Origin of the sequence: Maricaulis maris (assembly GCF_003634045.1) — a bacterium.
GTDB lineage: Bacteria > Pseudomonadota > Alphaproteobacteria > Caulobacterales > Maricaulaceae > Maricaulis > Maricaulis maris.
Map to the genome: position 1 here is coordinate 215501 of NZ_RBIM01000007.1, position 56937 is coordinate 272437.

A 56937-nucleotide genomic window follows, 5' to 3' on the forward strand; every position below is an offset into this window, starting at 1 on the left:
CCGTATCCGGTTCTTGAGGTCAAGGGCGCCGCAGGCGCCGCTTCGCGGGCATGCCCCTTGAGCTCAAGAACCGGATACGGCTTTCTCCCGGCAAGGGGTTTATGGCGGGGTGCGCGCCGGACGCTATCCCCAAGCGCGAATTCGTCGGGCGACAATTCGACCCCCACACACAAGAAAAAGGGCGGCCCCGTCGGAGCCGCCCCTTCATATTGTTATGATTTCGGCCCTTAGCCGCGAGCCGCCATGGCGGCCTTGAAGCGCTCATCGACCTTGTCGAGGAAGCCTTCGGTCGACAGCCAGCCCTGGCTTTCGCCGACCAGCAGGGCCAGATCCTTGGTCATGAAGCCGGCCTCGACCGTCTTGATGATCGTGTCTTCCAGCAGGGCTGCGAAGTCCATGACGTCCTGGTTTCCATCCATGCGGCCGCGATGGGAGAGACCCTGCGTCCAGGCGAAGATGGAGGCGATCGAGTTGGTCGAGGTCTGCTCGCCGCGCTGATGCTGGCGATAGTGGCGGGTCACCGTGCCGTGGGCGGCTTCGGCTTCGACCGTCGAGCCGTCGGGGCTCATCAGCACCGAGGTCATCAGGCCGAGCGAGCCGAAGCCCTGGGCGACGGTGTCGGACTGGACGTCGCCGTCATAATTCTTGCAGGCCCAGACGAAACCACCGGACCATTTCATTGCGGCGGCGACCATGTCGTCGATCAGGCGATGCTCATAGGAGATGCCCTTCTCGGCGAAGGCGTCCTTGAACTCGGCCTGGTAGATCTCCTCGAACAGATCCTTGAAGCGGCCGTCATAGGCTTTCAGGATGGTGTTCTTGGTCGACAGATAGACCGGCCAGCCGCGCTGCAGGCCGTAATTGAGCGAGGCGCGGGCAAAATCGCGGATCGAGTCGTCGAGATTATACATGCCCATGGCAACGCCCGGGGACGGGAAGTCGAAGACTTCGCGGGTGACCGGATCGGAACCGTCGGACGGCTCGAAGGTCATGGTCAGCTTGCCCGGACGGTCGACCAGGAAATCGGTGGCGCGATACTGGTCACCAAAGGCGTGACGGCCGATCACCATGGGCTGCTGCCAACCCGGCACCAGGCGCGGCACGTTGGAGATGACGATCGGCTCACGGAAGACGACGCCGCCGAGGATGTTGCGGATGGTGCCGTTCGGCGAGCGCCACATCTTCTTGAGGCCGAATTCCTCGACGCGGGCTTCGTCCGGCGTGATCGTGGCGCATTTCACGCCGACGCCGTAATGCTTGATCGCCTCGGCGGCGTCGACGGTGATCTGGTCATCCGTCTCGTCACGCTTGGTGACCGAGAGGTCGTAATACTTCAGATCAATGTCGAGATAGGGCAGGATCAGCTTGTCCTTGATCAGCTGCCAGATGATGCGGGTCATCTCATCGCCGTCGAGTTCGACGACCGGGGTATCGACTTTGATCTTCGCCATGGGTGCTCTCATTTCTTTTCGGACGGGTGATCCCGGTGCCTCGAAGACACCGGTGACAGATTTTCCCGCTCTCTAGCACCGGTCTTTGACGCAAGGAAGGGCTGGCCTGAAAAAGCGGCCCGCCTGTCTGCACCGTCACTTTCCTCCGCCAGGACCGCCGTGTTTAGTGTTGGTGGTACTACGATAACAGGCAGGGGATGATGTGATCATGACACGATTGGTCCGGATCGCGCTTATTGTGGTCGCGGCCGCCGCGTGCAGTCCGGCCGGTCCGCGCGGGGCAGCGGCCAACGACGCCGGGCCCGGTTCCAACGGGATGATGGACGGCGCCGGCTATACAGTCACCGTCCGGGATCTCGGCGATGGGCGTTTTGGCGTCGATTATCTGCTTGCGGACGCACAATCCGCCCTGATCTTTTCACGGTCGTCCGGCGACTATCGCGTCGGCGCATGGTCGCCGGTCGGCAGCGGCGTGCAGCTGGAGCGGCTGCACGGGTTTGATGCCCTTCTTTTCGATGCGCCACGGACCGAATTTTCCCTGATCGTTGAGCCTCGCTTCGTTAGTCCGCAGGGCGATTACAGTCCCTATGTCGGCTTCTCTGATGGCAGTCTGGCAATCTATACTGGCCAGTTCGAGGTGCTGGCGGTTGCCGACACCGGATCGATTGCGGCGCTCGACGGCAATCTTGGCGCCTGGCAGGGCGAGCAATACACGATGGGCGTCCGCATCCTGTCGGATCGGCGCATGGTGTTTGACGGCGAGATCGTTGACGGTTCGGTTGAGCATACGGCCCGTGGCAATGGCGCTTTTGTCTATCTCGGCGATGGCGAGATCACTGCGCGCCGCAGCTATGTCGGCGTGCTGGATCGTGGACTGCCGACCTGGGTGCTCGAGGCGATGGACGACGACATGGAGTCGATTTTCGAAACCTACGAGACCCGCTGGCAGCATCCGCTTGAAGAGCGGGCCGTGCTTTATTTTGCCTATGGCGGGGACGAGCAGGGCGGGTACTCCAACAAGGGCAGTGTGATTGACCGCTCGATCCTGATGTCGAGTTCCGGGCAGGCCATGTCCGAGCCTTCGCCGGACTTGCGAACCTATCTGCGCTGGTTTTTCGCCCATGAAGTCGCGCACCAGTTCCAGAACCTGCGTGGCCAGGGAAGTGGGACTATCGGTGAGAGCTGGATTCATGAGGGCGGTGCCAACACGATGGCCACAGGGCTTGTCGCACAGATGCTTGGCGAGGCGGGGCCGGACTATCTGTCGGCGACCTATGCTCGCGAGTATGCGCAATGCCTGCCGGTCTTGGCTGCCGGCCCGCTCGAGACCGCGCATCTTCGCGACCAGAGCGGCGGCTTCTATGCTTGCGGTGCGCTGATTGGCCTGGTCATCGATGCGGCAACGCCAGACGGTGATATCTACACGGTGTGGCTTGCGATGCAGGCGCTGTCCGAACAGCGGGACGAACAGCGGTCCCGGGCGCTCTTCTTCGAAGCCGCAGGCCAGGCCGGCGTGGATGCGGACCTGATCGCCCATCTCGACCGGTTGATTGATGGCGGGGCTGATGATCCCGCCGCCCAACTGCGGCGCGCGATGGACATGGCGGGGCTGGCAGCCGAATTCGATGATAACAACCAGCTCATCACCCTGCAGCAGCCTTGAAGTCCGACATGCCCTATACCCCCGCATTCATCCTCCACACGCCGCAACTCGGTGAGAATATTGGCGCGGCGGCCCGTGTGATGGGGAATTTCGGCCTGCCCGAGCTGGTGATTGTCGATCCGCGCGATGGCTGGCCCAATGACAAGGCGGTGACCATGTCGGCCGGCTCGCCGGTGCTCGGCAATGCCCGCGTGGAATATCGTCTCGGTGATGCGATCCATGATCGCACCCGGCTCTACGCCACCACGGCGCGGCCGCGCGGCATGGAAAAGCCGGTGATGACGGCGCGCGAAGCAGTCAGTGACATGAAGGCGGCCATCGAAGCGGGTGAGACGGTCGGCGTGATGTTCGGCGGTGAGAAGTCCGGCTTGCCCAATGAGGCGGTCAATCTGGCCGATGTCATCATCACCCTGCCGGTGGACCGCTCCTTCTCCTCACTCAACCTGGCCCAAGCTGTTGCCGTGATCGCCTATGAATGGACCGCCGGCGAGGGCGCGCCGGCCGAGTTTGAACCGGTCTCCGATGTCGCCACGCGGCAAGACCTGGAGCGCATGTTCGAGCATTTCGAATATGAGCTCGACCGTGCCGGCTTCTTCCACCCGCCGTCAAAGACGCCGTTGATGGTCCAGAACCTGCGCAATGCCTTCATCCGCGGTCGCTGGACCGAGCAAGAGGTGCGCACCTTTCGCGGCGCGGTGAAGGCGCTGGCACTCGGTCGCGGCAAGGCGCGGGTGGTGCGGGAGGACTGACGGGCAGGGACATGTCCCTGTTTTGTGTGCTCGGCCCCTCTATTGCGATACGGCCTGCCAGAGCCCGTAATTGAAGTCGGGCGCCTCGAACGGCTTGGCGTTGGCCTGGCTTGCGACGGTGAGGCCGGTGGCGCTGTCATGCAGGACGGCCGAGCGGTAGCCGCCGAAATCGCCGCCATGGGAGATCCGGTACGTCCCCTCGCCGGTGACACGCACATAGAGGCCGAGCCCGTAGCCGGCGGCCCCGCCAGGCTCGAAGGCATTGTAGTCCGCGCGCATGGTCCGACCCTCGGCCTCGAACATCCCGCCCGCGCCGAGCGCGCGGTAGAGCGCGACAAGGTCCTGCGGCGTGGTCACCCAGCCGCCGGCGGTCCATTCATGGTCGAGATTGCGGCGCAGGCGACCGCTGCGGGCGGTCGGCGAGAGGCCGAACCAGCCGCGCTGATGTCCGTTGGCGAGGCGTGCAAAGTCGCGGCCCTGCAAGGGCTCGGTCTGCGACAGGCCGAGCGGGGCAATGACACGGCTTTGTGCCAGATCGTAGAACGCCTCCCCGGTCGCCGCCTCGATGACGAGGCCGACCAGGATATAATCGGTGTCGGAATAGGAAAAATGCTGGCCGAGCGGGCCTTCGGCGTCGTCGCCGGCAATAAAGCCGACCGTCTCGTCCGGCGTGAAGCCGCGTTGGCCGCGTGTCAGGCCGGCTAGGAAAAAGTCGAGATCTTCCAGATAGTCCGGCACACCGGCCGAGTGATTGAGCAGGTGGCGCAGCGTCATCCCGTCATGATTGGCCAGTGCCGGCCACCAGTCCCGCCCGGACAGCCAGGGCTCCACCGGGGCATCGAGATTGAGCACGCCTTCATCGGCCAGCTGGACCGCGACCAGGGCTGTGATCGTCTTGCCGACACTGCCGGACAGGAAGCGGGTTTCCGGCTCGACCGGTGCGTTGTTGCGCTGATCCGTCAGTCCGGCCTGGTGATCGATGCGCGTGCCATCGGCAAGCAACAGGCTGGCGGAAAGGCCGGGGGTGAGACCGTCGGCAATCGCGGCATCAGTCCGCGCGCGCATGATCGTCTCGGTATCGGACTGCGCCAAGGCGCCGGTGGAAATGAGCAAGGCCACAAGGCCGGTAAGAATCTGTTGCATGGCGCTCCCGTAAAATAGCCGGCCAGGTAAGGCAAGTCTCTGCCTGGCGCGCGGTTGCGCAGGCCCGTCAGGCGGCCGTCGGCCGGGTAAGGTCGAGCGGCGCGGCGCGGAAGGCGAAGCGGTCGCGATGTTCGCCGGCGAGACGTCCGGCCTGCCCGATGGGGCGGTCAACATGGCCGATATCATCATCACCCAGCCGCGCGTCGGTCGAGGGCGCCGAAACCCTGCCAAGCACGGCCCCGACCTCACCGTCGGCGCGCTTGTCACGGCGCTTCTCGCCAGCGCCTTCTGGCGGGGAACGCTGGAGCCAACCGAGGTCCGCTCACATCGCCGGTGGAGGTGGAGTAGGGCCGAGCGCCTTTAGCAGGTGTCCGCGGCAGCGCATGCTTTCCCGCCCCCCCTTTGAAGACGGCCAGGGCCCGGGGACATCTCGATGAATCCGGAACAAGCCGATACGGCGTGCTGGCTGACAAGCGATCTATGGACGCCTCTGCGCGACGGCGTTGGGGTATGGGGGAGAGAGATATCACCTGTCCCCCACCCGCTTGTCATCCCGGCCGAATGGCCTGCGAAAGCAGGCCGCAGAGCCGGGACTTCTTATCGCGAAAGCTGGCCGTACCGGGCGTAGGGGGCCCGGATCTGCGCCCTGATCAAGTCAGGGCTCCGCCGGGATGACAAAGGTATTTGAAATCCCGAAGCCACCGTCATCCCGATCACAATCGGGACCCAGCCTGCGACGCGACGCCATTGCAGGGTTCGGCGAAATCGATCCTGCGAGACTGGGTCCTGACTTTCGTCAGGATGACGCTGTGGGGCGGGGGTGTGCGTTGGATGAAGTGCCGGAGGTGTGTTTACCCACCAACCGCCCCCCGCATTTGCTCTCCCCCCTCGCGATTGTTAAGACTCTGCGACAGGAAAGCCGCCTGATTCACACCAATGATTCGCGCCCGCGCGCGAGGGTGTGGGATCGGCGGCGATTTTCGTGAGGGTGCGGTCGGGGCAATCGTGACCGCCATCGCGACACAATGAAAAGAGGGCCGCCTTGAGCGATCACGACGACACGCCGAACACCCCGGAAGACGGACCCGAAAACGGACCCGAAAACTCTGGCGGTCAGCCGCCAGCCCTGCCGGACGGGATTGGCAATATCGCCATCGAGGACGAGATGAAGTCGTCCTATCTCGATTATGCGATGAGCGTGATCGTGTCGCGGGCCATTCCCGATGCGCGGGACGGGTTGAAGCCGGTCCACCGCCGCATCCTCTATACGATGCACGAGAACGGGCAGACGCACGAGAAAGCCTATCGCAAATGCGCCACCGCGGTCGGTGACGTGATGGGGCGTTATCACCCGCATGGCGACCAGGCGGTCTATGACTCGCTGGTGCGCCTGGCCCAGGACTGGTCGATGCGCGTGCCGCTGATCGACGGGCAGGGCAATTTCGGCTCGGTCGATGGCGATCCGCCCGCCGCCTATCGTTATACCGAAGCGCGGATGCAGAAAGTGGCGCAGTCGCTGCTGGCCGATATCGACAAGAATACGGTCAATTTCATCGACAATTATTCCGCCGAGCGCCAGGAGCCGGTGGTGCTGCCGGCCCGCTTCCCGAACCTGTTGGTCAATGGCGCCGGCGGTATTGCCGTCGGCATGGCGACCAATATCCCGCCGCACAATCTCGGCGAGGTGATCGATGGCACGCTGGCCCTGCTGGAAAACCCTTCGCTGACCGAAGCCGAACTGCTGGATTATATCCCCGGGCCTGACTTCCCGACGGGTGGCCTGATCCTTGGTCGGACCGGCGCCCGCAATGCGGTGCTGACCGGGCGCGGCTCGGTGGTGATGCGCTCGCGCACCTCGATCGAGGAAGTGCGCAAGGACCGGATGGCGATCATCGTCCACGAAATCCCCTACCAGGTGAACAAGGCCTCGATGATCGAGAAGATCGCCGACCTGGTGCGCGAGAAGAAGATCGAGGGCATTGCCGATCTGCGCGATGAAAGTGACCGCAATGGCATGCGCGTGGTGATCGAGCTGAAGCGCGACGCCAATGCCGATGTCATCCTCAACCAGCTGTTCCGCTGGTCGCCGATGCAGACGAGCTTCGGCGCCAACATGCTGTCGCTCGTCGGTGGTCGTCCGCAATTGCTGGGCGCGCTGGACATCCTCAAGGAATTCCTGCGCTTCCGCGAGGAAGTCGTGGCCCGCCGCGCCAAGTTCGAGCTCAACAAGGCGCGCGACCGGGCGCATGTCATCGTCGGCCTGGCCCTGGCTGTGGCCAATATCGACGAGGTCATAGCCCTGATCCGCCGCGCCCCCAATCCGGCGACGGCGCGCGAGCAATTGATGGCGCGCGACTGGCCGGCCATGGATGTGGCGCCGCTGGTCGAACTGGTCGCCGATCCGCGCTCCATGCTGCGCGACGACAAGACGCTGCGTCTCACCGAGGAGCAGGCGAGGGCGATCCTGGAGCTGCGCCTCAACCGCCTGACCGGTCTGGGCCGCGAGGAGCTGGGCAATGAAGCGGCAACGCTGGCCGAGCAGATCGCCGACCTCCTGGACCTGCTGCGCTCACGCCAGCGCGTGCTCGACATCATTCGCGACGAGCTGAGCGAGGTTCGCGACAACTACGCCACGCCGCGCCGCTCCGAATTCGTCGATGCCGAGCTCGACTTCGAGGACGAGGATCTTATTCCGCGCGACGAGATGGTCGTCACCGTCACCCATGGCGGTTATGCCAAGCGCACGGCGCTGTCCGACTACCGAGCCCAGCGCCGCGGCGGCAAGGGTCGCTCGGGCATGGCGACTAAGGATGAGGATTTCATCGCCACGCTCTTCGTCGCCTCGACCCACGCGCCGCTGTTGTTCTTCTCCAATCGCGGCATGGTCTACAAGACCAAGACCTGGCGTCTGCCGCTGGGCGCGCCGAACACGCGCGGCAAGGCGCTGATCAATCTGTTGCCGCTGGAACAGGGCGAGACGATCACCTCGATCATGGCTTTGCCGGAAGACGAGAGCACTTGGGCCGACATGAATGTCATGTTCGCCACCAATAAGGGCACCGTCCGCCGCAACAAGCTGTCCGACTTCGTCCAGGTCAATCGCAATGGCAAGATCGCGATGAAGCTGGAGGAGGATGATGACCGCATCGTCAATGTGGTGCTGTGCACCGAGCAGGACGATGTCTTCCTGACCACCCACAAGGGCCGCGCCATCCGCTTCCCGGCCACCGATGTCCGCGTCTTTGCCGGCCGTAATTCGGTCGGGGTGCGCGGCATCCGCCTGGCCGAGGGCGACGAGCTGATCTCGATGGCTATTTTGCGCCATATCGACGTGACTTCACCGGAAGCCCGCGAATACCTCAAGCACGCTACGGCAATGCGTCGGGCTCTCGGCGAAGAGGAAGTCGACGACACGCCGGTGGAGATCGACGGGGACGATGAGGGCGATGGGCTTGAGGGCCTGTCGACCGAGCGTCTCGCCGAGCTGGGCGCCGCCGAGGAATTCCTCCTCACGGTTGCGTCGGACGGCATGGGCAAACGTTCATCGGCCTATGATTTCCGGGTCATGGGGCGTGGCAATAACGGCGTCGCCGCCACCGATATCAAACGCGACGTGCCCTTGTCGGCCAGTTTCCCGGTCGATGATGCCGACCAGATCATGGCCGTCACCGATGGCGGCCAATTGATCCGATTCCCGGTCGACACGGTCCGGATCGCCAGCCGCTCGTCGCGCGGTGTCCGCCTTATCCGCTTGAATGAAGGCGAGAATGTCGTCGCCGTCGTGCGCATCCAGGATGCCGGTGATGAGGGCGATGCGGTGGAGGAGGTCGATGTCGAAGGCGGCCCGATCCAGCCGGACACCGACGGATCATCCCCGTCCTCCGATGCTGATCCGGGACCGACCGAATAGCGCAGTTGCGGGCCGGAGTGATTGATATCGCTCCGGTCTTCTGCCAGACAGGGCCGGGCGCCAAGCCTGGGAGAGATTGGCCATGACCCGTACCGCGCTCTATCCGGGCACGTTTGATCCGCTGACCAATGGTCATATCGACATCATTGGCCGGGCTGTAAAACTGGTCGACCATCTGGTGATCGGCGTCGCCGTGAATGAGGGCAAGAAGCCGCTCTTCAACCTCGATGAGCGCGTCGAGATGGTCCAGGCCGAAATCGCCAAATTTGCTGATGGTGCCCAGATCGAAGTGCGGCCGTTCGACGGCCTCCTGATGCATTTCGCCGAGGAGATCGGCGCCCAATCGATTGTGCGCGGGCTTCGGGCCGTGTCCGATTTCGAGTATGAATTCCAGATGGTGGCCATGAACCAGCAGCTCAATGATGATATTGAGACCCTGTTCCTGATGGCCGATCCACGCCACCAGGCGATTGCGTCGCGCCTGGTCAAGGAAATTGCCCGATTGGGCGGAGATGTCTCCGCCTTTGTGACGCCGAGTATCGAACGCCGATTGAAGGAGCGTCTTGCGTGATCATGCGTTTCACCCTTTCCGCCACACTGGCCCTGGCCCTCAGTGCCGCCGCCTGTGCCCGCGAAGCCGAGACTAGCGCCAGCGATGCAGAGGTCGCCCGCCATCAGCCTGCACCGACAGTGTCAGCCCAGGCCGAACCGACGGCGCCGCAATGGCAATTGCCGGACGATGCCTGGCGAACGGCGGACCAGGAAGATCTGCTCTATATCGACACCGATCACGGCATGGTCATTGTCGAAATGGCACCGGAATTCGCGCCCAACCACGTCGCCCGCATGCGCACGCTGGCGCAGGAACGTTTCTACGATTTCCTGGTCTGGCACCGCGTGATCGACGGCTTCATGGCCCAAGGGGGCGGTTCGCGGTCCAATCCCGGTCATGCGGCCGATGTTCCGGGGCTGGAAGCCGAGTTCACCGTGCGTCGCTCCGGCGAGCCGGTCGTGACCGAATTGCAGGACCGCATCATCAATCCGCGTGCCCTGCCTCAGACCGCCAAGGCCGGTTTCTGGGACGGTTTCCCTGCCGGTACGCAGACTGCGGCACTGGCCGCGATCACCGGTGATGGGCAGGTCCAGTCCTGGTTGCTGCATTGTCGAGGCGCCGCCTCGGCAGCGCGTACGGGTGATCCGAATTCCGCCCGCAGCCAATTCTATCTCACACGCGGTCATTCCGAGCATCTCAACGCGCAATACACCTCGTGGGGGCGCGTTCGCGTCGGTCAGGAAGCGGTTGATGCGATTGCCGTCGGATCCGCCATGGACGATCCCGATTTCCGCCCGGATACGATCCGCTCGATGCGCACGGGCGATGAATTGCCGGCGGAAGATCAGGTCACGATCCAGGTCGCCGACACCGACAGCGCGGCCTTCGCCAGCTATCTGGACACGCTGCGTGACGCGTCTGGAAATCTGCCCGACATTTGCGATATCACCGTGCCGACCCGGATTATGGAATAGGAAGACCCATGGCTGAAGAACATCTCGTATTCACGCTTGAAGGCGGCGACGTCACCATCAAGCTGCGCCCCGACCTGGCGCCCAAGCACGTTGCCCGTATCACTGAGCTGGCGAAAGACGGCTTTTATGACGGTCTGACCTTCCACCGTGTGATTGACGGTTTCGTCGCCCAGGGCGGTTGTCCGAATGGCAATGGCATGGGTGGGTCCGGCCAGCATATCCCGGCAGAATTCTCTGCCGAACCGCATGTTCGCGGCACCATGTCGATGGCCCGGGCGTCGGATCCGGACAGTGCATCCAGCCAGTTTTTCATCTGCCTGGATGACGTGCCTTACCTCAACAACCAGTACACGGTCTGGGGCGAAGTGATCTCCGGCATGGAACATGTCGATGCGCTGCCCAAGGGCGAGCCGCCGGCCAATCCTGGCTCGATCGTCAAGGCGACGGTCGTCGAGGCCTGAGGCCTTGAGCTGGATAAAGACACTTGATCGAAAGGCGGCCACTGGCCGCCTTTCGGCTATCTATGACCGGGTTGCCGGCAAGACTGGTCAGATCGACAATATCCTCGCCGCCCATTCCCTGCGCCCGCACACGCTGGAGGGCCATATGGCCCTCTACAAGGCGGTGCTGCACCATTACGGCAACAGCCTCGACAAGGCCTATCTGGAAGCCATCGGCACCTGGGTTTCTTCGCTGAACAAATGCGCTTATTGCGTCGAGCATCATTTCGCCGGGCTTACGAGCTTGCTGGGTGATGAAGACCGCGCGGCGCAGATCCGCGCCGCCATTCACAGCGGTATTCTGGAGCGCGCCTTTTCAGGGCGCGAGCTGGCCGGCCTGCGTTATGCGGAAATCCTGACGCGCACACCCCATGCGTTGACAGAGCAACATGTCGTGGCCCTGCGGGAGGCCGGGTTCGATGATGGCGAAATCCTGGAGATCAACCAGGTCACCGCTTATTTCGCCTACGCCAACCGAACCGTGCTGGGCCTTGGTGTCAGCCATGACGGCGAGACGCTGGGCTTGTCACCGAAGGTCTCCGACGATCCGGAAAGCTGGTCTCACGATTGATCCGGGCGCGCGGCCGCAAGGAGCCGCATGCGCGCTATCAACGGGCGGTGGTCCGAGCCGGTATCCGGCCCGGCCGTGATCGACATTGTCCGCCAGTCCTCGCCGGCAAAGATATGGTCAATCCCGATCAACATCGGCGCGACGGGCAGATCGCCGGTCAGGCCTTCCGACGGCCAGCTCGGTAGGGCGATGGATCGGCGCTCCAGGCCGAGGTCGCGCTCAATGCGGGCGAGGGCGCGGGATGGGGCCGCCGCATTGAAATCTCCCATCACGATCAGGGTCGATTGATCCATCCGGGTCAGCGCACGCGCGAGATTGCGGCGCTGGCAGTCCTGCGCAGCGCTGGGGAAGGGCCAGGTGAGATGGACGGAGACAATGACGGCGTCGCGTCCGTCCGGCAGCTCGACCCGGGCCCAGACCGCCGGCGGCAACTCCCAGTCACAGGGTACGGCATTCTCGAAGGAGATTTCCGGCGGATGCCGCACGCAGCCACTGTCCAGCATCGGCAGGCGGGTGAGCACGCGGACGGACCGGCAGCGCGCGACATGCGGGAAGGCGGATTCCAGCTGGTCGACGGCCGACTTGGCCTGGCGGGTTGCCTCCTGCAAGGCGAGGATATCTGGCGCCAGGGCTTCGATCACGGCCGGTACGCCTGCCGCATTGGTGCCGAGACCCCACAGATTATGGGTCATGACGGTCAGTTCGGCGCCGCCGCCCGACGCATCGGCGACCGGTTCGAGGTCCAGCCTCCGCAGCCATTCCGGGATGGCTGGCAACAGGATCGCCGCCACGCCCAGCGACAATGTGACGGGCAGCCAGCGATGGCGATTGCGCAGTGAGAACAGCGTCACGGCGATTGTGGATATCGCGACCAGCGGCCATATCTGCCGCCAGGCGTCAAAGCCGCGCCAGACCGGCGCCAGTGTGATAAATGCGGCGAGGCTGAGGACCACGCACAGGGCCAGAACCGCGGAAATCGTGTGACGCAAGGCCGGGATTCTCCATTCGCAACGCAGGCTTTCTACACGCCAAAGATTGCGAAGCCGTGTGTCCGAATATAGACCCCGCAGCCATGCGTGTTTCCGACTTTGATTTCCACCTCCCCGAGGAGCGGATTGCCCTGCGCCCCGCCCGGCCGCGCGATGCCGCACGGATGCTCCATGTCGCCTCCAATGGCGTGTTGGCCGATCGCGGCGTGCGCGACCTGCCGGACTTGCTGCAGCCGGGCGATCTGATGGTGTTCAACGACACCCGGGTGATCCCGGCGGCGCTCAAGGGCGTGCGCCCCGCAAGGGCGGTGGGCGGCGGCGGACCGGTCGAGCTTGAGGTCAATCTGCACAAGCGCATCGACGCCTCGGCCTGGCGGGCCTTCGTGCGGCCGGCCAAGCGTTTGCGCACTGGCGACACGATCACGTTCAGCGAGACGCTCACGGCGAAAGTGACCGGAAAGTCCGAAGGCGGCGATGTCCGTCTGGTCTTCAACGTCACCGGCGCGGCGCTGGATGCGGCCATCGCGGTGGCCGGCGAGATGCCGCTGCCGCCCTATATCGCCCGCAAGCGCGGCGTCGACGAGCAGGACGAGGCTGACTACCAGACCCTGTTCGCGACCCATGAGGGCTCGGTGGCCGCACCGACCGCGGGTCTTCATTTTACACCGGAATTGATGGCCGCGCTCGACGCGCGCGGCGTCGAGCAGACCCGCGTCACCCTGCATGTTGGCGCGGGAACTTTCCTGCCGGTGAAGTCTGACGATACCGATGATCACCAGATGCATTCGGAATGGTGCACGGTGTCAGAGCAAGCCGCGGCCGCCATCAATGCCGCCAAGGCCGAGGGGCGCCGGGTCATCCCGGTTGGCACTACGGCCCTGCGCACGATTGAGAGCCTCGCCTCAGGCCCGGGCGTCATCAAGGCCGGCAGCCGCGACACGGACATTTTCCTTACGCCGGGCTCAAGCTTTGCCATCACCGACATGCTGATGACCAATTTCCACCTGCCCAAATCGACGCTCTTCATGCTGGTCAGCGCCCTGTCGGGCCTCGACGTCATGCAGCGCGCCTACGCCCATGCCATTGCGGCGGAGTATCGCTTTTACTCCTATGGCGATGCCTGCCTGCTGGAGCGCCGCACATGACGACCTTTCCCTATGATATCCACGCCACCGATGGCGCGGCGCGAACCGGTGTTCTGAAGACCAGCCGCGGTGATATCCGCACACCGGCCTTCATGCCGGTCGGCACGGCGGCGACGGTCAAGGCGCTCTACATGGACCAGGTCCGTGAGACCGGGGCCGACATCATCCTGGGCAATACCTATCACCTCATGCTGCGCCCCGGTGCCGAGCGGGTGAAACGCCTTGGAGGGCTGCACAAGTTTTCTACCTGGCAGGGTCCGATGCTGACCGATAGTGGCGGCTTTCAGGTCTGGTCCCTGTCCAAGCTGCGCAAGATGACCGAGGAGGGGGTGAAGTTCCGCTCCCATATCGACGGATCCGAACACAATCTCACGCCGGAGCGCTCGATCGAGATCCAGGCCGACCTCTTGGGTGCTGACATCTCCATGCAGCTGGACGAATGCACGCCCTTTGGCTGTTCGGAAAAAGAAGCCCGCACCAGCATGGAGCTCTCCATCCGCTGGGGGCAGCGCTCCAAGGCGGCCTTCGGCACGCGCGACAGCCAGGCCCTGTTCGGCATTGTCCAGGGTTCGGTGTTTGAAACCCTGCGCCGCGAGAGCGCCGAGCGCCTGATCGAGACCGGCTATGATGGCTATGCCATTGGCGGTCTGGCGGTCGGTGAGGGCTTTGAGAAGATGTGCGATGTGCTCGACTTCACAACGCCGCACCTGCCAAGCGAGCGACCACGCTATCTGATGGGCGTCGGCAAGCCCATTGATCTCGTCGAGGCGGTCGCCCGCGGTGTCGACATGTTCGATTGTGTCCTGCCGACCCGCTCGGGCCGGCATGGCCAGGCCTGGTCGGATCATGGCCCGATCAATATCAAGCGCGCCGAGTTCGCCGAGGATGACAGCCCGCTCAATCCGGAGATCGATTGTCCGGCCAGCCGGGATTATTCAAAGGCCTATCTCCACCATCTCTTCCGGGCCGGGGAATATCTCTCGGCCATGCTGCTCTCCTGGCATAATATCGCCTACTTCCAGCACCTGACGGCGCGCATGCGGACCGCGATTGCGGCGGGTGAATTCGAGAGCTTCCGCAAGGACTTCCGGGCGAAATGGGAAGCGGGACAGGCCGAAGCCGCCGCGCGGGCTTCATGACGTTGGACCTTCGCATCGAGGCGCTGGATGCGGTCGAGATTGATGCGCTGAGGTCCGAATTTTCCGCGTTGCTGACGGACTGTGTCGAGGCCGGCGCGTCCATTGGTTTCATGTCCCCGTTATTGGCCGGGCGGGCAGAGGAATTCTGGCGCGGTGTGGCCGAGGCTGTAGCCCGTGGCGACCGTATACTGTGGACCGTGCGGGACACCAGTACAGGCACGCTTCTCGGCACCGTCCAGCTCATCATCGGCCTGCCGGATAACCAGCCGCATCGCGGCGATGTGGCCAAGCTGATGGTTTCGCCACAGGCCCGTCGCCGCGGCGTGGCCGACGCGCTGATGGCGGCGCTGGAGGCTCATGCGCGCAACACCGGACTGCGGACGCTCGTTCTTGATACGGTGACCGGTTCGCCAGCCGATGCGCTCTATCGCAAGCGTGGCTGGGTCGAGGTCGGGGCGGTGCCGGATTATGCGCTGCTCCCGGACGGCAGCCCCTGTTCGACGACTTTCTTTTACAAGACGCTTTGACCTTACGCCCGGCGCACTGAGTCGGTTGATCCCTGGCAGCGACACGTCAGACCTGCGCGTTCCGACGCGGAATGAACCATTGATCACTTGTCGGCCAGCGGGCCTCAGCCAGGATTTCAGGTCAAGGGCGCCGCAGGCGCCGCTTCGCGGGCAGGCCCCTTGAGCTGAAATCCTGGCTGAGGCGGTCTCTCGGCAAGCGATGAATGGGGCGGAGTGGCGCGCCTGGCGCAACCATCTGCCCGATGGCACTAGGGCATGGCCGGTCCCTAGCCTGACTCCCGCACAAAAAATTGCCCCCGGGTTGGGCGACCCGGGGGCAGATGGGCTTCAGTCGGGGACAGGGGCTGAAGCCCGCTCGGGGAGGAGCAATTACCGGTTGGAACCGGACGGCCCATCGTCGAGCTCTTCCGTATTCTCGTTGTCGCCATAATCGGTGTCCGACAGCGGGAATTCGCTGGCCGCATCCTCGTTGAAGCGCGGCAGGGCTTCATATTCGGCGCGGGTGTAGTCGATCACCGCGATCGGGCGACGGCCCTCCGGCGAGAAGGAGACCTGCGAGGCATCGATCTGGACCTCGTGACCGCCGATATCCAGCCAGCCGCCGGCTTCGACCACGATGGCCTCGACTTCGCCCTCGGTGGTCAGGCGGACCCGTTCGACCTCGCCCAGGCGACCACCATCCTTGGTGTGAACCCGTAGGCCGACCCAGTGGTGGTCGTCCGTATAGGGGGCGCGGTCGAGGTCGGAATTGTCCCAAGCCTCGGCCGCAGCGCGGAAGAGATCATTGTCCTGGATGAAGCTGGACCGCTGCGGTGCGTTGGCATCACCCTCAACCTCGATCACGTCTTCGGATCGGGACTGCGACAGATCCTGCTGCGCCATTGTGGCGGCGCCGATCAGGGCGAGACCACCGCCGGCGGCAGTGGTCACGGCGAAAGCACGGGTCAGAATGGAAAGGCGTGTCATGATGACCTCCTTGGTTGTCCAACAACCGGCGTGAGCCGGGAATGACGACGTGCGTCATCATCATTCACCAAGACAACGGGGAGGGGCGGGGATTTGTTCCGCCAGCCTGCATGACAATGCGGTAAGGCGCGGTCTATTCCTGTTCGGCCTCGACCAGTCCATAGGCCTCGAAGGCGCGTCGCATCTGTGCCGGCGGACAGCCGAAACCGTCATATAGGCCGCGCAGATAGGCGCGTCGGCGTTGCGCCATTTCGCGTTGCTCGCGGGCCTCGCGTTCGATCCGGCCGGCGCCGCCAAGGAAGCGAACAACGGGACGGACCGGGTTCAGGCCGACAATCGTGGAGTGATAAAGGCCGCGGGCGCCGTCCGCCGCGGCGTCAGGCGCCTGCGCCGCGATGTGGGCGCTCTGGCCCATCCAGGTGTCGTGGTCATGATCCTCTTCCTCGGCCAGGCGCTGTTCTTCCTCGATATCCGGGCCGAGCACGACGGTCAGGCGGGCAATGTCCTGGGAAACGGTGGAACAGCGCCGCGGTGAGCCGTCACCGCCATAGGGGGTGGGCACGGTTTCTTCGCCCTCATCGACCATGATCCGGCCCGGGCGCTCGCGCGGCAGGCCGACAGCGTCTTCCAGCGCTTCGGCGGTTTCCTCGCGCGCAAAATTGCTCGCACTGCCGGTGGATTGCCGGGTGGAACTGCATGCGCTCGCGCTCATCGCCACGACCAGACATGCCAAAAGACTCAATCTTGCCCTCATGCGCTGCATTTTAATCGGTGATTGCGGCGAAATCTCATCAAAAATGCTGAAATCAGCAGGCAAAGCCCGATTGACCCCCCGGAATCGCGCGTATAGGTTCCGCCCTCCTCGTTCGGGGAGCCGATAGCTCAGCTGGTAGAGCAACTGACTTTTAATCAGTAGGTCCAGGGTTCGAATCCCTGTCGGCTCACCATTTCAAAGCCTTCCGCAATATCGCTAGTAATGGGACGTCGCCGCGTGCGGGACTCCGTCCCATTGACCGCACGCGCGAGGCGCGGACCCGTCCATAAAACCCATGCCAGCCAGCGGGCCGTATCCGGTTCTTGAGGTCAAGGGCGGCGCAGCCGCCGCTTCGCGGTTTCACCCTTGAGCTCAAGAACCGGATACGGCTTTCTCCCGGCAAGGGTTGAATGGCGAGGTGCGCGCATCACGCGTCTTTCCGACCGCGCGCAGGAACAGGCGCGTCACGCCGGCGTTCAAGTCTTCCAACACTTCGCCACCGTCATCGCCGGCTTGTCCGGCGGAACTCGTTCATGCGTTCAACGGGGAAGCAAAGGTCCCCCGGATCGCGGCATTGCCGCGCCTGTGGGACGACGACGGTGTTGGTGCGAAGAGGCTGGGACTTGGCACATACCTCTGTCTCCGTACGCTCTCGCGCCGGAGAGGGAGGGGCGTAGCGTGTACGACAAGCACCTGTCAGTCTGCCGCCGCGACATCCCGGGAAATGGAAAACCGACCCTTGGCTGTGTTTGGCTTGACCTTCCTGCCATACCACCCCAGCTTCTCCGCAATAAAATGGGGAGGGGTTCATGCGTATCCGATATTTGGCATTGGGATTGGCAGCGCTGGCGGTCTCGGCGTGTTCGTCTGACGAGGAGGCCGTCTTCACGCCGGTCGCGGCCGAGGATCTGGTGCGTATGGTCGGGCAGGGCGAGCTGGTCGGCTTCGAAACCGAGGCGGGCGCCGCGGCCTGGATGGCCGTACCCTATGCCGCGCCGCCGGTTGGCGAGCTGCGCTGGCGGGCGCCGCGCCCGCCCTTGGCCTTCGACGCACGGCTGGACGCGCTTCAGGCTGGTGCGGTCTGCCCGCAGGTGACGAATAATCTCTCGGCTGGCGAGATCTATGAGATCGGCGAGCTGATCGGTGCCGAGGATTGTCTCACACTCGATATATATGCCCCCCGCGACGCGCAGCCCGGTGATGAGCTGCCGGTGATGATGTGGATCCATGGCGGCGCCAATGTCTGGGGTTCGTCATCCGCCTATGACGGCTCGAACCTAGCCAGCCAGCAGGGCGTGATCGTGGTCGCGGTGCAATACCGGCTTGGGCCGTTGGGCTTTCTGGCCCACCCGGCGCTGCGGGCGGATGCGGAGATCGCCGATGATGCGGCGGCCAATTTCGCCCTTCTGGATCTGGTCGCGGCACTGCACTGGATCTGCGGCAATATCGAGATGTTCGGCGGTGATGCCGGGCGGGTGACGATTTTCGGTGAGAGTGCCGGTGCCTACAATATCGCCGGCCTGATGGCGACGCCGCAGGCGCGCGGGCTGTTCCATCGGGCGATCATGCAGAGCGGTGGCACCGCCTCGGTTCCGCTCGATATCGCCGAACAGGGCGGCGGCACCGATGCCGTGGCCGCTCTGGCTGCGGCGACGGCCATCGCCGGCGATGGCGCCGATGGTGCAGCGTTGCGATCGGCGACGCTGGAAACGGTCTATGCCCCTTATCGCGACGCGGTCGGCGAACTGACCTCCCTGCCACGCATGATCGAGGACGGGGTGACGCTGCGCGAAGGCGGGATACTCGCGGCGGCCGAAGATCCGGACGGGTTTGCGCCTGTCCCCCTGATCACCGGCACCAATCGCGACGAGATGAAGCTTTATACGGTGTTCAACCCGCAGCTGACGCGGCGGCTCGGCCCGCTGGTCTGGCTGCGGGATCGCGACGCCTATGAAGCCGCGGTCGAATATCCCAGTCGCAATTGGCGTCGCAATGCCGTTGACGACCTGCTGAACCGGCTGGCGGCAAACGGGCGCAGCGATATCTGGGCCTATCGCTTTGACTGGGATGAAGGCGGCTCGGTGCTCGTGACCAATACAGGTGAGCTGTTGGGCGCCTCGCATGCCATGGAAATCCCTTTCGTGTTCAATCATTTCGAACTGTTCGGATCGTTCGATCGCATCCTGTTCAATGATCGCAATGCCGTCGGCCGCCTCGAACTCGCCGACACAATGGGAGCTTATTGGGCGCAATTCGCGGCCACCGGCGAGCCGGGTGACGGCATTGGCATGGGGCCGGACTGGCCGCGATGGACCGATACTGGCGCGGCGCTTCGGTTCGACACGCTCGATGATGGCGGGCCGGAAGTGTTCGCACGGACCGAGAGCCCGCTCGCCATCGCGTCGGACCTTGCTGCCGACGATCGGGTGAATGATGTCGAGCGCTGCCGCATCGCCGCTGGCATGACCACGCGCGAACCCGTTTTGACGCCCATTTTCGACAGCGTGCTGGACTGCCCGCAGGGCTAGTGGTCTGCTCAGGCACTTAGCCTCGCTGCGTTGCAACAAGCCACTGGTGACATGGGCGAGGCGCGTTATGCTGAGGTGGGCAGGGTATTCGGCTCGCCCGTGATTCGGCGGTTGGTATGGACTCACTCCTCTTCCAGGCAGCCATCTATCTCGGCGCCGGCGTGATTGCCGTCCCGATCGCGCATCGGCTCGGCCTCGGTTCGGTGCTCGGATATCTGCTGGCCGGCGTCGCGATCGCGCCAGTGCTCGATCTGGTCGGCTCCGATCCGGAAAGCGTCCAGCATTTTGCCGAGTTCGGCGTCGTGATGATGCTCTTCCTGGTCGGCCTGGAACTACAGCCTCGCCTGCTCTGGGACCTTCGCGTGCGCCTGTTCGGGCTTGGCGGTTTACAGGTCGCCGTGACAACCGCCGCCGTTGCCGGTTTCTGCCTCGCCATCGGTCTTGATTTGCGCCTGTCGATCGCGCTCGGCCTCATCTTCGCTCTGTCCTCGACCGCCATCGTCCTGCAGACACTGGGCGAAAAGGGCTGGTTGCGGACACAAGGCGGGCAATCAGCGTTCTCGGTTCTTCTCTTCCAGGACATTGCCGTCATTCCGATGCTGGCGCTGATGCCATTTCTTGCCCTGCCCGGCGGCGGGGAGGCGGCGGCGGAACTGGCGGCGCATGGCGGGGGCGATACGCCGTTCACGCATCTGCCGGCCTGGGCACAAGGTCTGGTGACGCTGGGCGTCGTCGGAGCGATCGTGCTTGGCGGTCGCTATCTGACCCGGCCGGCCTTCCGCATCATCGCCCGCACCGGCCAGCACGAGCTTTTCCTGTCGGCGGCGCTCTTCCTGGTGATCGGGATCGCGGTCCTGATGAGCATGGTCGGTCTGTCGCCGGCACTGGGCACATTCCTTGCCGGCGTGTTGTTGGCCGAGAGCGAATACCGCCACGAGCTGGTCAGCGATCTCGAGCCGTTCAAAGGCCTGCTTCTGGGCGTGTTTTTCATCACGGTCGGGGCGAGCATGGAATTCTCCCTGCTGGCGGACCATCCCGGCATGATCGTCGGACTTACCCTGGCCTTGATCGGTGTGAAGGGGTTGATCCTGCTGGGACTTGCCTTTGCCTTCCGGATGAAGGGGCGGGCGCGCTGGTTGTTTACCTTTTCCCTCGCCCAGAGCGGTGAGTTCGGCTTTGTGTTGTTGGCCTTTGCCAGCGGCGTCGACGTGGTGCCCGACGCTGTTGCCGAAATTGCCGGCTTGGTCGTCGCCCTGTCGATGATGGCGACGCCGGTGCTCATGATCGTCTTCGAGCGCTTTGTATCGCCGCGTGTGCGCCGGCCCGCATCGCCCGAGCGCGAAGAGGACCTGATCGAGGAGGAGGCACCGGTCATCATCGCCGGGATGGGGCGTTTCGGGCAGATCGTCCAGCGCTTGCTGGTGATGGACGGCTACAAGCCGGTCGTGCTCGATAACTCCGCCGAGCATATTGAGGGCCTGCGCAAATTCGGTATCCAGGTCTATTACGGTAATGCCATGCGACCGGGCCTGTTGGAGGCTGCCGGTATTGCCAGGGCGCGTTTGCTGGTCGTGTGTACCGACAGCCGAGACCGCGCGGTCGAACTGGTCCATCACGTCAAGCAACGCTATCCGCATGTCTATGTGATCGCCCGCGCCGCCAGCCGGGAGCATGTCTATCAGCTGCGCGCGGCCGGTGCCGACCTGGCGATTCGCGAGATGTTCGGTTCGTCACTCGATGCGGCGCGGCGCTCGCTTGAAGTGTTGGGCGAGGCGCCGGAACGGGCGCGCCGCAAGACCGAGGCTTTCGCCCGTCATGACGAGGAGAGCCTGCAGCAATTATTCGAGGTCTGGGACGCCGACACCAATGTCTATGACAATGAAGCCTATATGGAAAAAGCCCGATCACGTGTTGTCTCCCTGGCCGAAATCATGGCCGAGGACATCGGAGATCCGGATGAAGACCCCGCGCGCGATGAAACCGAATAGGCTGGTTTTGCGTTGAGTCGAAACACCTCCCTGCGGAGGTTACAGGTCGGGCTGAATTGGTTAACGTGGTGTCGGCAGTGAGGGGGCCTATCGGTGACACAGCACCGCAGTTTTACGACGATCTTCGTCGGGGTGATTGTCGGCATCTTGCTGGTGTTGTCCTCGGCATTGTCGGGGGCGATGGCGGCGGCCATGCAGGACGTTGTTGTGCCCGGTTCCGACACCGCCGGCGAGACACCGGTCGAGGTCGTTCCGCTCACCCCGGCCCGACCGCTCGCCGACCTCGATCTGTGGGCGTCCCGCATCAATGGCTGGACCGAGGCGCATCGCGAGGCGATCAGTGTCCGCCTGTTTGACGCCTCCAGTCATGGTTTGCCGGACCTTGATCCCTTCGCACGCGCCATTCTCGATCCCGCGCGGCCCGAATCCGAACGGAATCATTTGGCCGGACTGGCGTATCTACGGTTTGCCGGGTGGCTGGAGTACGGCTTGATCGATGCCGAGACGCACGCGCCCCGGCGTCTGTTCGACAGTGAGGCGTCGCTGCTTGTTCGCCGTCTCGGCTGGGCCTTTGAAGCCGGGGATGCCGCCCAAGCGCTCGATGACAGTGTTCCCCAGGTCCGTGATTATGATGCCCTGCGCCTGGAAATGATGCGGGTGCTCGCGGTCACGCCAATCTGGGCCGGGATCGAAAGCGGTCCCTCGCTCAGCCTCGGCGACAGCGGTCCGCGGGTCGATCAGTTGCGGACGCGGCTGACCTCGGAAGGCCTGCTGGATACGGTTTGGCGCGATGGCGACCCGTTCGATCTCCGGCTCGAGACCGCGGTGCGGCGCTATCAGGGGCGGGCGAATCTCGCACCATCCGGGCGCCTGGACCAGGCGACGCTGCGCCAACTCAACCTTCCGCCAAATCGTCGCATTGGGCAGTTGATGGCCAATCTGGAACAGCGCCGCTGGCGGACGCGCGAGCTGGGGCGCCGCCATATCTGGGTCAATCTTGCCGATTTCAGACTGGAAGCCTGGGAGAATGGCGAGCTGGTTCGTGAGCACGAAGTCATGGTCGGGCGACAAGCCAGTTCGACGCCCGAGTTTTCAGAGGACATGCAGTATATTGTCCTCAATCCATGGTGGGGGTTGCCGGCCGGATCGGCGCGGCCGCGCTTCCAGTCCTTCCGACGCAATCCCGGCCTGGTGCGCCAGCACGGATTCCGGATCTACAACCGGGCCGGCGAACCGGTCTCTGTTTATGAGATCGACTGGAGTCGCTGGGGCAATGACTGGCCGTACCGCATGTCGCAGCCGCCCGGGCCGACCAACCCGATGGGGGAGGTGAAGTTCATTTTTCCCAATCGCCACAATGTTTACATTCACGATACGACCGAGCGTGACCAGTTCGTGCGGACCCGCCGGGACTTCTCGGCCGGCTGTATTCGCGTCCGTGATCCGCTTGCTTTGGCAAGCTGGGTTCTCGCGGGGCAGGCGGGTTGGGATCGTGATCGCATTGATGCCGTCACGGCGGGCAGTTCGCCGACCGTCGTGTGGCTCGACGAGCGCATTCCGGTCCATATTGCCTACTGGACCGTCGTCGGCGACGGCGAGGGGCGCGTGCGATATCTCAATGATCTCTACAGGCGCGATGGTAGCGTTATCGATGCCTATCTCGCAGCCTACGAATCCGGGTCCGGCCTGGCGCTGCCAGTGTCACGCGGTTCGGCCGGCCCGGTCGCTGCCAGCTTTGATTGAATGCATCGGGATATCCCCAAGCCGATGTAATCTTGCTACAGGTTAGACCGGCTGAACTGGCAAGTCAGCGACGCCGCCCGGGTTCTCAACGTTTTGAAAATGAACAAGAATATATTTTGATGAGCGCTTGGTTGCAAATTGAGTGTAGCATCACTGCAACGGGTACGAATTTTTACACCAAATGCTTGATTTCGCCCCCTGCGGTGTAGCGCTCGCGATCTAATTGTAGTAGAAAAAATCATAGGTATTGCCTTTTCAGGCCTTATCCTCGTGTCCGGCATTCGGTCGGAAACGGTCAGTCACACCAAGGGAGCCTCGCTCCCGGAGGGGGAATGATGAAGAAACGGCTTTTTACGGCGGTCGCCGTTGGGGCCTTCCTGGCAGCGGGTCCCGCGTTCGCTGACGAAGGCTGGTATGTGAGCGGCGCTGTCGGTTATGGCGGCCCGGGTGATACGGATGTCTCCGGTTCGCTGAATGGTGAAATTCAGGGTGAAGGCAATTGGCGCGAAGCCGTTGCACTTGGCTATGAATGGATGGACGGCTTCCGCCTCGAAGGCGAGCTGGCGCACCGCTACAATGATACGGGCGCTGTCGGCAGTTTCGAGCACAGCCTCAGCGACTTCCAGATCTGGTCTCTGATGGCGAACGCTATCTTTGACTTCAATCCGGATGGTTCCTACCACCCGTATGTCGGTCTTGGTCTCGGCCTTGCCGAAGTCAGCGGCACGCTTACAGGCTTCTCGGCCGGTACGACACCGATCAACCCGACTGCAGCGGACTACGTCATCGCGCAGGGCAGCGACAATCCGTTCGCTTGGCAGGTGATGGCCGGTATCGGCTGGGATCTGACCCAGCGTCTGACCCTGGACACGGAATACCGCTATTTCTCCACCGGCAGCACGGATTTTGATCCGGGCGTGAGCGTCGATGGTCTTGGTGGTCATGAAGTGTGGGTTGGTCTGCGTTATTCCTTCGCAGCTCCGCCGCCTCCGCCGCCTCCGCCGCCGCCGCCTCCGCCGCCGCCTCCGCCTCCTCCGCCGCCTCCGCCTCCGCCGCCTCCTCCGCCGGCGTGTGACGATGTCAGCTTCCCGGTCTACTTCGAATGGGATAGCTCGACGCTTACGGATCAGGCGCGTGCTGTTGTGGCTCAGGCTGCAAACCAGCGTGGTTCCTGCGGTGTCACTCGCGTGACCGTCGCCGGCTTCACAGACCGTTCCGGTGCAGCGTCCTACAATGTGGGCCTGTCCGAGCGTCGTGCCCGCGTTGTTCGTGACGAGCTGGTCCGCCTTGGCGTGGCAGCGAGCACGATCTCGATGGAAGCCTTTGGTGAGACCCGCAACGCCGTTGCGACCGCCGATGGTGTCCGCGAGCCGCTGAACCGTCGTACGGAAGTGGTTATCGTCCTCGATTAATCCTCGAGCACGAGCACTGAAATGGATGCGGCCCGGTGTTTGTCACCGGGCCGCATTTTTTTTGTTCTGGCCGCGCGTTTGGAAATTTAATGCGGCGAACGCGCTGTTTCGGGGCATGATTGGGCGGTTTTTCTGCTCTGCTGAGGACAGGCTTGACCGGTCCGGCAGGGCGGTACAAACCGGCTGAAATCCTTCGCACCATCCAGGTCGCGAAGCGTCGGGAGGACACTGATGAGCAAGCCGGACAAATCCTATCGCAAGCGACAGATCGCCGGGCACACGCTGAGCCCGGAAACCCAGATGATGAGCTATGGTTATGACCCGAAGCTCTCGGAGATGTCGATCAAGCCGCCGATTTTCCTGACATCGACCTTTGCTTTTGCGACGGCCGAGGATGGTGCTGCCTTTTTCCGGGTAACGCTGGGCCAGGCCGAGGAGGGCGATCCCGAAGCCGCCGGTCTGATGTACTCGCGCTTCAACAACCCGAATATGGAAGTTCTGGAAGATCGCCTGGCGCTCTATGACGGCGCTGACGAAGCCGCCGTCTTCTCGTCCGGCATGGCGGCAATTTCGACCACGCTGATGGGGCTGGCCCATGCGGGTTCGGTCATCCTGCAGTCGACCCCGCTTTATGGAGGAACCGAAAGCCTGATCCGCAAATTTCTGCCGCACTATGGCATCAAGTCAGTCGACTTCTTCGCTGGCGCCCGCGAGGACGAATTGCGCGATGCCGCAGAAGCGGCCATGGCAGAAGGCGAAGTCTCGGTAATCTACACAGAGACCCCGACCAATCCGACCAATGATCTTGTCGATCTTGCGGCTTGTCGCCGGATCGCCGACATGATCGGCGAGAAACAGGGCAAGCGCCCCTGGATTGTTGTCGACAACACCTTCCTCGGTCCGATCGGCCAGGCGCCGATCGCGCTCGGCGCCGACGTCGTCATCTATTCGCTCACCAAATATATCGGCGGTCATTCCGACCTGATCGCCGGCTCGGCGTCCGGGTCGAGTGCGGCCATGGCCCAGATCCGCGGGCTGCGCGGCTATCTCGGCACCAATCTGGATGCCCACACTTGCTGGATGTTGCTGCGCTCGCTGGAGACTGTGAAGATCCGCATGGAGGCGGCGGCGCTCGGTGCCCGCAAGGTGGCCGAGTATCTGCGCGACCATCCCAAGGTCGGTCGTGTCCGCTATCTTGGTTTCCTTGAGAAAGGCACGCGCGATGGCGATGTCTTCCACGCGCAATCCTCCATGGCCGGCTCCACCTTTGCCTTTGACCTTGCGGATGAGAAGGCGGCTTTCCGCATGCTCAATGCGCTGCAGGTCATGAAGCTGGCGGTCAGTCTTGGTGGAACCGAGACCCTGATCTGCCACCCCGGATCAACCACCCACCGGGGTGTCGACCCGGAACTGCGCAAGCGTCAGGGGTTTTCGGACGGGCTGGTGCGAATTTCGGTCGGTATCGAAAACCCCGACGATCTGATTGCCGATCTCGCCCAGGCGCTCGAGAAAGCCTGATAGCGCGACCATGTAACCCCGGTCGACACATCCTGTCGGCCGGGGTGGACGGCTCCGTTTAAACGGCTATCACTGGATCATGCACGACAAACTGGACCTCAATCCGGACGAACGCGCCGTACTCGACTGGGTCGATACGCGGGCCGATGGCATGATCGAAACGGTCAAGGCCTGGTCGGCGATCAATTCCGGCAGCCGCAATGCGGCCGGGCTGGAAGCCATGCGCGCTGAACTCGAGACGGCCTTCGCCGAGACCGGTGGCGAGATCAGCGCGATTGAGCTGCCGCCAACCACCGTGGTCGATCCGGACGGCACGGTCCGCGAGCAGGCCTTCACGCCGTCCTTTCACTGCCGGATCCGGCCGCAAGCGCCGATCCGTATCGTCATGACCGGCCACCACGACACTGTGTTCCCTGCCGAGAGCGCCTTTCAGGCCACCCGTCTGTGGGATGAGGACACGCTCAATGGTCCCGGTGTTGCCGACATGAAGGGCGGCATTCTGGTGATGTTGCACGGCATTCTCGCCCTGGAGCGTTCGCCCTGGAAGGATGAGATCGGCATCGATGTGTTGATCAGCCCGGACGAGGAAATCGGTTCATTGGGTTCGGCTTCGGTGATCGCCGAGCTGGGCGCTGGCGCCGATATCGGCATGACCTATGAGCCGGCCCTGGCGGATGGATCGTTGGCCGGTGCACGCAAGGGGTCGGGCAATTGGTCGTTGAAGGTCACCGGTCGCGCGGCCCATGCCGGCCGTGAACACCATCTCGGGCGGAACGCCCTGGCGGCAGCCTGCCAGTTCGGCCTCGGCCTTGATGCGCTCAACGGCAAGCGTCCTGATGTCACTTTCAATCTCGCCCGCATTGATGGCGGCGGTCCGCCCAACGTGGTGCCGGACAATGCCGTCGCGCGTTTCAATGTCCGTGTGAAAACCGAGAACGACCGGGTCTGGGTTGAAGCAGAGCTGGAACGTCTCGTCGATGAGATCCGCATCCGCGACGGTATCGGGGCCGAGCTGCATGGTGGCTTTACCCGACCGCCCAAGCCGATGTCACCGGCCAATGCCAAAATGTTCGAATGGACCAAGGCGGCCGGTTCGACACTGGGCCTCGACATTCGCTGGCAGGATACGGGCGGGGTCTGTGAGGGCAATAATCTCTGGGCCGCCGGCTGTCCGAATGTGGATACATTGGGCGTCCGCGGTGCCGATATCCATTCCGATCGCGAGATCGTCAAACTGTCCAGCTTTGCCGAACGCGCCAAATTGTCAGCGGTCATGCTGATGAAGTTCGCGCAAGGCCAATTCGACGCGCGAGAAGCGCGCGCCCTGGCCAAGGGCCGGGCCTGAAGACTGATCGGGAGGGATCATGCTGATCGTACGTGCGGCCAAACGGTCGGACCTGGATGCCTTGGTGCGGCTGGCTGATGAGGCCGGCACCGGCTTCACCTCGCTTGCCGTTCCGCCCGAGGTCCTCGAAGAGCGCTTGACCAAGTCCGAGGCGGCGTTTTCCGGTCCTGGCGACACCCAGACCGAAGACACCTACCAGCTGATGCTGGAAGACACCGAGACCGGCAAGATTGTTGGGTGCTCGGCAGTCAAGGCAATGGTCGGGGTGTCGAAACCCTATTGGGATTTCAAGATTATGACGCTGGCCCAGCACTCCACCGAAGCGGACCGCCGCTTCGATATGGACGCCATGTTGCTGGTCAATGATTTCGCCGGCGCGTCCGAGGTGGGCACCCTGTTCGTATCCGAAGCCGGTCGCGGCAGCGGCGCCGGACGCCTGGTCGCCCAGTCGCGCTATCTCCTGATCGCCGCGGGGCCTGACCGGTTCGGCGACAAGGTGCTCGCGGAATTGCGCGGCGTGGTGCATGAAGACGGTTCATCGCCCTTCTTTGACCATGTCTCGCGGCCCTTTTTCCGGATGGACTTCGACGATGCCGACCGACTGTCGGCGGGGACCGACAACCAGTTCATCCTCGATCTCGGCCCACAACACCTGATCTATGTCGACCTGTTGCCGGAGGCAGCCCGGGTCGTGATCGGCAAGACTCACAAAGATGGCGAGGGCGCCTACAACCTGCTCAAGTGGGAGGGCTTCCACTATGATCGCTATGTGGACATTTTTGATGGCGGCCCGCTGGTGTCCACCTGGACCGAAAATATCCGCACCCTGCGCGAAAGCCGCGAGGTAACCGTACGCGCCGCGACTACCGCAGGCGGTGCCGAGGGTATTCTTTCGACCGACCGGTTCGAAGACTTCCGGACCTGTCAGGTCCAGCTGGTGGATGACGGCGATGTTGTGGGCGTTTCATATGACACCATGCAGGCACTCGACCTGCGCGAGGGCGACCGCGCCCGTTTCTGGCGACGCAAGAGGTAGGATCATGAATTTCATCAATGGCGAATGGCGCGACGGCACTGGCGCGGAACTGGTCTCCCACAATCCGGCTGATGACAGCCAGGTCTGGTCCGGTCGCACGACGGCCCCGACCGAGGTCGATCAGGCTTTTGCGGCAGCCCGAGCCGCTTTTCCGGCCTGGGGGCGTCGTCCGCTCGCCGAGCGCATCGCGATTGTCGAGCGCTTCAAGGCCGAGCTGGAAAGTCGCAAGGCCGAGATCGCAGAGCTGATTTCGTGTGAAACCGGAAAACCCCGCTGGGAAGGCCTGGCGGAAGCCGGCGCGATGATCGGCAAGATCGACATTTCCGTAAAGGCCAATGCCGAACGCGCTTCGGGCCACCAGGCGGAGATGCCGTTCGGTTATGCGCGACTGGCGCACAAACCACTCGGCGTCATGTTCGTTCTCGGCCCCTACAATTTCCCCGGTCACCTGCCCAATGGCCATATCGTGCCTGCGTTGATTGCCGGCAATACGATCGTCTTCAAGCCGTCAGAAATCACGCCCGGCGTCGCTGAGGCGATGGTCAAGGCCTGGGAAGCGGCGGGCCTGCCGGCGGGCGTGCTCAATCTGGTCCAGGGCGCCCGCGAGACCGGCGCCGCCGCCCTTGATAGTGGCGAGCTTGATGGTGTCCTGTTCACCGGGTCATGGGGCACGGGCAAATTCATTCACCAGAAATTCGCCGGTCGCACCGGCGTCCAGCTGGCACTGGAAATGGGCGGTAACAACCCACTCGTCGTCTGGGGGGCCGAAGATGCCGAAGCCGCGGCGCGTATCGCCGTGCAGTCAGCCTATGTTACGGCCGGGCAACGCTGTTCCTGCGCTCGCCGGCTGATCCTGCCGGACGGCGAATTCGGTGAGGCCGTGATCGCGGAGATCATCCGGATTGCCGGCGCACTCTCGATCGGACGCTGGGATGACGAGGTTGAACCCTTTATCGGGCCGCTCGTATCGGCGCGCGCCGCACAGGGCGTGCTTGATGCCCAGACTGATCTGGTTCGACGCGGCGCCCGGCCGATTCTTGAGGTCTCACGCATTCCCGAGCTCGGCGACGCTTTCCTGCGTCCCGGCCTGCTCGATGTGACCGGCATCGACGTGCCGGACGAGGAGGTCTTCGGGCCGCTGATCCAGGTGAACCGCGTTGCCAGTTTCGAGGCCGCCATCGCTGCCGCCAACGATACGGCGTATGGCCTGTCCTCAGGTCTGGTCTCGGATGACGAGGCGTTGTGGGAACAGTTTTGGGTCGAGAGCCGGGCCGGGATTGTCAACTGGAACCGGCCGACCTGTGGTGCGGCCTCGAACATGCCGTTCGGCGGACCGGGGCAATCCGGAAACCTGCGGCCGAGCGCCTATTATGCAGCCGATTATTGCGCCTATCCCGTTGCCACCCAGGCTGCTCGTAAGCCCGAGCGCATGGCGGTGAAAGGGGTCGACGGGGCATGACCGCGCGGGAGGCGAATTTCGACGGTCTGATCGGCCCGACCCATAATTATGGCGGACTGTCGGACGGCAATCTGGCCAGTGCCAAGAATGAGGGCCTCGTCTCGTCGCCGCGCGAGGGCGTGCTTGAGGGCCTGGCCAAGATGAAGCGGCTTGCCGATGCCGGGCTGGTCCAGGGCCTGCTGCCGCCGCATGAGCGCCCCTTCCTGCCGCTGCTGCGCCGCGCGGGTTTCACCGGATCCGACGTCCATGTGATCGAGACTGCCTGGAAGCAGGCGCCCGGCCTGGTTCGCAAGGCGAGTTCCGCCTCACCGATGTGGGCCGCCAATGCGGCCACCGTGTCGCCATCAGCCGATACCGCTGATGGGCGCCTGCATTTCACACCGGCCAACCTCCTGACTACGCTGCATCGGTCCATCGAAGGGCGGCAGACCCAGCGTGGCCTGTCCTGGGCCTTCGCCGACAGGTCCCGCTTTGCCGTGCACGCCCCCTTGCCGATGCAGGCGGACTTCGCCGATGAAGGCGCCGCCAACCATGTCCGGCTGTGCGACGAGCAAGGCGGTGAGGGGGTCGAGATTTTTGTGTATGGCCGCACGGCCGGTGAGAGCTGGAGCGGCAGCTTCCCGGCCCGCCAGACGCTCGAAGCCTGCCAGGCCGTCGCGCGGTCGCACGGGCTGGACGCCAAGCGCTGCGTTTTCCTGCGTCAGTCGCAGGCGGCGATCGACGCCGGTGCCTTCCATAATGATGTCGTTTGTGTCGGGACACGGACGACGCTGTTTTTCCATGAGCAGGCCTTTGAGGACCGCGACAGTGCGCTGGAAGCGATCCGGCGGGCGGCGGACGGCCTGTTTGATCCGGTCTTTGTCGAAGTACCGGAAGCCGAGGTTCCGATTGCTGACGCGATCACAAGCTATCTCTTCAACTCGCAGCTTCTGGAGTGGCCGGGTGAGGGGCGCTTGGCCCTGATCGCACCGAAGGAGACCGAGGAAACCGCGACGACCCGCACCTATTGCGAGACGATGGTCGCCGGCAATGGACCGATCGGTCGCGTCGAGTTTGTGGATGTTCGCCAATCCATGCGCAATGGTGGCGGGCCGGCCTGTCTGCGGCTGCGGGTTGTGTTGACGCCGGAAGAACAGGCTGCCGTTACGCCGACCGCCCTGATGACAGACTCGCTTCATGCGCAGCTCACAACCTGGGCGAACACCCATTACCGTGACCGTCTCAGACCCGACGATCTCGGCGATCCGGCCTTGTTGCGGGAATCGCGCGAGGCGCTTGATGCGCTGACGGGAATTCTCAATCTGGGCAGCGGGTTTTATCCTTTCCAGCGTGTCTGACTTGGTCGTCGATATGCAGAATATTCTTATTCTTCAATGCGCTACCCAAACGGGAATTTCGTGATAGGTTGCCGCCTTCATCTCGTCGGGGGAGGACGAAGTTGACTGAGGCCAAGCCTGTTCCGGTTATTCTTGTGGACGATGATCCGGACGAGCACTTCTTGTTCAAGGCGGACCTGGAGGACGCGGGGGTCGACTTCGAGTTCAATGGTTTCACGCGTCCGGAAGACGCGATGGAGCACTTGAATGCGCGCGCCAGCGGTCCGGTTCTTGTCCTGTGCGACTTGAGTCTGGCCGGAGGTGACGCACTGGCTTTCATTCGCGATACCCAGGCACGGCTCGGCGGCGGTGCGATCGGTGTCTATTCCGGTGCCCGCAATCCCGAGATGGAAGAGAAGTGCCGCTCGGCCGGCGCGATGTTCTACATCGTCAAACCGGTTTCCCGCGCCAAGCTGGTCGACGCTCTGGCGAAATCCGGCAAGCTCAGCCTGGCCGAGCAGGGCAATGGCCGTGTGATATTGGTCGCCGGCTGACTGGCGGCGGAAGTTCAGACAGCCTTGGCCTTTCCGGCCAATCCCCCCGCCATCGCGTATTCCTGGCTGCCGCGTGAGTAGATGGTGTCGCCGTCGTCCAAATCTGAGGGTTTGAACTCGGACAGGGCTGGAAGGCGCTCATAGATTGGCGCGAAGTCGGCATAGGTGGCTTCCATCAGCTCGTCATAGCTGTCGATCACAAAATAGCTCTGCTGGAAGTCATCATAGCGGTAATCGGTACGCATGATGCGTTCGAGGTCGAAATGGATCCGGTTGGGTGATTGCGCTTCCAGGCTGAAAATGGATTCGGCGCGTGAGGACACGATGCCGGCGCCATAGATGCGGCGACCTTCCGGCGTGTTGATCAGGCCGAACTCGACCGTGTACCAGTACAGCCGCGCCATGTGCTTGATGGCATCGAACTCCAGCGAGCGCAGGCCGCCCTTGCCATAGGCTTGCATGTAGTCGGCGAATACCGGCTGGGTCAGCAGCGGCACATGACCGAAGACATCATGAAAAATGTCGGGCTCGGGCAGGTAGTCCAGCTTTTCGCCGTCACGGATGAAACGACCCGACACAAAGCGGCGGTTGGCGAGGTGGTCGTAGAAATCCCTTTCCGGAATCAGGCCGGGCACGGTCACGACAGTCCAGCCGGTCAGTTTTTCGAGCTTGTCGTTGACGCGACGGAAATCCGGAATGCCGCCTTCATTGAGATTGAGCATGTCCAAGCCGGCGAAATGTTCCGGCGCGGCGCGGCCCTTGAGGACCTTCATCTGGCGCTCGTAGAGTGTTGTCCAGATCGCGTGCTCTTCGGCGGAATAGCGGTCCCACTTCTGTGCGATGGTAAAGTCGGCGGCGGGTTCCTGTTCGGCCACGACGGGATCATTGACGGGCATGGGTCGGCTCCGGTCGCGCCAGTGCGCGAATTAGTTTCATATGAAACTAATATACGCCGAAACGGCCGTGAACCCAATATCAGTTTTCTGCGAAACCTGCGTTCCGCGCATGAAAAACGCCGCTCCCGGTGCAGGAGCGGCGTTTTCGTGCCAGAGCGTTGATTCAGCCCGTGCAGAGCACATCGACGAGGGCGGCGCATTGGCCGGAGGTGCAGGCCTGGTTCTGGCCGATGAACCAGGTCCGCGTCCGGTTGTAGCGATCAATGCTGTAGTGGGCGGCCTGACGAAGCCCGGCGGCCCGGCACATATGGTCAGCGGCTTCCTGGTCACAACGGCTGCCATAGCCGCCGAGGCAGCGGTCGACCGCATAACCATTGATCTCGGGACGCGGGAAGAAAAGGCTGTCGACGCCACGCGTACCGCCGCGGATCTCGAGACGTCCACCTGGCCCGTTCGGGCCGCCCGGTCCACCCCAGCTGCTGTCGACGCGGCGCAGCGACGTCACGCGGTTGCGCAGGCCGAGGCGCGACAAGTCGCTGATCTCGCCTTCGACGCGTTGGCAGCTATCGGTGAAACCCTCATCATCGCAGATGATCCAGGTCTCGCCGCGTGCCACGATCAGGCTGTCGGCGCGGTCATTGAAGCCCATGCGTGAGAGGTTGGAGATATCGGCATCCACCGCAACGCGCTGGCCGGCGAAATTCGTTCCGTCGAACAGGAAGACGCCGGAGCGCGGTGTTTCGCCGCCACCCGGGCGACCAGGGCGGTTGGGGCGACCGGCATAGTCAGGCTCGGCCGAGCTGATCTCGCCGCCCATGCCGCCACCGATATTGGCGATGTCGCCATCGATGACCATGCAGGCGCCGTCGAAATTGGCGTGCTGGCAGGCAACCCAGGCGCCGCGGCCGCGATGCCGGACCGAGCGCGCCTGGTCATTGAAGCCGATGCGGGTGAAGTCCGGCGTGCTGGCGGTCACTTCCACGGCTCGGCCGGTGAAATTGGGTCCGGAATAGAAAGTCAGCGACGGGCCGCTACGTCCGCCGGGGCGACCGGGGCGCCCCGGTGCGACCGGGCGCAGCGATGTCAGCTGGTCGTTCATGCGGCCCATCGAGGCCTGGCCGGACGTGTGGATTTCACACGTGCCATTGTAGTCGTCATGCTGGCAAAGCTCCCACTCGCCGGAGACGATGCGGAAGGATGAGGTGCGATCATTGAACCGGACCGAGTCGAGATTGCGGACATCGCCGGTCACCTCGACCTGGCGGCCGCGATAATTGCTGTCCTCGAAAAGGATGATCGATTGTGCACTGGCCTGGCCAGCCAGGGCGGTGAGGAACAGGCTGATTGCGGCCTGTCCGATGCGTTTCATTGTCATGGTCATTTCCCCTCATTCGGGTCTGGGCATGGTCAGACCCGACCTTGTCACAGCGATTGTGAACCCCTGCCCGACAGGTGATTCATCCGGCGTTCATCGCCGACCTATTGCGGATCCTGTTCCGGTTCATCGGTCGTTTCCTGGTTGCGGTTGCGGCGCTGGTTGAGCAGGCCACGGAGCAATTGATCGGCCGGATCGCGCTGTTCCGCTTCGTCGCCAGTCGTCGCTTCGTCGTCATCCTCGCCCAGGCCGATCGCGTCGAGCAGGCCGTCACGCAATGCGTCGCGCGGAGTCGTGGCGCCATCACTGCCGAGCGCATTGTTCAGTGCACCTTGCAACAGGGCCCGGCCGACGGCTTCGGTGTCGACACCGACCGACACATTGTTGAAACCGCCGCGCAGCCGGATCGGCACGGTGATGCCGCGCAAATCACGCTCGCCGCCCTGGCCCTGGATGGACGCGACCGCGCGTGGTTGCAGACGGTAGTCCAGCGACTGGCCAGCCAGATTGACATCGCCGGCGCCCTCGACCCGCAGCAGCGGCGACAGCATCAGCAGGTCTTGCTGGGATATCCGGCCGTTCGTGATCGAAAAGCTGCCGGTCAGCGACGAGAAGTCGGTTGCCTGTTGCTCGCCGGTGCTGGCCGCCTCTTCGTCTTCCGCGTCGCCGCTTGTGCCGCTGCCGTCGACGAGCTGACTGACATTGCGGATCGTCTGGGCGATGTTGATGCCGACAATGGCGCCGTCGGCGAAGCTGAAATCGCCGCTACCGGCGAGTGAATTCATGATCGCCGCCTGGGAATTGCCCGACGCCGACAGGTCCAGCGTCATGGCGCCGGTGCCCAGCAGTTTGTCGAACCCGGCGGCCGCTTCCAGGAAGGGGCCGGCATCGAGACTGTCGAGCGAGGCGGTGAGGGAGTAGCTTGGCCGGTTTCCGCGATTGTTGGCAACCACCGTGGCGCGGCCCTGCCCCTCATAGAGCGAGATGTTTTCCAGCGTTGCTTCCAGGCGGCTATTGCGCAGTTCGACGCGCAGACGGGCATCGGTGACCTCGATGTCCTGGAAGACCAGACGTCCGACCGTCAGGCGCAGATCGGCATCGACAATGCCCAGTCCGGCCAGATCGATCGGGGCATCACTCCAGGGCGGGATGCCGCCGCCGGTTGTCGGCGCCGGTGGCGTCGATGTCGCTGGCAGATAGGGATTCACATCCAGCTCGGCGAGCGTCAGGCTGCCGGTCAGGCTTGGCTTGTCGCCGGCCAGATTGACGTTGATGTCGGCAGACCCGGAGATCGCATCCAAGGCCAGTGTCGAAGCTGCAAGGCGGACCTGGCCGGGCGCGCCGGTCAATTGTCCGACCGTGCGGAAGCGCTCCAGATTGTCACCTGCAGGCAGGGGCGCGCCGGCGAAGGCGGCCAATGCGCGAACCGACGGGATGGTGGTGTCGATCCGGCCTTCATAGGCAATGGCCTCGCCCTCCAGGATACGGCCATTGAAACTGAGATCTGCCAGATTGCCGCCGAGCGTCAGCGCGACGGGAGTTTCGCGTCCCTCGAAGAAATCGCGAATCGACCCGAGCGTGGCGGAGAAATCCAGGCTTTCGCCATCGGCATTGAGAGCGCCGGTCAGGCGGGTTTCCGTATCCAGCGACGGCAGGGCGACCGACAGGTCGAGCCCGGTAATGGCCCGGCTCTGATTGCCGTCGGCAAAGTAGATCGCGCCATTCTCGATGCGCACGTCTCCGAAACTGGCCTCGATCGGCAGGGCGCCTTCGCGGCGGACAAACCCATCGCCGGACGGCGCGGGTGTCGGCGTGGCACTGTCGGCGGGCGTGAAGGTCCAGTTATTGCCGGACCGGTTCTGGGCCAGGCGGATGGTTGGTTCGACCAGCACGAATTCGGTGATCTCGACACGCCGGCTCAAAAGCGGAATGAGGCGCACGCCGACCCGCATCTCGCGCATTTCGGCAAAGGCGTCATCGCCGAAGCCTTCGGCATTGGCGATCGATACGTCGCTGGCCCGTATCTCCAGTCGCGGAAACACTTGCAATGAAATATCGCCGGCCAGGGAGACCTCGCGGTTGAGCGCGTCACGGGCGGCGGTCTCGACCGGTTCGCGATAGGTGGACGCCGGAATCACGGATGGCAGGATGAAGATTGCAGCAACTGCGAGAACGACGACCAGACCGAGGGCAACAGCGAGGCGTTTCATGGGGAGGGGACTCCGAAATGGCTGAATTAACACGCTAGCAGGCGTGTTTGTCGCTTTCTTGGCGAGACGCGAAAAACACTCTGCGCTAAGGTTATCGCTGATTGCGGCAACACCAAAGGGGGGAAAACTCATGTCGGCAAAACCACCGGTCGATCTGGTTCGGCGTCGTGAAATGATCATGGGGTTGGCGGCAGGCACGGTTCTGCCCTTCGTGGCCGGATGCGCGGACAATGCAGCGCTTGGGCGCAGCCAGTTGATGCTGGTGTCCGACGGTGAGCTCGCCCAGCTCTCGGACCGGGCGTGGCGGGACAGCCTGCAGCGCGAGCGCGTGCTGCGCGACCCGTCCTATCAACGTCGCCTGCAGCGTGTCGGGGACCGCGTCGTCGCAGCGTCCGGGCAAAACCATCTCGATTGGGAGTTCGTCGTCTTCGACAGCGATACCGTCAATGCCTGGGTCCTGCCGAATGGCAAGGTCGGCTTCTACAAGGGCATTCTCGATATCATGGAGACCGATGACCATATCGCCACCGTGATGGGCCATGAGGTCGGCCATGTTGCCGGGCGGCACTCGGCCGAGCGGGCCAGTCAGCAAATGGCGGCCCAGATGGGCGTCTCGCTGCTCGCCAGTGCGATTGGCTCCGCCGGCTCGGATTATGCGCGTTACAGTGATGATATCGGTGCCGCACTCGGCATGGGCGTGACCTATGGCGTCATCCTGCCCTATTCGCGGGAGCACGAATATGAGGCCGACCGGCTCGGCGTCGATTACATGGTGGGATCCGGCTATGATCCCCGCCAGGCGGTGGATTTCTGGGTCGGCATGTCGGCCATGAATGATCACAACTCGGCTGAGTTCGCCTCCACCCACCCGTCCGATGACAACCGCGTCGCCGCGATGCGGGCCCATATCCAGGCACGCGGCTACGCGTCCTGATCACCATCGTCAGGGCGGCTGCAGAGCCCTCTGCAAAAGCCTTGACGGGGTGCTTGCCAGCGCGGGGCGGGAAGGCTAGTTTCCCGCGCCTCATGCCAAGGTTTGCAGCCGCGCTGCCGGCCAAGCGTCATGACAAAGTGTGCCGCCTTAGCTCAGTTGGTTAGAGCGCTAGATTGTGGATCTAGAGGTCCCCTGTTCAAACCAGGGAGGCGGTACCATAACAACCTGTTTAAAAACAGTATCTTGAATCTAATTCCCAGAATGGTTTGCGACAGCGATTCTGGCTTTTCAGTCATTGGGCATCAATTGAGTGTTGACCGGCCATAGGCTAGTGGGCTTATTCCCTACTAGCTCTCTTATTTCGAGAGTCCGAGCCTCTCATGGTTCATAATTTGAGTTGCGGCGAGTGTGCCGGGAGCGGAGCCCGCGCGTTGCTCGAGCGACCGGCTCGCTGCGGGCGTCGGCCCGCCTAGGGATGAGTGAGGCCGGTGGTGGTTGTCGTCGTGGTGCCGTCGCGCCAGTACCTTGCGGGCGTGGACGAGGCTGTCGAAGGCTTCTTGGTAGAGCCGCCGCAGCTTTTTCTGGTTCATGGTGAGGCCCTCATGTTCCTGCATCAGTCCGATCCGCCGGTAGCCGAGGCGACGACGCGCTGCTGCGATCTCACACTTACGAGTGCGGATCTGCGGGCTGTCGGGCACGCCTTCGGGCCTCACTGTCTTCGGATTGTGTCACCATTGCCATCTCGATCGCCGCTTCGGCTACGGCATCAGGCGTGGCTGTCATCCGCCGCAACCCGAATTTCGTTGTCGGGCCGCAGCTTGGCGCCACCTGAGCGTCTTGCGCGTGGACTCGGAGGCTGCTTTAATATTTTGCTAAAGAGGACCGGAGCACATGCATAGCATCGAAACATTCCCGCGCGACACGCCATCATACCTGTTCATCGGCGGCAACCCGCGTTCAGGCACAAGCGCTCTGACGTCGCTGATAAACCATCACCCAGACGCAGTTGTCGGCATGGAGCGGTATGCCCCCCTTTGGGGGAGGGACGAGTTGACACCGGCACATTTCACGGCCGAGGAGTTCTTCGCCCCGCGCGACTTCGACGCCGGAAAACGTGCAAGAGAGTTCGAGCGTGAGCGCTATCAGGCCCGGTACGACAAAACAGTTCTGCGTGGCGATAAATACCCATACGTGACGCGCCACCTCGATTACATCACAAGTACCTTTCCGGGGTGCCAAGTGCTGTTTATCTTGCGTAATCCGCTGTCGGTAAGCGAGAGCTTTCAGGCGCGCTTTGACAACCCGGATGATAAAGCGTTTGCTCTCGACGGAATTCAGGCGCTCACGCGCTGGAACAACTCTCTGCGTCAACTAGCCGACGGGTTGGCGGCGGGGTTGAACATCGCGGTCGTAACGTATGAACGTGCGTTTGCCTCGCGCGAAGCCGCTAAGCGCATTTTTGAAACGGTCGGGCTGCCCCCGGAAAGTGTGGATTGGCTTGGCGTTGATCGCGTCGTCCAACGCGCTGCAGAACTGAATGTCGCAGAAACAAGCCGTAACGAAGCGACCCGCTGGAAGATAGCCATGGAGGCTAATTTCGACCTCTATCGCAAAATGGTGAATGAGGCCTGTATCCTTCGGGATATGTAGCCTGATCCATAATCGAAACCTGAAGGGCCCCGCTTCGGCGGGGCTTTTTATTGGCGAAATTGAGAAGCCGTGTGTGAGCGTGGCAGATGATCGCCATTGGTACTTGGGTAAGCGGGGTCCATCGCGCTCATACTTGCCATTGCGACCCAGATTGTAGGGCTAAGCGTGTGGGGCGGCTCGCTAGGTATAGGTTTATGTCGTTTCACGATGGCTAGAGTCGCTCTGCCAGGGAGCGCTCACTGTGAGTTTTCATAAGGTTGTTCACCCGGGCTGAAGCCTTGAGACTGGTTGTTGCGACACGACCAGAGGAAAGGAGCGCCCGGCTTCGCCGCGATTACCGCATGACGGCCGCCGAGATCGCCGACCGGCTGCGCCTCGCCCGGTCTACCGTGGCGCGCTGGCTCAAGGCCATGGGACTGGGGCGGCTGTCGGGTCCTGGAGCCACGACCGCCCGTCATCCGCTATCAGCGCGAGCGTCCGGGCGAGCTCATCCATCTGGACATCAAGTCACTGGGCCGCTTCAACAAACCCGGTCATCGGGTGACCGGCGGGCGCAAGGGCAACCGCAATCCCGGCGCCGGTTGGGACTGCGTCCATGTCGCCATCGATGACGCCACACGCCTGGCCTATGTCGAGGTCCTGGCCGACCAGAAACGCGGCACGACCACCGCTTTCCTTGTCCGCGCCCTGCGTTGGTTCAAAACCCGCGGCATCCGTGTCGAGCGCGTCATGACCGACAATGGCAGCCCCTATGTCTCGCGCCTCTTCGCCAAAGTCCTGCGCTGGCTGGGCATCCGCCACATCCGCACTCGGCCCTACACGCCGCCCACCAACGGCAAGGCTGAGCGCTTCATCCAGACCCTGCTTCGAGAATGGGCCTACGCCATCCCCTACCGATCATCCGACAGCCGAAACCGGGACCTTGAGCGATACCTGGACTGGTACAACACCAACCGACCACACTATGCTCTTGACAGGCAGACGCCAGCCAAAAGGCTTAGAACCTTGCTGAACAACGTCTCGAGAAACTACACCTAGCTCGCATTGTGTCCATCTACGCGCATCGCCACGATTCGCCCCACCCCGCACAAGAAAAAGCCGCCCCCGACAGGGACGGCTTTTCTCGTTTTCGGGATCCGCTGCCGGATCACGCGATGTCGATGACGACCTTGCCGATGGCGTCGCCGCTGGTCAGGCGGGCGTGGGCGTCGCCGACCTGGTCGAGGGTGAAGCGTGTGTCGTCGAGCAGCGGGGTGACGGCGCCGGCATCGACCAGGCGGGCCAGCTCGGTGAGGATGGCGCCATGGGTCTCGCGTCCGACATCATGCAGCATCGGGATGAGCATGAAGACGACATGCAGGGACAGGCCCTTGAAATGCACCGGGGTGAGGTCGAGTTCGAGCAGGGAGACGGTCGAGGCGACCTGGCCGTTCAGGGCGGCGGCCTCGAAGGAGTTGGTCATGTTGGCGCCGCCGACCGTGTCGAACACCACGTCGAAACCCGCGCCGCCGGTCTGCGTAGCGACATAATCGGCCACGCTCTCGGTGCGGTAATTGATCGCCGTGGCGCCATAGCTCCGGATGATGTCGAGCTGGGCATCGCCGCCGCCTGTGGCCGAGACCGTCGCGCCGAGATGGCGGGCGATCTGGACGGCGAGATGGCCGACACCGCCAGTGCCGCCATGCACCAGCACGCTCTGACCGGCCCGGGTGCCGGCGCGTTGCAGGCCTTCCATGGCGGTGATGCCGACCAGGGGCAGGGCGGCGGCTTCGCGCATGGAGAGACGTTTCGGCTTGTGGGCGATCAGGCGGGTGTCAGCGAGCATGTATTCGGCCAGCGCGCCGGGCAGGTCGGCGAGGCCGCCAGCGCAGCCATAGACCTCGTCGCCAATGGCAAAACCGTCGACGCCGTCACCGACAGCGTCGATCGTGCCAGCGAAATCCATGCCGAGAAGAGCGGGCAGGTCGGGCGCGAGCGGCAGGTTCTCCTGGCCGAGCTGGCGGATCATCGTGTCGACCGTATTGACGCTGGTGGCCGCGAGGCGGACCAGGACATAGCCCGGCTTGGGCTCGGGGCGGGGCAGATCGGCGGCGAGGAAGGGGGCATCGTTGCCGTAGGAATTGAGGATCATGGCTTTCATCAGAATTTCCCGGTATTGGCTTGGCCCGTTGGTGAGCAGCCCCCGAGATAATGCCTATTCAGATCAATAAAATTGGTCTTACCAGGGCTTCTGAATTTTGATTTTGGATATAATCAGATATCGTGTCCGGGCGTTGATGGGTCTTGCCAGCTCGGGGCGCGGCCGATTTTCTCGGTAAGAAAATCGATGAAGACGCGGACCTTGGCGGTCAGGACATTGGATTTCGGATAGACCAGCCAGATCGCCGAGCCGTCATCAATCTCGTGATCGGGCAGGACCCGCACCAGCAAGCCGTCCTGCAAATCCCGGTACAGGCTCCAGAGCGAACTCATCGCAATGCCCGCACCGGCCTGTGCAGCCAGGCGCATGCTGGCTCCGTCGTCACAGATGATCCGCGGCCTGGTGCCGGCGGGCGGGAATGTCCCCGACGCACCGGTTCCCGCCGTTGACAGGGTGCGGGGCGGACCGTTGGAGAAGCCGATCAGCTGGTGATCGGCCAGGTCCGCGGCAGTGGAAGGCGTGCCGTGCCGCGCCAGATAGTTCGGCGAGGCGCACAATATGCGCCGGTCATCGGCCAGCTTGCGGGCCCGCAGGGAACTGTCCTCGATGGCATAATTGCGCAGCGCCAGGTCATAGCCGCCCTCGATCAGGTCCATCTGTGTGTCCGACAGTTTCAGGTCGAGGTGGAGGCCGGGGTGGCGGTCGAGGAATTCCGGCAGGATGGGTGCGATATGAAGCTGGACGAATGTGCTCGAGGCGGCGAAACGCAAAGTCCCGGAAACATCCATCCGAGTATTGCCGAGTGCGGCGTTTGCCGCGTCTGCCTGGGCCAGGATTTCGCGCGCGAAGGGCAGGAATTCCGCACCTTCCAGAGACAGCGAGACCTTGCGGGTCGAGCGGTGGAGCAGGTCGGCGCCCAGCTTGCGCTCGAGCTTGGCCAGCCTGGCGCTGGCCACGGCCGGGGCCAGGCCGAGCTGGCGGCCGGCGGCGCTGATGTTGAGAAGGTCTGCAGCAAGGACAAACAGGCGGACGCCATCGGTATCCATGATCATTTCCTTCCAGAGGCGGGGGCGTGGCAGGCAGGACCCTCACAGTCAGATTGTCGTCGATAACCGAAAACTGAAACCAGAAATGACGCATTTACCCTGAATTTGACAGCCGTAATTTGTCGTCTCTGCATTCACGGCGCTGGAGACTGGCATGTCGAAGACCATACTGATCACCGGCGCGACCGATGGCCTCGGCCTGGCAACCGCCCGCGCCCTTGTCGGCCAGGGTCATCGTGTGCTTGTCCATGGGCGAAGTCGGGCCAAGCTGGACGCCGCCCGACAGGCACTGCTGGAGGTCAACAGCGACGGCGCGGTTGAGACCTTCCAGGCCGACTTCGCCGAGCTCGAGGGTGTTGATGCCCTGGCGGCCGTGCTGGCGGAACGGGGCGGCGATCTGGATGTCGTCATCAACAATGCCGGCGTCTTCCGCCTGCCGGGCGAGACGCGCAACCGGGCCGGCCTCGATCTGCGCTTCTTCGTCAACATGATCGCACCCTATCGGCTGACGCTGTCATTGCTGCCGCTGTTGCCGGCCGAGGGGCGGGTGATCAATCTCAGTTCGGCCGCCCAGGCCCCGGTCGATCTCAAGGCGGTGAGCGGACAAGTCGATCTGGACGACGGACAGGCCTATGCCCAGAGCAAGCTGGGCCTGACCATGTGGTCCGGCTGGCTGGCCGGACGCGTCGGGCCGGGTGGGCCGGGCATTCTCGCCGTCAATCCCGGTTCCTTCCTGAAAACCAAAATGGTGAGCGAGGCCTATGGCGTCGCTGGCCATGATATCGAAACCGGCGTCGACGCGCTGATACGCGCGGCGCTGGACGATACGTTCAGACAGGCGACGGGCCAGTATCTCGACAATGACAAGGGCGGGTTTGCCGCTCCGCATCTCGACGCGCTGAACCTTGAAAAGTGCGCGCGATTGGTGGAGGTGCTCGATGCAATTCTGGCGCGTCTCGAGACCGGCGCCGGCGACGCGGGCCACTCAATTGCTTCGACCGGCTGAACCGTCGGCCCCCGCGAGGAAGGTATTCGCGGGGGCGACGATCCGGTAGAGGTCAGCGTGTCCCCGATCCCGCTGTCTCAGCCGCAGCCGCTGCGTCCGCCCTGGCGGCGATCAGCGTGCGGGCCTCGTCATTGCTCTCGACCTGTTCGATCGTGTCGAAATAGCAGCGGTCGTCGCGGGTTTCGACGTATTCGAAACGGGGGTTGTGAATGGTGCTGAAGCGACCAAGGCTCAAACCGAGATGCATGCCGGACCTCAGCCCGCTGCAGCGACGCTGTAGCGTGACCAGGTAGCGGCGGCTGGCACCGGCGCGCAGCACCAGGTGCTGACGGTCGAGCACGGCATAGCCGTTCACATTGCGGATCCGGATCGGGCCGTCGCTGGCTGCCGGTGCCGCTTCGCCGGCGACAGCGCTTGGCGGCGGGTCGGCAGATGCGGGTGCGCTGGTGATAGCCAGGCATGACAATGCTGTCAGGCCAGCGATAACGGGGTTCAGGCGTGTCATGCGTCGTCTCCTTCAGGGTCGGAGACCCGTTTGCGGGCCTCGTGTCAGGTCGGACGTCCCTCTCATATATTATTGGCGCGTACGGGGTTTGTTGCAAGCGTGTCGGCGGGTGTCGTTAACGCCGGGTTAGCCACGTTTGCGTGAGTCTGCATGGGCGATTCGATCTTTGCGAGTCGCCACGATCCGGCAGCAACGCCCGCGGAGACGAAAATTGGTCAGCCCCGTCGACACCCACAGCCAGGACTTTACCATGCGCGCCATTCGCCAGGCCGCGCAGGAGACGGGCACGGATTTCAATTTCCTGGTCGACACAGCCGCCCGTGAAAGCAATTTCGATGTCCGGGCGCAGGCGCGCACCTCCAGCGCCGCCGGCATGTTCCAATTCATCGAGCAGACGTGGCTGGGCGTGCTCGCGCGGCGCGGCGCCGACCATGGCTATGAAGAGGCCGCCCAAGCCATCAGCCAGGACGCCAATGGCCGGTTCACGGTCAGTGATCCGACGCAACGCCAGCAAATCCTTGACCTGCGCTTTGATGCCGTGGCGTCGGCCCGCATGGCCGGTGAGCTCGCGGCCGAGAACAACTCCGTGATCGAGGCGCGCATCGGTCGCCCCGCTTCGGGCGGTGAGCTTTATGCCGCGCACTTCCTTGGTGCCGGCGGTGCCGCCGAGTTGATCAATGCAGCCGCCGCCGATCCCGAGCAGCGCGCCGATACGCTGTTCCCGGCAGCGGCTCGCGCCAATCGCCCGATCTTCTTCGAAGGCGGTCGTCCGCGCTCAACCTCTGAAGTGCTTGCCGTGCTGACCCATGAGGGCGGTGGCCATGGTCGCGTGGATACCCGACGCGTCGCGACCGCTGCGGCCGTCCAGGAAGTTGGCAATATGCTGGCCACGCCGATCAATGACGGCATGGTGGCGCCATCGCCAGTGGTCCAGTCGGTGGCCTCGATGCGGAGCAATCTCCAGGTCGGTAATGGTGAGTTGTCGCCGGCGCTGGTGGAAATTCTCGCCTCGCTTGACGCGCCGCGCAGCGGCCGGACGCGCAATTCGTAAACCGGGAAGCGGCATCGGCAAGCTTTCGTTAAGCATGTCGCGGCTAGTTTCCCTTTTGATCCGCCTGTCTTGAAACGGAAGCCCGATGAGTGTCGTTGCCCTTCGTAACCGTCTGACAAATGACGATATTCGCCGCCTGGTGAAGGGTGAGTCGGATGAGAGCCGGGCGATGGCGGCCCGCAAGATCTGTCGCCGCATGGACGCCGCCTCCCTGACCGAAGCGGAACGCACCGCCGCCCGTGACATTCTCGACATGATCGCGCGTGACGCGACCGAGCTTGTGCGACGGGCGCTTGCGATAACCCTGCGTCAATCGCCCAACCTGCCGCGCGAGATTGCCCGCAAGCTGGCTGCGGATGTCGACAGTGTCGCGACACCGGTTCTGCAATCCTCGCCGGTCCTGACGGATGACGACCTGTTGTCGGTGCTTGAAACCGCTGACACGGCCAAGCGCTGTGCGATTGCGCAACGTGAGCGGGTCGCGCCGATCGTTGTTCACGAAATTCTCGACAGCCGGGACGAGGACGCGGTGTCAATTGCGGCCGCCAATGATGGAGCCGAGTTTGATGACGCGGCCTATCAGCGTGCCTTTGCCGAGTTCTGCGAGAGCAGCGGCGTGATGGACGCATTTGTGGCGCGCTCGCAATTGCCGCTCAGCGTCACCGAACGCCTGATCGCCCATGTCAGCGATGTCGCTCTCAACAGGCTCGTGAAAGCGCATGCCCTGCCGCCGCAACTCGCTGTGGAGCTGTCTGAAGGCGCCCGCGAGCGGGCCACGCTGGATCTTGTTGACCAGGCCGGACTGGCGCACGACCCCAAGCATTTCGTCCAGCAATTGCGGTTGAACAGCCGGCTGACGCCATCGCTCATCCTGCGCGCCCTGTTGCGCGGCCATATCGCCTTTGTCGAGCACGCGTTCGCTGAATTGGCCGGGGTTACCCATTCGCGGGCCTGGTTGCTGGTGCATGATGCCGGGCCGCTGGGCTTGCGCGCCGTGTATGACCGCACCGGCATGCCGTCGCGGCTTTATCCGGCCGTACGCGCGGCATTGGACGTCTATCACGGCATGGAAGTCCCGCAGGACGAGATCGGTCGCGCCCAGTTCCGGCGCGTGCTGGCGGAACGCGCCATCACCCGGTTTCAGGGCATTCCGGAAGAGGATCTGGACTATGTTCTCAGCCGATTCGACGAGGACGCGGAAAGCATCAAGCTTGCCGGCTAGGCAAACCCGCCGTCATCGGGATAGAAAAAAAAGCCGGCGTTTGACGCCGGCTTTTTTTGTTCTTGCGAGTATGGATGGCTAGGAATCAGTCGTCCTTCCATGGCTCCGCGAAGGCCGTTGTTTGAGCCTCCAGTTCGCCGGCGAGGGCCGCCGCGACCGGATCATTGTCGTCGCGGATATTCTGCGACAGGGCCGCGCGGATCGCACCGACATGTGCCAGGGCGAGGGCGGTCGGTGCCTTGGCGCGCTTCTCCGGCATGTCGATCATCTTGGTCAGCGATTTGGCCAAGCGGGTGATGATCGGGAATTCATAGGTCGCGCCAAGGCCGCGCAGGTCGTGGGCGCGCACGAAGAGGTCTTCGCCCTCGCTGCCCTCGAGGCCTTTCTCGCGAACGATCTTGGCTGCCGCTTCGAGTTTCACGACTTCTTCTTCCAGCCATTGGCCGAAATCAGTGCGCAAATCCTTGAGCGCTTCCTCGGCCTTCTGGATCATGTGCAGATCGCCCTGGCTGATGGGCCCACCAACTTTGATCTGCAACATGTTCGGGGCGGAGATGACCTCCACATCCTTGTTATTGGCCATGAGACGTCCTCTTAGCTGGCAGTCGCGAGCGAAGCGTCAGGAGCGCCGGCCCGGTGTTGTGATGTTGACCCGAGGGTCTCGCGCAGGGTCTGGGCGAGGTTGGCCGCGGTAAAGGGTTTGGTCAGGAAGGCATCGACGCCGGTCTGGCGGGCCTGACGGATGCGTTCCTCGGCGCTGTAGGCCGACAACATGATCACCGGCAGGTGCGGGGCCGGGCTGTGGCGCCGGTCGCGTAGCGTCCGTACGAGATCGAGTCCGTCGCGTGGCTTCATCTTCCAGTCGGTGATCAGAAGGTCGACCGGCTTGGCCCGCAGGACATCAAGGGCCCGCTCGACCGTGTCGGCCTCGATCACCCGGTTGCAACCGAAGGCCTGCAACGAAACCCGCAGTGCCCCGCGCAGCGCGGCGCTGTCGTCCACCAGAAGGATGGTGAGACGGGATAAGGTCGTGTCCAGCGCGAAGTCTGTCATCGTGGGCCCGGGTCCGCTCGATCAAATCGTACGGTCAGACTAGCGCGGCTTGCTTAACGCCAGCCTAAATCCGTTCAGTTTTCGAACTGCTCGACCAGGATGCGTTCGGCGAGATCACGGCCGGGATCAAACAGCATGGTCAGCGTCACATCATGGGCTTCTACCACATCAACGCGGGCCACTTCACGGAATTCCTGATTGTCGGCCACCGCAGATACCGGCCGCAGGGATGGTTCGACGATCTCGAAGCCAACCCGGACATTGCGCGGCAGGAGCGCCCCGCGCCATCGCCGTGGCCGGAAGGCGCTGATCGGGGTCAGGGCCAGCACGGTTGAGGTCAATGGCAGGATCGGCCCGTGGGCAGAGAGGTTATACGCCGTCGACCCGGCCGGCGTCGCGACCAGGATGCCGTCGGCCTGCAACTCGGACATCCGGCTCTTGCCGTCGATTGTGATCTTGATCTTGGCCGTTTGCCGGGTTTCGCGCAGCAGCGAGACCTCGTTGATAGCGAGGGCCTCGAAGGGTTTGCAGTGGATGTCTTCCCCGAAGGCACGCAGCGGATGGATACGCGCGCGCTCGGCTTCGGCAATCCGTTGCGGCAGCCCGTCCTCGCGAAACTCGTTCATCAGGAAGCCGACCGATCCGAAATTCATGCCATAAACCCGCGCGCCGGTGCGAATCGACATGTGCAGAGCGTCAAGCATCAACCCGTCGCCACCCAGGGCGACGATGACATCCGCCTCTTCGATGGGCACATGGCCATAGAGGTTTTCAAGGCGCGACTTGGCGGCCTTGGCCTCAGGTCGGGGGCTGGCGAGGAAGGCGAGAGAAGCGGTGATGGGCGTGCTCGAAGGAAAACCTGATGAAACAGGTTCTTATTCAAGCCCTCGTGCCCATTTGGCGCAAGACCTTCGCCGCTTTTTCCGGACCGTACATGCGGAAGACATTCGCCGCTGCCGCCATGGCATCGCCTTCCAACGCCTGGTGGATGCGGCCAGAACGCTGCAACGTCTTGTGGATGATCGGATAGGCGGTGCGGTCCAGCTGGGCCGCCTGGCAAGCCATGGCGGCGGCGCGGACACCGCTCATCGCCAATGCGATGCGCCATTGCGACGCCTTGATGTCGCACAGGGCGGCGATCGCGTGATCAAACACTGCTTCCTTGCCGGCCTTGAGCGCGTCCATCGCGAAACGGCCGCTCAGCTTGCCGGCGGATTTTGCATCCTGGACTTCGCGGGCGGCCTCCTTGTCGACATCTTCCGGTGTCGCGCCGAGTGCAGCGTCAACAGCAAGGCTCTCGACTTTTGCCTTGTCGAGGCCAAACCGGCGGTAGAGTTCCTCGCGCCAGTTTTCCGGCAACATGATGCAGAGTTGGGTGGCGTAGTCAGTCGACAGGTCGTGGCGGCGGGCCAGCGCCTCACGCAGCTTGGGATGCTCGCGCGCCACGTGGAGGCAGACCTCCAGCGTGTTCTCGGAGATTTCCGCGGTGTCGTTATTGGCCAGCGCGCGCAACACAATCGGTTCGCCCGGCTTGGCAAGGCGATCGGTCACGGGCAGGCAGAGATTGGCACGCATGGCGAGGTGGCGCCGGTGATCGATCGAGCCGGTTTCCGCGAGTTCGATCATGTCTTTCTGCGTCAACTGATCGCTCTTTTCGATGATGATCGCGGAAATTTCGATCTGGTCGAAGGCGAAGTGCCGGATCGCTGAATGCGGTGCCCAATCGCAACCGGCCAGCTTTTTGGCCATTGCCATCTTGGTGTCGAGGTCCGACTTGGTCGACAGTGTAATGAGCAGGTCGCCGGCGACTGGTTCGGCCGATGCCGACAAGGGCTGCGCGACACACATCTCCGTTACGCTCAGCGCAAGCTGCTGGCGTTTGTCGGGGTCGCGTACAGTCGCGAGAAGATGGAGCGCGTCGGCTGGTTTTGCGGCCATGGGTCTTGATTTGCGAACCGTTACATTGACGGTTATCGATGACAGGAACGCCTTGAAAACTTCTTAATTCGGGCGGTGACGAGAGGGGTTTCAGCCATGGATGACATCCGGCCGGCGTCATTGCTCACACGCTATTCGAACGTGCGGCAGCAGACGCAATCCCTGGTCGTCGGCTTGAGCGAGGAGGACATGCTGGTCCAGACCATGGCGGATGTCAGTCCGACCAAATGGCACCTGGCCCACACCACCTGGTTCTGGGAGACGTTCGTGCTTCGGCAGTATCTCGCCAGATATCAGGAATTTTCCCCTGAATTCAACTACCTGTTCAATTCCTACTATGACGGGATTGGTGATCGCCACGCCCGGGCCGAACGTGGCTTTCTCAGTCGCCCGCGCTTGGCCGACGTGATGGCCTATCGTGATCATGTCGATGACGCGATGGCGCGTTTACTGACCGTTGACCACGGCGATAAAAATGCACGACTTGCGCCGCTGATTGAACTCGGGGTCGCGCATGAGGAGCAGCATCAGGAGCTCATCCTCACTGATATCAAGCATGTGCTGTCACGCCATCCGTTTTCCCCCGTGGCCTTTCCGCCGGCGCGCCGCACCGAGCCCGCGCCGATTGCCGAGCCGGGTTGGGTCGAATTTGCTGGCGGCACGGTTGATATCGGCGTCGATGGCGTCGGCTTTCATTTCGACAATGAGGGGCCTCGGCATCAGGTGATCCTTGTCCCCTTCGCCTTGGCCGACCGTCTGGCGACCAATCGGGACTATGCAGACTTCATCGCCGATGGCGGCTACGCGACCCCGTCGCTATGGTTGTCGGATGGTTGGGCGCGTTTGCAGGATGAGGCGTGGTCAGCGCCCTTGTATTGGCGGCAGGGCGATGCCGGCTGGCAGGAATTCACGCTGCACGGGCTGCACCCGCTCGACCTGGACGCGCCGGTGATCCATCTCAGCTATTACGAAGCCAGCGCCTTCGCCGAGTGGAGCGGTGCGCGCTTGCCGACCGAAGCCGAGTGGGAACACGCTGCGCAGCGGGCACGGGGACCGGATGGCCGATATGCGCAGCCTGGTGTTTCCGCCCATCCCGGCATCACGCCGTCCAACCCGTCCGGCGTGACCGGGCTGCGCCAGATGTTCGGTGACGCTTGGGAGTGGACGCGGTCTTCCTACTCGGCCTATCCGCGCTTTCGTCCGGCGGCCGGCGCGGTTGGCGAATACAATGGCAAATTCATGAGCGGGCAGTATGTCTTGCGCGGCGGATCCTGCGCGACGGCGCCTTGGCATGTGCGCGCGACTTACCGCAATTTCTTCCCGCCGGCGGCGCGCTGGCAGTTTTCCGGTGTGAGACTGGCGCGGGATATTTGACGGGCGGGCCGGCAGGCCCGATCCTGCGCATTGTTGGCGATAACGATACAAGCCATGGGGAGAACATCATGGACGATCAAACAAGCATGTCGGTCAAGGACCAGGTTTCGGCCGAGGAGTGGAAGGCGCGCTGTGACCTTGCCGCCCTTTACCGCCTTGTGCGGATGCACGGGTGGGATGACCTCTTTTTCACCCATATCTCGATGCGGATACCCGGACCGGATGAGCATTTTCTGCTCAACCCGTTCGGCCTGCTTTATGAGGATGTGACTGCGTCGAACCTTGTGAAGATCGATCTCGACGGTAATGTCTTGCCGCCATCGCGATACGGAATCAATCCGGCCGGTTTCACCATTCATTCGGCGATCCACGCGGCCCGGCATGACGTTGCCGTGGCCCTGCATCTGCATTCCGATGCCGGCGTTGCGGTCGCGGCCCAGAAGGGCGGGCTTCGCCCGATTTCCCAGCTGGCGATGAATGTCTTCAATGATGTGAGCTATCACGACTATGAAGGTATCGCCCTGGAGTCCGAGGAAAAAGAGCGGCTTGTGGCGGATCTCGGCGAGAAGAACCTAATGATTTTGCGCAACCATGGGACGCTGTCGGTTGGCGATCACCCGTTTAGCGCGTATATTCGCATCTATCTACTGGAGCGTGCCTGCAAGATCCAGGTCATGGCCCAGGCGGGTGGAGAGCTGATTGAATGGGACGAGAAGATGCAGGACCGCGTCTTCGGGCAATCTTCGGAGATCGCGTCCAACGACTTCTTCAAGGAGATAGCCTGGGCCGCGATCATGGATCGCGTTCGCCGCGAAAGCCCCGGCTTCGAAGTCTGACCGCAATCGCCTGTTTGGCCGGTGCATCAGGGCTCGCCCTGGATGCGCCGGCCGACGCGGGTGCCTGGCCCCAGCCGCAGGGCGAGGGCGTTATCATCATGACTACTCTGGTGGATCGCGCCGACACGAGGTTCGACGGTGATCGTCGACGCTCGGATGACGGCTATTTTCACAAGGACGAGACGGCCACTTATCTCGAATACGGGCTTAGCGGACGTGATACGATGGTTGTCCGGATCGCCTGGCAGGATGTGCGGCGCTCGCGTGGGCAATCCTATGACGAGGCGCGGGGCCTGGCAGCCAGTGAAATCGGTTGGCGGCGCCAGGTCTGGCGTCGCGATGCGACTGTTGCGTCGTTGCAAGCGACGGCCCTGATCCCCGGCCAGGGCGAGAATGTCGCCAATCAGGCTTTTGGATCCGGCGAAATGGCTGCGGAACTGCGTGCGCTCCTCGGACAAGGCCTGGGGCGTCACGGCTTTGTCGAGGCCCAGACCGCCTGGCGATGGCGTGACGGGGAATATCTGGACGAAGCACGGCTCGATCTGACCGCCGGCTGGCGTGTGACTGATCGTTGGCAGGTGCTGGCCCAGAGCTTCTCGGTCTGGAGTGTTGAAACGGATCGGCCCGGCACGCGCGCCTTTGATCAGCACAAGCTGCAGCTGTCTGTCAGTCGCGAGCTCGGCGCGCAGACGATCCAGATCGGTGCATCGTTCACGCCCACCGGCCGCAATGCAATCAACCAGCAGGCCTTGTTTCTGTCGGTGTGGCGGAGGTTTTGATCCTAGTCGCCTGCGGTTTCGACGGCGATATGGGCAATGACATCCCGGCGATCATCGGCGTCACGCAGGCCGACAAAGCTCATCCGGTTACCCGGAACGAGCGCGCGGGGGTTGGCGATCCAGGCATCGAGTGTGTCGAGGTCCCAGACCAGACCGGCTTCGGCGAGCTGGCTCGAATAGCTGAAGCGGTCCGCGCCTGCGGCAGGGGCTCCGATAATCCCGTGCAGATTGGGGCCGACCGTGTGGCGCCCACCATCGCTGAGCGTGTGGCAAGACTGGCAACGGCGGAACTGGCGCGCGCCATTGGTCAGGTCTGCATTGACATAGTCGCCGCCCAACTCGGCGAGAATGGCGGCGGTGTCGCGGCTCGCTGTAGGCGAAGTGCCATCAGCCGTGCTGCTGGTGGCAGGTGACGATGCATCGCCAGCGGCCGACCGCGTGTCGCTGCCGCCGTCGCAGGCCGCAAGGGCGATAACAGGCAGGAGCGAAAGAAGGGCGCGTGTCATGTTCAATTCCCCATTTGCGGTTCGAAACCCGGTTATAGCGCAGCAAGACTGCACCAACATGCGGCACGATGACACCAGGTTGCCAAGCCGGATCGCAGGTCTCCAGCTTGCGCAGGCCGTCATCGTTTTTTCGCTTGTCTCTCGCAACACAATCACGAAGAAGTATTGTGGGGACCATTAGAGGCATCGCGAGCGGATGCAAGACCGATCACGGCTGTCGGCCGTCATGATATGTGGAGCCGGTCATTCCGGTTCGACACTGCTGGGCATGATCCTCGGCAGTCATACCGATGCTTTCTACATGGGTGAGGGCGGCAAGGCCCGTTATCTCGGCGACGAGAAGAAGCCGCTGCGCAAGCGCGTCTGCAAGATCTGCGGTGAGGACTGTCCGGTCTGGGCCGGGTTTGAATGGGATGGTTGCTCGCCGCTTTATGCCCAGGTCGCGGCGCATGTCGGCAAGTCTGTCATCATTGATTCGACCAAGGATGAAGGCTGGATCGAGGACCGGGCGGCGGAGGTTCGCAGCGGTGGAGGTCGGCCTGTCCTGCTTTTGTTGAGTCGCGACGGGCGGGCCGTGGTCAATTCACGGCTGCGCAAATACCCTGATCGCGATCCCGGCGAGCAAATTCAGGCCTGGGTCGACAAGATGGCCACCGCACAGGCGCTGTTCGAAGCGTTCGATGGCCCGAAAATGCGCATTCGCTATGAAGATCTGGCGGGCAACAGTGCCGCCACCATTCACGCACTCTGTCACTTGATCGGCCTGGACTACCAGTCGGCAATGGCGGATTTCAGCGCCGTCGACCATCATGTGTTAGGCGGTAATAGTGGAACCCAGTTCATCGCTGCGCGCTCGCGTTTTGACGATCCGGACGAGGCCTTTGTCAGCCTGGGTTCACGGACCCGCGACTATTATGAAAACCATTCCGGTGGAATCGAGCTTGATCTGCGCTGGAAGACAGAAATGAAGCACGAACATCTCGCCCTGTTCGAGCAGATGGCTGCGACGGCCAATGCGCCGTTCCAGTGGGGGGAATGACAATGGCGAAAGTTGATCTGGTTTTTCGTCAGATTGACGAGCGCACGCGTGACGTGGCGCTCGAGCTGGCGATCGAGAACATCCAGCCGGACAATGTCCACATCATCGACGATGTCCGGCCTTTTACCGAGTGCGTCGCGCAAATGCTGCGCATCGAGCATGATTGCGACTATGTCGTTTATGTCGATGCGGATTGTCTGATCCTGGAGAACATCCGGCCTTTCATCGACAGCTGCGACGCGCCCTATGTCGACGCCTATGTGTCGGATCGGTTCCGCGGGCGGCTGCATTGCGGCGTCCATATCACGCGCATCGATCTGGTGCGGGCCATGGCTGCTGTCGACATCCCCAAGGATGACCTCAAATACGTGCTGCGACCGGAATCACGCCTGCGTAACCTGGCCATGAAGCCAATGGGTTCGGCCAAGCAGTTCCGCAATTTCGACATTCTGCACGATCACTTCCAGTCCTACCGCCACATCTTCATGAAATACGCGCTGCGTGAGCTGCGCAGCCGGGTGAAGGTGCAGCGGCAACGACTGACACGGTCGATGAAAAAATGGGTCACGACCGAGGGTGACTTCTGCGACCTGACGATGGCGCGCTACGCGGTCGACTATGCCCGTCGCATGGTGCCCACGACAGCCACGCCGGACGAGGTTCACGCCTTTATCGCAGCGCTGCCGGATCATGCCGAGGCCGAGTTGGCCAAGCTCGGCCTGACGGCCGAAACGCCGTTTACGCGTGCCGATCTCGACGCTTGGCTGACCGCAAATGCCGACCGGGTCGCCTATGGTCAGAAAGCCGACAAACCGAAAGTCTTCGGCCTTGGTCTGTCGCGCACCGGCACCCGCAGCCTGACATCCGGCCTGCAGATGCTCGGCTTTGACTGCAGCCATTACCCGATCGATGAAGATACCTATATCGAGATCGCCAACGCCCAGTACGACCTGACCCTGCTGCGCTATTTCGATGGTTTGACCGATATCACGACCATTCCGATCTATCAGCAGCTGGACAAGCAGTATCCCGGCTCGAAATTCGTGTTGACCGTGCGCGACAAGGAGAGCTGGCTGGGGTCGGTGTCTCGACACTACTACAATCGCCCGGCCTTCAAGGATGTCGAGGACCCCGACGAGGAAGTGCATCTGCGGATGCGCCAATTCCTGCGCGCAGCGGTTTATGGTTGTTACAATTTTTGCCCGGACCGTTTCTCCTGGGTCTATGACCAGCATGTGCGCGATGTGATGGCTTTCTTCAAGGACCGTCCCGAGGACCTGCTGATCATCGACATCTGTTCCGGTGAAGGGTTTGAGAAGCTGGCGCCGTTCCTTGACCGTCCGGTGCCGGCCGAGGCTTTCCCGCACAAAGGGGCTGTGTTGTCGCGTCGTATCGCTGAAGAAGCCGAAGCCCAGAAGGCCCGGGTCGCCTGATCCTTCATGTCCGACCCTGACCCGGACAGTGTGAGCGAACCGGTCCCGCCCCTGCGGGACCGGCTTTCGGCCGCCGGTCGGACCTTGGCCATCATCGCCAAGACGCGCCCTGGCCTGACACTGGGCATCTCTGTCTTGACGGTCGTGGCAGCCTTGCTGCCACCGGCCGCGCTTTACGTTTCCAAATTGCTGATCGACGGTGTGGTGGCGGCGATCGGCTCCGGGCTGGAGGCTGACCGCAATGCAGCGCTTCGCTGGGTGGTGGTCGAGGCCGGTCTGCTCGCTGTCCTCTTGGTGGTGCGGCGGGGGCTGGTTTTCCAGAAGGCCCGCCTTCACGCTGAACTCGGCTTTGCCGTGGCGCGCCTCATCCTCGACAAGGCCAATCGCTTTGCCCTTGCCCAGATCGAGCATCCGCGTGTCCAGGAAATGCTCATCCACGCCAAACAATTTGCGGCGGCGCGGCCTTACGGGCTGATCGTCCGCGGTTTTGACAGTCTGCAGGCCGGCGTCACGCTGATCTCGATCATTGCGCTTCTCGCCGCTAGCGCGCCTTGGCTCATCCTTTTGATGTTGGTCGGAGGCTTGCCGGCGTTTCTCGGCAATCTGCGCTTTTCGGGCGATGCCTATCGGTTCTACACCGCCCGCTCGCCGCAAATGCGTGAACGCAACTACCTGGAAAGCCTCGTGACCAACGAGGCCGCAGCGCGCGAAAGACTGCATTACGGGCTCGGCGACCCTTTGCTCGGTCGCTTCTCCGACCTGTTCAATGACATGCATGATGGCGACCGGCGCCTTCAGGGGCGTCAGGCGGTTATCGGATCCCTGCTGGGTATTGGCGGGTCGGCGATCTTTCTCGGTGGCAAGCTGTGGATCGTGGTCGCCACGATCGCCGGTCGCTTCAGCCTTGGCGACATGACCATGCTGATCGGCCTGCTCAAACAGGGCCAGAACGCGGTCAATGCACTGCTGGCAGCCTTTACCGGCAGTCATGAGGATCTTCTCTATGTCACCCGGCTGTTTGCCCTGCTTGATCTGGACGAGGGCCGCACGGCCGGTCTGGCCACTGAAGGTCCGACGCCCGGCGACGGCTTGCGTTTCGAGAATGTCAGCTTTGCCTATCCGGGTGCCAGTACGCGCGCGCTCGACAGGGTGAGCTTTCAGCTCGCACCAGGGACCCGGCTCGGCCTTGTCGGCGTCAACGGGTCAGGCAAGACGACTTTGGTCAAGTTGGCTGCCGGCCTCTATCGCCCTGATACAGGCCGGGTCCTGCTGGACGGTCTTGATCTGGCCGAATGGGACCCCGCGGCGCTGTCGCGCCGGATCGGCGTCATGTTTCAACCGCATGTGAACTACAAGCTATCGGTGCGCGACAATGTTGAATCCGGGATCGGCCTGGCGACATTGTCACCCGACGCGATGGATCGCGCCCTTGCGGCGGGGCTGGCGCGCGAGCTGGTCGACGAGCTGGAAAATGGTGTCGAGACCCGGCTGTCGAAGCGCTTTGCCGAGGGCGTGGAGCTGTCCGGCGGCCAATGGCAGCGCCTTGCCATGGCCCGCGCTCATGCCAACGAAGCGGCGGACATTCTCATTCTGGACGAGCCGACGGCGGCACTGGATGCGGAAGCGGAGTCGGCTTTCATGGCACGACCGCTCGCGCCTGGTCGCTCGCTGATCCTGATCAGTCACCGCCTGTCCAATCTGCGCACGGCCGATCTCATCATCCTGCTTGATCAGGGGTGTGTAGCCGAGGTCGGTGATCATGAAACATTGATCGGGCAGGGCGGCGCCTATGCGAACCTGTTTGCTCTGCAGGCTGATCCTTACCGCACATGAAAACGGCCCGCGTCGCCGACGCGGGCCGTCCCCCTCACATGTCGAGTGCGCCCTAGAAGCGCTTCGACACGTTGATGAAGAAGCGGCGACCGATCTGGTCATAGCCACCGCCCGACGGCACATTGCGCGTCGTCAGATTGCCCAGTCCGACACCCATCGTACCGAGGTCTTCATCGAT

General features: G+C 63.1%; 51 protein-coding genes, 2 tRNA genes and 1 pseudogene (1 of these 54 running past the window's edge). 35 read left to right on the top strand and 19 right to left on the bottom strand.

The window, feature by feature from the left end; all coding sequences use genetic code 11:
• Positions 1-227: 227 nt before the first annotated feature.
• Entirely contained in the window at positions 228-1451 is a 1224-nt protein-coding gene (locus C7435_RS15015) for an NADP-dependent isocitrate dehydrogenase (RefSeq protein ID WP_041636819.1), read from the bottom strand.
• A 208-nt stretch (positions 1452-1659) separates the two neighbouring features.
• On the opposite strand from C7435_RS15015, the gene C7435_RS15020 reads away from it, so the two are divergent.
• Together C7435_RS15020 and C7435_RS15025 are read left to right on the top strand one after the other, a co-directional pair.
• Positions 1660-3114, top strand: a complete 1455-nt coding sequence (locus C7435_RS15020; RefSeq protein ID WP_121212311.1) for a hypothetical protein — start codon at positions 1660-1662, stop codon at positions 3112-3114.
• Between the two features lie 8 nt (positions 3115-3122).
• Positions 3123-3863, top strand: a complete 741-nt coding sequence (locus C7435_RS15025) for an RNA methyltransferase (protein ID WP_121212312.1) — start codon at positions 3123-3125, stop codon at positions 3861-3863.
• A gap of 39 nt (positions 3864-3902) precedes the next feature.
• Here the strand turns inward: C7435_RS15025 and C7435_RS17205 are convergent, their stop codons facing one another.
• Together C7435_RS17205 and C7435_RS17210 are read right to left on the bottom strand one after the other, a co-directional pair.
• Positions 3903-5006: a serine hydrolase domain-containing protein gene (locus tag C7435_RS17205; RefSeq protein ID WP_170150495.1), complete on the bottom strand. Its 1104-nt coding sequence runs from the start codon at positions 5004-5006 to the stop codon at positions 3903-3905.
• 67 nt (positions 5007-5073) lie between these two features.
• Positions 5074-5241, bottom strand: a complete 168-nt coding sequence (locus C7435_RS17210; protein WP_170150496.1) for a hypothetical protein — start codon at positions 5239-5241, stop codon at positions 5074-5076.
• 891 nt (positions 5242-6132) lie between these two features.
• On the opposite strand from C7435_RS17210, the gene gyrA reads away from it, so the two are divergent.
• The 5 genes from gyrA to C7435_RS15055 all read left to right on the top strand — a co-directional run bounded on the left by gyrA (position 6133) and on the right by C7435_RS15055 (position 11514).
• Entirely contained in the window at positions 6133-8916 is a 2784-nt protein-coding gene (gene gyrA, locus C7435_RS15035; RefSeq protein ID WP_407658370.1) for a DNA gyrase subunit A, read from the top strand.
• Between the two features lie 82 nt (positions 8917-8998).
• A complete protein-coding gene (gene coaD / locus C7435_RS15040) occupies positions 8999-9487 on the top strand; it encodes a pantetheine-phosphate adenylyltransferase (protein ID WP_075190943.1) in 489 nt (162 codons plus the stop codon).
• Positions 9488-9489: 2 nt separating this feature from the next.
• Positions 9490-10443: a peptidylprolyl isomerase gene (locus C7435_RS15045; RefSeq protein ID WP_083635187.1), complete on the top strand. Its 954-nt coding sequence runs from the start codon at positions 9490-9492 to the stop codon at positions 10441-10443.
• An 8-nt stretch (positions 10444-10451) separates the two neighbouring features.
• Entirely contained in the window at positions 10452-10904 is a 453-nt protein-coding gene (locus tag C7435_RS15050; protein WP_075190942.1) for a peptidylprolyl isomerase, read from the top strand.
• Positions 10905-10908: 4 nt separating this feature from the next.
• Positions 10909-11514, top strand: coding sequence for a carboxymuconolactone decarboxylase family protein (locus tag C7435_RS15055; RefSeq protein WP_121212314.1), 606 nt, complete (start codon positions 10909-10911; stop codon positions 11512-11514).
• Here the strand turns inward: C7435_RS15055 and C7435_RS15060 are convergent.
• The gene (locus tag C7435_RS15060; protein ID WP_075190940.1) at positions 11505-12503 is read right to left on the bottom strand and encodes an endonuclease/exonuclease/phosphatase family protein; all 999 of its coding nucleotides are present in this window, start codon (positions 12501-12503) and stop codon (positions 11505-11507) included. The genes C7435_RS15055 and C7435_RS15060 overlap by 10 nt on opposite strands.
• Positions 12504-12586: 83 nt before the next feature.
• Between C7435_RS15060 and queA the strand changes: the two genes are divergently transcribed.
• From queA to C7435_RS15075, 3 genes are read left to right on the top strand one after another with little or no spacing between them, the layout of a single operon-like run.
• The gene (queA, locus tag C7435_RS15065; protein ID WP_121212316.1) at positions 12587-13648 is read left to right on the top strand and encodes a tRNA preQ1(34) S-adenosylmethionine ribosyltransferase-isomerase QueA; all 1062 of its coding nucleotides are present in this window, start codon (positions 12587-12589) and stop codon (positions 13646-13648) included.
• The gene (gene tgt, locus C7435_RS15070; RefSeq protein WP_121212317.1) at positions 13645-14787 is read left to right on the top strand and encodes a tRNA guanosine(34) transglycosylase Tgt; all 1143 of its coding nucleotides are present in this window, start codon (positions 13645-13647) and stop codon (positions 14785-14787) included. Before queA ends, tgt begins: the two co-directional genes overlap by 4 nt.
• The gene (locus C7435_RS15075) at positions 14784-15314 is read left to right on the top strand and encodes a GNAT family N-acetyltransferase (protein ID WP_121212318.1); all 531 of its coding nucleotides are present in this window, start codon (positions 14784-14786) and stop codon (positions 15312-15314) included. The genes tgt and C7435_RS15075 overlap by 4 nt, the downstream gene beginning before the upstream one ends.
• Positions 15315-15683: 369 nt before the next feature.
• Here the strand turns inward: C7435_RS15075 and C7435_RS15080 are convergent, their stop codons facing one another.
• Positions 15684-16280 (bottom strand): PRC-barrel domain-containing protein, encoded by a 597-nt coding sequence (locus tag C7435_RS15080; RefSeq protein WP_121212319.1) that lies wholly within the window; start codon positions 16278-16280, stop codon positions 15684-15686.
• 133 nt (positions 16281-16413) lie between these two features.
• Positions 16414-16992 (bottom strand): hypothetical protein, encoded by a 579-nt coding sequence (locus C7435_RS15085; protein ID WP_075190935.1) that lies wholly within the window; start codon positions 16990-16992, stop codon positions 16414-16416.
• Between the two features lie 159 nt (positions 16993-17151).
• Between C7435_RS15085 and C7435_RS15090 the strand changes: the two genes are divergently transcribed.
• The 11 genes from C7435_RS15090 to C7435_RS15140 all read left to right on the top strand — a co-directional run bounded on the left by C7435_RS15090 (position 17152) and on the right by C7435_RS15140 (position 31933).
• Positions 17152-17227, top strand: a tRNA-Lys gene (locus C7435_RS15090).
• A 616-nt stretch (positions 17228-17843) separates the two neighbouring features.
• On the top strand, positions 17844-19562 hold the full coding sequence (locus C7435_RS15095) for a carboxylesterase/lipase family protein (RefSeq protein WP_121212320.1): 1719 nt from the start codon (positions 17844-17846) through the stop codon (positions 19560-19562).
• Positions 19563-19678: 116 nt separating this feature from the next.
• Complete coding sequence (locus C7435_RS15100) at positions 19679-21550, top strand: monovalent cation:proton antiporter-2 (CPA2) family protein (RefSeq protein ID WP_121212321.1); 1872 nt, start codon at positions 19679-19681, stop codon at positions 21548-21550.
• A 93-nt stretch (positions 21551-21643) separates the two neighbouring features.
• Positions 21644-23293 (top strand): L,D-transpeptidase family protein, encoded by a 1650-nt coding sequence (locus tag C7435_RS15105; protein ID WP_121212322.1) that lies wholly within the window; start codon positions 21644-21646, stop codon positions 23291-23293.
• 332 nt (positions 23294-23625) lie between these two features.
• Positions 23626-24705: an OmpA family protein gene (locus tag C7435_RS15110; protein WP_233350801.1), complete on the top strand. Its 1080-nt coding sequence runs from the start codon at positions 23626-23628 to the stop codon at positions 24703-24705.
• Positions 24706-24936: 231 nt separating this feature from the next.
• Positions 24937-26223 (top strand): cystathionine gamma-synthase family protein, encoded by a 1287-nt coding sequence (locus tag C7435_RS15115; RefSeq protein WP_121212323.1) that lies wholly within the window; start codon positions 24937-24939, stop codon positions 26221-26223.
• Positions 26224-26302: 79 nt separating this feature from the next.
• Positions 26303-27568 carry a hydrolase gene (locus C7435_RS15120; RefSeq protein ID WP_121212324.1) on the top strand — a complete coding sequence of 422 codons (1266 nt, stop codon included), beginning with the start codon at positions 26303-26305 and terminating at the stop codon, positions 27566-27568.
• Positions 27569-27587: 19 nt separating this feature from the next.
• Positions 27588-28604: an arginine N-succinyltransferase gene (locus C7435_RS15125; RefSeq protein ID WP_121212325.1), complete on the top strand. Its 1017-nt coding sequence runs from the start codon at positions 27588-27590 to the stop codon at positions 28602-28604.
• 4 nt (positions 28605-28608) lie between these two features.
• On the top strand, positions 28609-30063 hold the full coding sequence (gene astD / locus C7435_RS15130) for a succinylglutamate-semialdehyde dehydrogenase (protein WP_121212326.1): 1455 nt from the start codon (positions 28609-28611) through the stop codon (positions 30061-30063).
• The gene (astB, locus tag C7435_RS15135) at positions 30060-31400 is read left to right on the top strand and encodes an N-succinylarginine dihydrolase (protein WP_121212327.1); all 1341 of its coding nucleotides are present in this window, start codon (positions 30060-30062) and stop codon (positions 31398-31400) included. Before astD ends, astB begins: the two co-directional genes overlap by 4 nt.
• Positions 31401-31501: 101 nt before the next feature.
• Positions 31502-31933, top strand: coding sequence for a response regulator (locus C7435_RS15140; protein ID WP_170150497.1), 432 nt, complete (start codon positions 31502-31504; stop codon positions 31931-31933).
• Positions 31934-31947: 14 nt separating this feature from the next.
• On the opposite strand, the gene phhA is transcribed toward C7435_RS15140, so the two are convergent.
• From phhA to C7435_RS15155, 3 genes are all read right to left on the bottom strand, one after another.
• The gene (phhA, locus tag C7435_RS15145) at positions 31948-32829 is read right to left on the bottom strand and encodes a phenylalanine 4-monooxygenase (RefSeq protein ID WP_121212329.1); all 882 of its coding nucleotides are present in this window, start codon (positions 32827-32829) and stop codon (positions 31948-31950) included.
• 163 nt (positions 32830-32992) lie between these two features.
• Positions 32993-34204, bottom strand: coding sequence for a beta/gamma crystallin family protein (locus C7435_RS15150; RefSeq protein ID WP_170150498.1), 1212 nt, complete (start codon positions 34202-34204; stop codon positions 32993-32995).
• 104 nt (positions 34205-34308) lie between these two features.
• Positions 34309-36414 (bottom strand): AsmA family protein, encoded by a 2106-nt coding sequence (locus C7435_RS15155; protein WP_170150499.1) that lies wholly within the window; start codon positions 36412-36414, stop codon positions 34309-34311.
• Positions 36415-36544: 130 nt separating this feature from the next.
• Here C7435_RS15155 and C7435_RS15160 point away from each other — a divergent pair, with 130 nt between their 5' ends.
• Together C7435_RS15160 and C7435_RS15165 are read left to right on the top strand one after the other, a co-directional pair.
• A complete protein-coding gene (locus C7435_RS15160; RefSeq protein ID WP_233128325.1) occupies positions 36545-37348 on the top strand; it encodes a M48 family metallopeptidase in 804 nt (267 codons plus the stop codon).
• Positions 37349-37489: 141 nt separating this feature from the next.
• Positions 37490-37566: transfer RNA gene (locus C7435_RS15165), tRNA-His, on the top strand.
• A gap of 138 nt (positions 37567-37704) precedes the next feature.
• On the opposite strand, the gene C7435_RS15170 is transcribed toward C7435_RS15165, so the two are convergent.
• On the bottom strand, positions 37705-38046 hold the full coding sequence (locus C7435_RS15170; RefSeq protein ID WP_147422724.1) for an integrase core domain-containing protein: 342 nt from the start codon (positions 38044-38046) through the stop codon (positions 37705-37707).
• 193 nt (positions 38047-38239) lie between these two features.
• Between C7435_RS15170 and C7435_RS15175 the strand changes: the two genes are divergently transcribed.
• The 3 genes and pseudogenes from C7435_RS15175 (at position 38240) to C7435_RS15180 (ending at position 40036) form a co-directional block, all read left to right on the top strand.
• On the top strand, positions 38240-38998 hold the full coding sequence (locus C7435_RS15175; RefSeq protein WP_121212333.1) for a sulfotransferase family protein: 759 nt from the start codon (positions 38240-38242) through the stop codon (positions 38996-38998).
• Positions 38999-39276: 278 nt separating this feature from the next.
• Positions 39277-39399 (top strand): annotated as a pseudogene (locus C7435_RS17400) (hypothetical protein); the annotation flags it as partial.
• Positions 39400-39454: 55 nt separating this feature from the next.
• Positions 39455-40036, top strand: a complete 582-nt coding sequence (locus tag C7435_RS15180; protein ID WP_267896472.1) for an integrase core domain-containing protein — start codon at positions 39455-39457, stop codon at positions 40034-40036.
• A 109-nt stretch (positions 40037-40145) separates the two neighbouring features.
• Here C7435_RS15180 and C7435_RS15185 read toward each other — a convergent pair whose 3' ends face one another.
• On the bottom strand, positions 40146-41138 hold the full coding sequence (locus C7435_RS15185; protein WP_121212335.1) for a zinc-dependent alcohol dehydrogenase family protein: 993 nt from the start codon (positions 41136-41138) through the stop codon (positions 40146-40148).
• Positions 41139-41251: 113 nt separating this feature from the next.
• On the bottom strand, positions 41252-42184 hold the full coding sequence (locus tag C7435_RS15190; protein ID WP_121212336.1) for a LysR family transcriptional regulator: 933 nt from the start codon (positions 42182-42184) through the stop codon (positions 41252-41254).
• Between the two features lie 154 nt (positions 42185-42338).
• Between C7435_RS15190 and C7435_RS15195 the strand changes: the two genes are divergently transcribed.
• Entirely contained in the window at positions 42339-43190 is an 852-nt protein-coding gene (locus C7435_RS15195) for an SDR family NAD(P)-dependent oxidoreductase (RefSeq protein WP_121212337.1), read from the top strand.
• Positions 43191-43242: 52 nt separating this feature from the next.
• Here C7435_RS15195 and C7435_RS15200 read toward each other — a convergent pair whose 3' ends face one another.
• The gene (locus tag C7435_RS15200) at positions 43243-43695 is read right to left on the bottom strand and encodes a DUF6491 family protein (protein WP_143743053.1); all 453 of its coding nucleotides are present in this window, start codon (positions 43693-43695) and stop codon (positions 43243-43245) included.
• Positions 43696-43945: 250 nt separating this feature from the next.
• Here C7435_RS15200 and C7435_RS15205 point away from each other — a divergent pair, with 250 nt between their 5' ends.
• Positions 43946-44746 (top strand): hypothetical protein, encoded by an 801-nt coding sequence (locus tag C7435_RS15205; RefSeq protein ID WP_233128324.1) that lies wholly within the window; start codon positions 43946-43948, stop codon positions 44744-44746.
• 85 nt (positions 44747-44831) lie between these two features.
• Positions 44832-45968, top strand: a complete 1137-nt coding sequence (locus tag C7435_RS15210; RefSeq protein ID WP_121212338.1) for a SpbR family protein — start codon at positions 44832-44834, stop codon at positions 45966-45968.
• An 85-nt stretch (positions 45969-46053) separates the two neighbouring features.
• On the opposite strand, the gene C7435_RS15215 is transcribed toward C7435_RS15210, so the two are convergent.
• The 4 genes from C7435_RS15215 to C7435_RS15230 all read right to left on the bottom strand — a co-directional run bounded on the left by C7435_RS15215 (position 46054) and on the right by C7435_RS15230 (position 48959).
• Positions 46054-46551 (bottom strand): Hpt domain-containing protein, encoded by a 498-nt coding sequence (locus C7435_RS15215; protein WP_075190913.1) that lies wholly within the window; start codon positions 46549-46551, stop codon positions 46054-46056.
• A gap of 11 nt (positions 46552-46562) precedes the next feature.
• Entirely contained in the window at positions 46563-47021 is a 459-nt protein-coding gene (locus tag C7435_RS15220) for a response regulator (RefSeq protein WP_075190912.1), read from the bottom strand.
• Positions 47022-47095: 74 nt separating this feature from the next.
• A complete protein-coding gene (locus tag C7435_RS15225; protein WP_121212339.1) occupies positions 47096-47860 on the bottom strand; it encodes an NAD kinase in 765 nt (254 codons plus the stop codon).
• A gap of 40 nt (positions 47861-47900) precedes the next feature.
• Positions 47901-48959, bottom strand: a complete 1059-nt coding sequence (locus C7435_RS15230; protein ID WP_075190910.1) for a DUF2336 domain-containing protein — start codon at positions 48957-48959, stop codon at positions 47901-47903.
• A 96-nt stretch (positions 48960-49055) separates the two neighbouring features.
• Between C7435_RS15230 and egtB the strand changes: the two genes are divergently transcribed.
• The 3 genes from egtB to C7435_RS15245 all read left to right on the top strand — a co-directional run bounded on the left by egtB (position 49056) and on the right by C7435_RS15245 (position 51948).
• Positions 49056-50333 (top strand): ergothioneine biosynthesis protein EgtB, encoded by a 1278-nt coding sequence (gene egtB / locus C7435_RS15235; protein ID WP_121212340.1) that lies wholly within the window; start codon positions 49056-49058, stop codon positions 50331-50333.
• 68 nt (positions 50334-50401) lie between these two features.
• Positions 50402-51169 carry a class II aldolase/adducin family protein gene (locus C7435_RS15240; protein WP_075191141.1) on the top strand — a complete coding sequence of 256 codons (768 nt, stop codon included), beginning with the start codon at positions 50402-50404 and terminating at the stop codon, positions 51167-51169.
• A 98-nt stretch (positions 51170-51267) separates the two neighbouring features.
• A complete protein-coding gene (locus C7435_RS15245) occupies positions 51268-51948 on the top strand; it encodes a hypothetical protein (protein ID WP_147422725.1) in 681 nt (226 codons plus the stop codon).
• A 2-nt stretch (positions 51949-51950) separates the two neighbouring features.
• On the opposite strand, the gene C7435_RS15250 is transcribed toward C7435_RS15245, so the two are convergent.
• Positions 51951-52454 (bottom strand): c-type cytochrome, encoded by a 504-nt coding sequence (locus C7435_RS15250; RefSeq protein WP_121212342.1) that lies wholly within the window; start codon positions 52452-52454, stop codon positions 51951-51953.
• 226 nt (positions 52455-52680) lie between these two features.
• Between C7435_RS15250 and C7435_RS15255 the strand changes: the two genes are divergently transcribed.
• From C7435_RS15255 to C7435_RS15265, 3 genes are read left to right on the top strand one after another with little or no spacing between them, the layout of a single operon-like run.
• A complete protein-coding gene (locus tag C7435_RS15255) occupies positions 52681-53493 on the top strand; it encodes a sulfotransferase family protein (RefSeq protein WP_233350802.1) in 813 nt (270 codons plus the stop codon).
• A 2-nt stretch (positions 53494-53495) separates the two neighbouring features.
• The gene (locus tag C7435_RS15260; protein WP_075190905.1) at positions 53496-54926 is read left to right on the top strand and encodes a sulfotransferase family protein; all 1431 of its coding nucleotides are present in this window, start codon (positions 53496-53498) and stop codon (positions 54924-54926) included.
• Between the two features lie 6 nt (positions 54927-54932).
• On the top strand, positions 54933-56759 hold the full coding sequence (locus tag C7435_RS15265) for an ABC transporter ATP-binding protein (protein ID WP_121212344.1): 1827 nt from the start codon (positions 54933-54935) through the stop codon (positions 56757-56759).
• 52 nt (positions 56760-56811) lie between these two features.
• Here C7435_RS15265 and C7435_RS15270 read toward each other — a convergent pair whose 3' ends face one another.
• Positions 56812-56937: the 3' end of a TonB-dependent receptor domain-containing protein gene (locus C7435_RS15270; RefSeq protein ID WP_075190904.1), read on the bottom strand. Its footprint extends 2937 nt past the window's final position; the window shows 126 of its 3063 coding nt (coding positions 2938-3063); its start codon lies off the right edge, out of view; its stop codon occupies positions 56812-56814.

Excerpts from the sequence above, each read along its gene's own strand:
- C7435_RS15015 (WP_041636819.1), bottom strand. The coding sequence starts at position 1,451 with ATGGCGAAGATCAAAGTCGATACCCCGGTCGTCGAACTCGACGGCGAT.
- C7435_RS15020 (WP_121212311.1), top strand. The coding sequence starts at position 1,660 with ATGACACGATTGGTCCGGATCGCGCTTATTGTGGTCGCGGCCGCCGCG.
- C7435_RS15025 (WP_121212312.1), top strand. The coding sequence starts at position 3,123 with ATGCCCTATACCCCCGCATTCATCCTCCACACGCCGCAACTCGGTGAG.
- C7435_RS17205 (WP_170150495.1), bottom strand. The coding sequence starts at position 5,006 with ATGCAACAGATTCTTACCGGCCTTGTGGCCTTGCTCATTTCCACCGGC.
- coaD (WP_075190943.1), top strand. The coding sequence starts at position 8,999 with ATGACCCGTACCGCGCTCTATCCGGGCACGTTTGATCCGCTGACCAAT.
- C7435_RS15045 (WP_083635187.1), top strand. The coding sequence starts at position 9,490 with ATGCGTTTCACCCTTTCCGCCACACTGGCCCTGGCCCTCAGTGCCGCC.
- C7435_RS15050 (WP_075190942.1), top strand. The coding sequence starts at position 10,452 with ATGGCTGAAGAACATCTCGTATTCACGCTTGAAGGCGGCGACGTCACC.
- queA (WP_121212316.1), top strand. The coding sequence starts at position 12,587 with ATGCGTGTTTCCGACTTTGATTTCCACCTCCCCGAGGAGCGGATTGCC.
- tgt (WP_121212317.1), top strand. The coding sequence starts at position 13,645 with ATGACGACCTTTCCCTATGATATCCACGCCACCGATGGCGCGGCGCGA.
- C7435_RS15075 (WP_121212318.1), top strand. The coding sequence starts at position 14,784 with ATGACGTTGGACCTTCGCATCGAGGCGCTGGATGCGGTCGAGATTGAT.
- C7435_RS15080 (WP_121212319.1), bottom strand. The coding sequence starts at position 16,280 with ATGACACGCCTTTCCATTCTGACCCGTGCTTTCGCCGTGACCACTGCC.
- C7435_RS15085 (WP_075190935.1), bottom strand. The coding sequence starts at position 16,992 with ATGAGCGCGAGCGCATGCAGTTCCACCCGGCAATCCACCGGCAGTGCG.
- C7435_RS15095 (WP_121212320.1), top strand. The coding sequence starts at position 17,844 with ATGCGTATCCGATATTTGGCATTGGGATTGGCAGCGCTGGCGGTCTCG.
- C7435_RS15100 (WP_121212321.1), top strand. The coding sequence starts at position 19,679 with ATGGACTCACTCCTCTTCCAGGCAGCCATCTATCTCGGCGCCGGCGTG.
- C7435_RS15110 (WP_233350801.1), top strand. The coding sequence starts at position 23,626 with ATGATGAAGAAACGGCTTTTTACGGCGGTCGCCGTTGGGGCCTTCCTG.
- C7435_RS15115 (WP_121212323.1), top strand. The coding sequence starts at position 24,937 with ATGAGCAAGCCGGACAAATCCTATCGCAAGCGACAGATCGCCGGGCAC.
- C7435_RS15120 (WP_121212324.1), top strand. The coding sequence starts at position 26,303 with ATGCACGACAAACTGGACCTCAATCCGGACGAACGCGCCGTACTCGAC.
- C7435_RS15125 (WP_121212325.1), top strand. The coding sequence starts at position 27,588 with ATGCTGATCGTACGTGCGGCCAAACGGTCGGACCTGGATGCCTTGGTG.
- astD (WP_121212326.1), top strand. The coding sequence starts at position 28,609 with ATGAATTTCATCAATGGCGAATGGCGCGACGGCACTGGCGCGGAACTG.
- astB (WP_121212327.1), top strand. The coding sequence starts at position 30,060 with ATGACCGCGCGGGAGGCGAATTTCGACGGTCTGATCGGCCCGACCCAT.
- phhA (WP_121212329.1), bottom strand. The coding sequence starts at position 32,829 with ATGCCCGTCAATGATCCCGTCGTGGCCGAACAGGAACCCGCCGCCGAC.
- C7435_RS15150 (WP_170150498.1), bottom strand. The coding sequence starts at position 34,204 with ATGACAATGAAACGCATCGGACAGGCCGCAATCAGCCTGTTCCTCACC.
- C7435_RS15155 (WP_170150499.1), bottom strand. The coding sequence starts at position 36,414 with ATGAAACGCCTCGCTGTTGCCCTCGGTCTGGTCGTCGTTCTCGCAGTT.
- C7435_RS15160 (WP_233128325.1), top strand. The coding sequence starts at position 36,545 with ATGTCGGCAAAACCACCGGTCGATCTGGTTCGGCGTCGTGAAATGATC.
- C7435_RS15175 (WP_121212333.1), top strand. The coding sequence starts at position 38,240 with ATGCATAGCATCGAAACATTCCCGCGCGACACGCCATCATACCTGTTC.
- C7435_RS15185 (WP_121212335.1), bottom strand. The coding sequence starts at position 41,138 with ATGAAAGCCATGATCCTCAATTCCTACGGCAACGATGCCCCCTTCCTC.
- C7435_RS15190 (WP_121212336.1), bottom strand. The coding sequence starts at position 42,184 with ATGGATACCGATGGCGTCCGCCTGTTTGTCCTTGCTGCAGACCTTCTC.
- C7435_RS15195 (WP_121212337.1), top strand. The coding sequence starts at position 42,339 with ATGTCGAAGACCATACTGATCACCGGCGCGACCGATGGCCTCGGCCTG.
- C7435_RS15200 (WP_143743053.1), bottom strand. The coding sequence starts at position 43,695 with ATGACACGCCTGAACCCCGTTATCGCTGGCCTGACAGCATTGTCATGC.
- C7435_RS15205 (WP_233128324.1), top strand. The coding sequence starts at position 43,946 with ATGCGCGCCATTCGCCAGGCCGCGCAGGAGACGGGCACGGATTTCAAT.
- C7435_RS15210 (WP_121212338.1), top strand. The coding sequence starts at position 44,832 with ATGAGTGTCGTTGCCCTTCGTAACCGTCTGACAAATGACGATATTCGC.
- C7435_RS15215 (WP_075190913.1), bottom strand. The coding sequence starts at position 46,551 with ATGGCCAATAACAAGGATGTGGAGGTCATCTCCGCCCCGAACATGTTG.
- C7435_RS15220 (WP_075190912.1), bottom strand. The coding sequence starts at position 47,021 with ATGACAGACTTCGCGCTGGACACGACCTTATCCCGTCTCACCATCCTT.
- C7435_RS15230 (WP_075190910.1), bottom strand. The coding sequence starts at position 48,959 with ATGGCCGCAAAACCAGCCGACGCGCTCCATCTTCTCGCGACTGTACGC.
- egtB (WP_121212340.1), top strand. The coding sequence starts at position 49,056 with ATGGATGACATCCGGCCGGCGTCATTGCTCACACGCTATTCGAACGTG.
- C7435_RS15240 (WP_075191141.1), top strand. The coding sequence starts at position 50,402 with ATGGACGATCAAACAAGCATGTCGGTCAAGGACCAGGTTTCGGCCGAG.
- C7435_RS15245 (WP_147422725.1), top strand. The coding sequence starts at position 51,268 with ATGACTACTCTGGTGGATCGCGCCGACACGAGGTTCGACGGTGATCGT.
- C7435_RS15250 (WP_121212342.1), bottom strand. The coding sequence starts at position 52,454 with ATGACACGCGCCCTTCTTTCGCTCCTGCCTGTTATCGCCCTTGCGGCC.
- C7435_RS15255 (WP_233350802.1), top strand. The coding sequence starts at position 52,681 with ATGATATGTGGAGCCGGTCATTCCGGTTCGACACTGCTGGGCATGATC.
- C7435_RS15260 (WP_075190905.1), top strand. The coding sequence starts at position 53,496 with ATGGCGAAAGTTGATCTGGTTTTTCGTCAGATTGACGAGCGCACGCGT.
- C7435_RS15265 (WP_121212344.1), top strand. The coding sequence starts at position 54,933 with ATGTCCGACCCTGACCCGGACAGTGTGAGCGAACCGGTCCCGCCCCTG.